The sequence below is a fragment of the Arthrobacter sp. H-02-3 genome (assembly GCF_003097355.1).
In the GTDB taxonomy this organism is placed as follows: domain Bacteria; phylum Actinomycetota; class Actinomycetes; order Actinomycetales; family Micrococcaceae; genus Arthrobacter; species Arthrobacter humicola.
In genome coordinates this window covers 1-57,671 of record NZ_PYUI01000001.1, presented here as the reverse complement: position 1 = coordinate 57,671, position 57,671 = coordinate 1, and the positions used below count along the sequence as shown (strand labels likewise).

Sequence of the window (57,671 nt, the reverse complement as noted above, 5' to 3'; positions counted from 1 at the left end):
TAATGTGACATCCCCAGAGTTTTACCGTACGGTCGAATCCGTGCCGGCTTTCTCCGAGAACGGCACTCCCGAGCCGATTGCCTAACTCTGCCGCTGCCCGGGATCCGTTCGCAACATCGTCCGGCAGAGACGGGGAAACCACATGTTGGCCTGTTCTCAGGCCTTGGGGTGAAGCCGCACCACTGCATCTTTTGCAGGGAATGCGGCCGGGTGTCTCCCATCCGAATCCGACAGCTAACCCCGCAGGCATTGGGAGAGGCTACTTTTTCATGTCTACAGGCAAAGCTCACGGCCGCCGTCGCGCGGTCACCGTAAACACCAGCCCGCTTACGGCGATCTCCAAAGCCGTCGCAGACAACGCCGGCGGGATCGGCCGCCAGGCCGCCGTCATCGCTGCCGCGTCGGGAATGGTTCTGACCAGTGGAATCGCGGCCCAGGCCGCCGAGGCCCCGGCAATGCGGGATTCGGCTCCCGCTTCGAACCTTGAGGTGTCCAACCAGGCCCCGGCGCCGCTGAGTGCAGACTCCAGCGTCCGGATTTCCTTTGAGCGCCCGGCCGTCCGCACCACCGCGGCACCGGTCATCGAAAAGCCGGCGGCCGCAGTTGCAGGACCGCGGCCGGCAGCGGCCGTCCAGGCGCCGGCCGCGAAGGCCCGCATCGCCGTCCAGCCGCAGGCCGCGGCTGCGCCCGCTGCCGTTCCGGCGGCCGGCGGGGCCAACGCCGCAATGGTTTCCGCCGCGTACGCGCAGCTTGGCATGGTGCAGGACTGCACCCGTCTGGTGGAAAAGGCCCTGGGATCTGCGGGCATGCCTGTCGGGGACCTGGCCCCGATGCAGTTCATGAAATATGGGAAGGTCGTCGGGAATGCGCAGCCCGGCGACATGGTCATTCAGCCGGGCCACATCGGCATCTACGTCGGCAATGGCCAGGTGCTCAGCTCCGGTATGAACGGCAAGAACCAGACCGTCGTGCATCCTCTGTCGTGGCTGACCGCCACCGGCCCCGTCACGTTCGTTCGGGCCGGCGCCTAAGCGCACGCGCCAAAGGCCGGTGGTGTTGCTGCCTTGGGGGCAGCAACCCCACCGGCCCTTGCGTGTTCGACGGCGCTTCCCCGTCCTGGCATCCGGCTCCGATGCCTCAGCCATGCCCGACCGGAACCGGCGCCGCGGGCGACAGGTCCACTCAAGGATCTTCAAGCGTGGCCCAGACGACACGACGCAGGCGCAGCGAGTTGAACAGGTTGGTCTTGATGATGGCCAGGGTACGGCGCGACAGCTCGATGGCCTGGGCCATCCGGCCGAGGTCGTTTCCCATGACCGTCAGGTCGGACGCGGCCATCGCCACGGTAGCCCCGGATGCCTATAGCCTCCGGACCACCTCCACCTTGCCTTCCGGGAAAACCACCGTCAGTACATCCCTGGCCGGGATGCCCACGTCGGCGGCAGTGATCGCCGCGACGGCGGTATTGTCGCCGGTCAGCAGAATGGGCCATAGCCCGAGCGCTTTGAGCCGGGCGGCGGCGGCCGCGGAGCCGTCCTTGACGGTGTAGCCGAGGCTGGTGATTCCGGCAGCCTGGCCATCGACACCGATCCAGATGACGGTGGCGCCGGTTCCTCCAGGACTTTCAAAGCCGTTTGATGGCGGTCCTCAGGGATGATGTCGTTGTCCTGAAGCCACCCGGCGCGCCCGGCGACCACCCGGCCGCCGTCCACCATTCCCCGGACTTCCTCCGCCGGGTGCGCTCTCAAAGCCGGTGACGTGCTTCAGTGGCCCTTCGCCCTTGGCTGCGCGGGCGACGGCGGGCGATGGGATGTTCACTGGCGGCTTCAACGGCACCGGCCAGGGCCAGGAACTCCTCCTTGGCAGCCCCGGAGAAGCTGTGGATTCCCGCGACGGACAGACGTCAGGGCGTCTTCGAGGACCTGCGGGCCCCTGATCGGGATGCCCAGCTGTGCGCCCCGGCCGCCGGCCAGCAGGGCCGTCAGGGTGGCCAGGCCGAGGGCGGCACCCACCCGTTGCGACAACTCTTGACGGAAGCGGCACTATTTTGGCCCCTTCACACATATCTCCGTCCTCTGGGAACCGAAGTACGTGCCGACCATCACTGCGACGAGATTCCTTTGTGACAAGGACTTGAAGTTCCCCGCAAATGGGTCGGTATGATCGTTGCAGAGGCGAAACCTGCCGGCACTATTTGCGATGAACACGGGGATGGGAAAAGTGCGTCATTCCACGCGACGGAACCACCATTTTTCCCGTGTGGGCGCAGTTGTCGCTGTGCTGTCGTTTCTCGTCGCCATTACCGGAATTCTTGACCTGCCGATGACGTCCGCCAAAGAAACCCCGCCAGGCGCTACGTCGAACAGCATTACGTCGTCCGACACGGATGCCACTGACGCCGTGAGCCTCGGGCGCATCTTTTCCGGTGGCACCGTTGTGGCTGCGGATCAGGACCCCGGGGAGCAACCCTTTCCGGCACGTACCGAACATTGCCCCATGAACCTGGGCCTGACTGTAGCTTGCCCTGATGTGCTGTCTTTAGCCGTCTTTGCCGCATCAATGCCAGCACCCCCCGACTGTGCTGCTGCCGGCGCAGCAACACAGCCAGCCGTTGCGCTGCCCGGGGCCCCCGGGGCACCCCTCCACCCTGTATCGCTCATCCGGCTTTCCATCAGCCGCGTATAGGAGACGTCTGCCCTCCGGACTCTGATCTGGCGGCGCATCGGCATCCGACCCTGCATCCAGGCGCCCGAGGCGTACGTACCCCAGCATCAACTAGGCCGTCCGGCCAGGCAAACCTCATTTCCCGGCCTGTGCGCCAGGAGCACGACGCCGGACCTTCCTCAACCCTATCGAGCGAGATCGAACCCTGAGGGGAATTTCTGCAATGAGCAATAGAACGCAAACTGCGGTCATGGAGGTGGCAGGTGTCCAGCGGGCCTCATCCAAGAGCATCGTCGAAGCCACGCTCTCCCGCCGGCCGGGCGTGATCAGCGTCCTGCGCAGCCGTCAATACGTCAACGTCACGGTGACCGGCAACCAGCCGCAACTGCGGTACCTGGACGTGGAGCAGGCGATCGTGCACTGCACCAAAGGTACCGGCATCCTGCCGGGAGACCAGCCATGAACCACGACCACCAGCATCCGGGCGGCAGCCAGCCAGAGCCAAGTTCCCCCATTCGCCCTGTTCCTGACGGCAGGGCCTTGCTTATCCGTGGGGGGCTGACCGTCCTGATTATCATCGCCGTGATCTACCTACTTACCAACCACTGGCTGCATCTGCTGGACGCACTGCCCTACGTCTTCGTTGTGGGGATGATGGCGATGCACCTGTTCGGACACGGCGGACACGGCGGACACGGAGGCCACGGAGGCCACGGAGACGGCCCCGACGGAACCGCAGGACGGAGTGCGGGCAATGGCAACTGACTTCGGGTACAACCTGTGGTTCCTGGTGATTCTGAACTCCGCCATATTCATTGTTTTCGCCTTCAGCTTCGTCAAACCGAAAACGAAACTCGACTGGCGGGCTTTCGGGGTGTTCGCTGCCTTCGTGATCGCCCTCTTCACGGAGATGTACGGCTTCCCGCTGACCATTTACTTCCTCTCCGGCTGGCTGAGCAGCCTGTTCCCGAATCTCAACCTCCTGACGCACAATTCCGGGCACCTTTGGCAGGACCTGATGGGCTGGCAAGGAGATCCGCATCTGAGCCCTCTCCACCTGCTGAGCAACGTGCTTATAGCTGCCGGCTTCATCCTGCTGTATCAGGCATGGCGCGTGCTGTATGCGGCACAGACGGAGCACCGGCTGGCGGTCACTGGTATCTACGCCCGGCTCCGCCACCCGCAGTACCTGGGGTTCCTGACGATCATGTTTGGTTTCCTGCTGCAGTGGCCCACCCTCCTGACCCTGATCATGTTCCCGATCCTGGTTGTCGTCTACCACCGCCTCGCCCGTCGGGAGGAAAAAGACATGGCGGCCGAATTCGGAGAGGCGTACCTCTCCTATGCCCGCAACGTTCCAGGCTTCATCCCCCGGTTCGGCAAGAACAAAGGCGTACCGCGCGTCCACGGCGGCACTGACCAACCTCAGTAGCCATGCTTCGGCCTGCGGGCGCTGCCGGTCGGGCACTCGATGCAGGAATCATCCATGTTGGGAGGCATCCATGCGAACGAAACCCGGATCGGGAAGATTCGGCCAGCACGCCAAGGGACATCCGGTGTCGCGGCCGCTCTGTGCCAGAAGAACGTGCGCGGCTGTCCTGCTGGCCTGTCTGTTCCTCGTCGGCGGGGTTGGATCGGCCGCACTGGCATCTGCCGACGAGGGAAATTCTTCCTCAGAGGCGTATCTATTGGTTCAACAGGCGCTGGGGCACCTCGTCCATGATGCGGCCGATGTGGGCCCCGCCTTGGAGAAAATCGACGCGGCCCTGGCTGCGCCGGACCAGGAGGGGGTATCCGTGGCTGAACTCCAACAGGCCAAGGCCGCCCTCGAGGCCGGAAATTCTGTCAGGGGACGTGCCTTGCTGCAGGAGTCCATCTCGGCGGCCCTCAGCACGTTGAAGCCCGCGACCGGCGATGAGACCGGGACAACAACCGTCCTTGACCCGCTCCCGCCCCGCGGAGGGCTAACGGGAGCGGGCTGGGGGTTTTTGACAGTATCCATGCTGGCGATTCTCACGGGATTAGCTCTGGCATATGTGTTCCGTCCACACATGAATGTCCGGGAGTTGCGATTGCTGCTGGCTTGGAAGCACAGACGCCAGAATCTGCCATCGAAGCATGAGCGGTCACGCCGAAAGGAGCGGTAAATCTGATATGAACGATGAACCGGCAACCATCGGGGGCGAAACCCCGGCACAGGCGCCACACCGCAGTCGCGCCCGGCGCCTGCTGGATGTGATCGATGAGCGGCTGGGCATCGGCGCCCTGGGGTACGCCGTCCCGGAACACGCAAACTCCCTCGCCTGGAGCCTGGGGGGTGTCACGGCAGTAGCCTTCGGAATCCTGGTGGTGAGCGGCATTCTGCTGGTCCAGTTCTACAGCCCCACTCCGGAAACGGCTAACCAGTCGGTTCGCGGCATCGTCCTGGACGTCTGGGGCGGAAGTGTTCTGCGTGGCGTGCACTTTTGGGCGTCCCAGGCAATGTATGTCACTGCGGCACTGCACCTGATCAGGGTTTTCGTTACCGGCTCCTTCAAACGTCCGCGCGAAGGTAACTGGCTCATCGGCGTCGCACTGTTCGCATTGATCACCCTTGCCCTGTTCACGGGAACAGTCCTGAAATGGGATCAGGAGGGCTTTGAAGCGCTGGGGCACAATGTGGAGATCGGGGATCTGCTCGGCGGGGCCGGGTTCTGGTTTTCCGCCGCGTTCGCGAATCAGGTGTCGATCCTTGTGCGAATCTACGGCGCGCATGTGGTGATCCTTCCAGGAACCATCCTGGTACTCGTGACTCTGCACGGGCTTCTGGTCAAACGCCACAAAATCTCTCCCCACCCATCGCTGCCGGCCGATATCTCAGGGGAACAGGCCTCGGCTGCGGAACCGACCGAACCCTTCACCCATCACCTACGCCGCATCGGCGCGTTCGGTCTGGTGCTGGCGGGCGTGCTTGGCATCCTGGCGGTATTCCTTCCACCCCCGGTCGGCGCGACGCCGGTCGCCGGAATCGAAGTGACCCGGCCACCATGGAATTTTTGGTGGCTATACACGTTGGAAGACTGGTTCGGTCTGCCCGCAATCCTTTTTGCTGAGGTCGCCCTTTTCATCGTCCTGGCCGCGGTTCCCTTTGCAGACCGGAGCCGGAACCGGCTGTGGCGACGGCGCCCCGTCTCGATCGCTGTTGGCCTTGTGCTGTTGCTGAGCATCTTGACGCTTACACTTTTGATTTTCGTCATTCCGGTCAAAGAGCATCTGGGGGCGTGAGCATGCGCACGTCACCAACATTTCCTTCCCGGGGCAGACGGGCACATCGGGCATTTTGGATGCTCGTCGCCGCTGCAGTGCTGGCGGCAGGTTCACTGACGGCTGCCCTCGCCGCGACCCCTGCACCTGCCACTGGCTTATGGACCGCTACCAGCGGAACTATCCTGACCGTTTCGCTGAGCCTCGCTATACGTATTCTCAACTCCCAGGACCCGGCACGCAGGGCACCGGACCAGCAACCGGAGACGCCGTCTGCCGGTGCCGTTCAGGACAACTCATGAAGGCCGGCAGTGAGTGCCGCCGGACAGACCGCGCACGACAGTGTGCCCCGCAATTGTCCGGCCGGTCCATCTGCCCGGGTCACCCGGCCAGATGCGCCAAGGCGCCAGGACGTGCGCAGCAAGCTCTCAACCGCACCGGTCCGGGCTCGAGGCTGAAGTTTCGGCGTCGCCGGCCCTTGCTCTTGGCACGGGCCCTAAAGGAGGATTTCTGATGGTTCAACAGCGCAGGGCGTATCTGGCTTGTAGGCCGCCCGGCAACGGGACAACGGTAATGAGGGTAACCGGCTCCATCACCGCGACCCCGGATCGGGGCGGCATGGCCTTCAGCGATGCCTGGCAGGCCAGTATGCCCGTGAGCATAGGGTGCGGCCGCCCATGGCACGGGGCGGAGCCGGCAAGTGAAGGTCCGAATCCTCCGGTGGGTTCCTCTTCCCTCATGAACCGGAGAATCACGGAGCCGTGCGCTGCGCCGGCCGAAAGCGTCTCTGGGATCCTGTCGTCGGAGGAGCTGCCGTGCGCGTATCTCCGACAGTAGCCAGTGCCGGACAGGAAGGAACCCTGCGTCGGCCCAAACCGGTGCGCATGTTATGGATCACGTTCGCTTGGGGTTCCTGCTTTCTGGCGATCAGCATCGGCCTGAAGGACGCCCCGCCCCTGTGGTTTGCCGCCCTGCGTGCGCTCATGGCCGGAGGGGCACTGCTGCTGGCAGCAGGTTTACGGCGGGAACCGACGCCGCGCGGGATTCGGGCCTGGATTCTGATAACTGTGATGGGAATTGTCAACGTCGCGGTGGCATTCGGCGCCATGTTCGGCGGTCTGGCCGGTCTCTCAACAGGAACCGCCTCGGTCCTGGCCAATGCACAGCCCTTGCTCATAGTGCTTCCGGCCTGGTGGATTTACAAGGAGCGCTTGTCCGCGCGGACGCTGGCAGCGATGGGGACAGGTTTCGCAGGGCTGTTGGCAGTCGCCCTGCCCAGCGGTACCGGCACCGGGGCGTGGCTGTCACTCACAGCGGCCTTGGCGATCACCGCAGGAACACTGATCTCCCGACAGCTCAAGGCAGATATTCTGCCGGTAATCGCCTGGCATTTTGTGATCGGTGGAGCGGCACTGGCACTGACGGCCGGGCTGACGGAGGGGGCGCCGGCCATCAACTGGAGTCCGGAGTTCATCGGGATCCTCCTGTATGTCTCTCTCGTCGGCACCGCCGCGGCCTTTCTCGGTTGGTTTACGGAAGTCCGGCACTGCCGCCTGGACGCGGTCTCGGCATGGACCTTCCTGGTGCCGGTGTTCGGCATCCTGCTGTCCATGGTTGTCTTGGGCGAACGCCAGAATGCTTGGAGCTTGGCCGGCATGGTCCTGGTTCTGGTGTCCATGCTCGTCCTTGTACTGCCCCGAAGACAGGCCTTCCTGCAAAGGGCCGAAAACTGCTGTGGACAGTAGGTCGCGGCCACGCCGCATGGCATGCAAGCCGTGCAGGAACGTGAGGCCCGCCGCTCCACTTCGACACCCCCCACAATCACGTAGAAATCGGAACTGGCAATGACAACGAACTTACGAGTCCAGCGCTACCAGGAAATCAGTGAGGTTCTGGCCCGGCACGGGCTGGGCTTCCTCGTGGGTATCACCGGACTGGAACGGTGGGTGCCGTTCCACCAGGGGCTCATGGGCCATGAACGCAGGCCCGAGCCCTACACGAATCCGGACCACTTGCGGTTGGCCCTCGAAGAGCTCGGACCGACGTTCATTAAGCTCGGCCAACTACTCTCCACCCGGCCAGACCTACTGCCGCCCCGGTACCAGACGGAGTTGGCTAAACTCCAAGACGGCGCCCCGCCGGTGCCGGGCGCAACAATCCGGCAGCAAATCCGCGACGAGCTCGGGTTCGAGCCGGACGAGGTGTTCGCGGACTTCACCCTCAAACCCCTGGCGAGTGCCTCAATCGGCCAGGCCCATGCGGCAACCCTCCACGACGGAACACCCGTCGTCGTAAAAGTCCGACGACCCGACGTCATTCCCACGATCGAGGCAGACCTGGATATTCTGCAAAACCTCGCGGTCCAGATCAGCCACCGGTGGGAGGCGGCGGCCGACTACAATCTTCCCGGCATAGCCGCGGAGTTTGCACAGACTCTGAGGGCAGAACTCGACTACCTTCAGGAAGGGCGGAATGCGGACCGATTCGCCGAGAACTTTGCCTCCGATCCTGGAGTTCATATTCCGCGCGTCTTTTGGGAGACGACTACATCCCGGGTGCTGACGCTGGAGCGGATTGTGGGCATGAAGGTCAATGATCTGACGGGCCTGGACCGTGCAGGGATCGACCGTGCCGCGCTGGCTGCCCGGTCCGCAGGCACAGCAGTCAAAATGGTCTTCGAGGACGGGTTTTTCCATGCCGATCCGCATCCGGGAAACCTGTTCATTGAATCCGACGGTCGCATAGGTCTCATCGACTTCGGCATGGTTGGCGTGGTGAGCGACAAGCTGCGCGGCCAACTGGGCGTTCTGCTCACTGCATTGGTCCGGAGCGACCCAGGCCGTGTGGGCTCCGCCTTGCTGGACCTTTCCGTAACCAGGCAGCCTGTGGACCGCAGCCGGCTGCGCGCGGACGTCACCCGGTTTATTGCCCTCTACGAAGGCCGCCAACTAAGTCAGATCGAAATCGGGCCGCTGATCACCCAAGCGATCGCGCTGATGCGCACTTACCACCTGCAGATGCCTCAGGAACTGGCCAAGCTCCTGAAGATGATGATCATGGCAGAAGGCATCGGAGTTGAATTGGATCCCGGATTTAATCTGGGCGAGGTGCTGGCCCCCTATGTGAAGAAGCTGATGTTCAGCCGATTTGCACCGAAGGAGCTGGCCACGCGGATAGCCGCAGCCGGTGCTGACGCGGCCGAACTGGCCGCGGACCTGCCGGAATTACTTCGTCGCGTCGTGGATACCCTGGACACAGGAGGCATGGAAGTCCATTTACGGGCCGCGGAGCTCGAACCTCTGGTCGGGCGGATGGAACGCATCGGCAACCGTCTGGTAGCAGGCATGATCGCTGCGGCCCTGATCGGAGGTGTCGGATCGCTGACGACGGGGGACAAGGAACGTTGGGGCAGGTGGGAGAAACCATTTATGCGCGCCGGACTGGGCGCGGGCAGTGCGCTTGGCGCATATCTGGTCTGGACTTCACGGCGCCCGGGGGGATTATCTCGATGAGCAAGCACGATTCCTCACGCCGGATCGGATCCTGCCGCCCCCAATACCCCCGGCGGGCTTGGCCCGAACGGTTCCACCGCCAATCCGACCCTGTCAGGCACGGCGAGATGAAACCGCCACTTCGAAGGATGCGTCATGAATGATCCCGACTGCAAAGCGGAAGCGATGGACACCGCAAGGCGCGCCCTTGCCCCGGACGACGATCCCGGCACGGTTAACGTCCGCTGGGGTGGCGGGCCCGCATCCATGGCGGAATGTGCCTCATGCGTTGCCCGGCCATCACCACTCCCACAGCGGGTGGCGTCGATTCAAGCGGCCATCGCCGCCGAGCGAGAACCACTGGTCGCCCTCACTCATCTACTGCAGCTGTGTCGGGACGAGCACCCCATACTGCAGGAGCGGATGCAGGATGCCGGCTGCCGCGCACGGGCGGAGCAGGCCACGGCAGGCGTCAGGGTCGTGCTGCCCGTCGCCTCGACCGAACACGAGCTGGGCGCTGAGGTGGCCAGCGCACTGGCGGCAGCGCTGACCGTAGACGGTGGCCTTCCCTCTGTCGCGGTGGCGCGGCTACTGGCCGAACTCTTGGACCAAAGGTACAGCCACAGCTTCCGCGAGTCCTTTCGCCGCCGGAGCCCGTACCAGCCGGGTGTGGGTGATCCTATCCCGCTGGACAGTCCCGATCTGCGGAATGTGACCGCAATGCCGGCGACCTCCCCGCCGTGGCGGCTGGCCAACCGCCTGGATGAGACACGTCACGTTCGGCTCGCCGGGGAATGGGCCACCCAATTCCAAGTCATCTTCGACTACAGCCATGCCCGCGAACTCACTGGGATAATAGATCGTGACACCGTCGTGGCAACCTGCCATCCCAACCGCACCCTGGCAGAGTTCCACTTTCCGGCCGACGTCAGCGGGCGAACCTTCCCAGTCCGCCCGAAAGATGAAGACGAACAGCATCAGGAAATAGACCGGCTGATAAGTGCAGCCGTCGCAAACGGCGCGAGCATTGTTGTGCTGCCCGAGCTGTGCGTCACCGAGTCCCTCGCCGCCTGCCTGCAGAGCTGGACCTGCCGGACCGGCGGGCCCATGATGCTCGTCGCCGGAAGCTACCATCACGCCGACGACCACGACGGGTCGCCGCGGCGGCGTAACACAGCCATCGCGTATCTGCGCGGCATTCAATCTCCGTTGACCCAAGACAAGCATTCCCCGGCCGACCGGCCAGTCAACGAAGATATCCAGCCCCAGGGCTGGCCCGAGCTGCGGATCCACGTCAGTGACGACGGATGGCATCTGGTGCTGGCGATCTGCCGGGACCTGCTCAATCCCCACGCCGTGCACGCATTGGCAGAATCGGGCGCCAACCTCCTGCTGGTCCCGGCAATGAGCGACACTCTCGTCGCCTTTGGCGGCCCCGTGGCGAACCTCGTCGGATCCGGGCAGGCCTTCGTCGCGGTAGCGAACAACCCCGCTGATTTCTCAGAGCCGACTGACCTGACGGTCCATCGTCCCGCCCGTGCATTGTTCGGACATCCGGGGTTTGGGCAGTTGACCCGGCTGGTGCAGCCGGCCAACTCCGCTCCCGGGGTGGGGCTGCTGCGTGTACAAACCGGACAACTGCAATGGCTGGACTCCGATGCCGGCCGGACCCAGCTGAACCGCGGAACCCCAGTACGGCCGCCTTGGGCCGACACTCTGGCCCGGCTGACCGGACCTGATCGTCCAATACCGAACCGGCAGCCGACCCCGGTCACACTGACGGAGGCGGCGGTGCTTGTGCTGCTCACAGACAGCCCACACGGCCCGTCCGTGCTCCTTACTGAACGTGCACCCGATCTAACCAACTACCCCGGGCAGCTGGTTTTCCCCGGGGGCGCTGCTGAAGCCGGCGACCACGGGCCGACCGCTACCGCACTGCGCGAGGCCTCTGAGGAAACCGCTTTGGACCCCGACAGCGTGCACATTCTGGGCACTCTGCCCGCTATCGCCCTTCGCGAAAGCGGGTTCCTGCTGACGCCTGTAATCGCATGGTCTGCGGGGCCCGTCTTCACCGGTACGGCCAACATAGCCGAGGTCAGCCGTATCACTACGATTCCGTTGTACCAGCCGACAGGCGCGGGGCAACAGCGACCGGATCCTGCACCGGACGAACAAGCCTTGGCGGAACACCAGCCCGCGGCGCTCGGGGCCGGCACGAGCGCGATACTTGCCATGCTCAGAGGCATGCTTTGGGGCTCGATGAGCACGAGGGGCAACGGAGCCGTTGAAGGGCCGACGAAGCACTCGCCGATAACCGCGGATCCTACTTCACGTCGCGGCCGGGAACCGCGGCTACCCTGATCGGGACCCCTCACATCACGAGCCGCCGGCAGGCCAGCTAGCGGCATAACATCTTCATTAATTGCAATCTTCATCAGGTACCTTGCCGCCGAAAACCGATACGGGCTGATGGCAGCCGGGCAGGACCTCAATGGACGGCGGAGATCATGGACGGCAAAGACAAATTCAGGATCGCGGTCGGGGTAGACGGCTCGGCGGAATCACGGTTCGCTCTGGAATGGGCCATCACGGAGGCCCGTCTCCGCCACGGACAGGTACGGGCCGTGACCGCCTGGGAGTATCCGCCCGAGACCGCCGGGATGGAAGCGATAATCTGGGATCCTGACATTTTCGAGCCGACTGCCCGGAGAATGCAGACCGACACTTTGAAGGGCGTGGACACCGAAGGCGTCAACGTCACCGGTAACGTCGTCCAAGGGCCGACAGTCACCGTCCTTGTAAATGCTTCCAAGGACGCCGACCTGCTTGTCGTTGGTTCCCGTGGCCACGGAGGATTCACCGGGCTGCTGCTCGGGTCAGTGTCCACGCAGGTCGTCCACCATGCCGCCTGCGCCGTGCTCGTCGTCAGGACCAGGCCCGGAATCATCGAAGTTGGATAACATCTTCGGTCGACGAGGTCCTCTGAGTGGGCCGGGCGCACTCGGAGGCGACCCGTACGACGGCCGCGGAGCGGGTTAAGGAAGCAGCCAGCGCCGGTTCTGCGGTTCTGCCGGTAGGAGCTGCGTTTAGTGGGAGTGCAGGAGCCTAATCGGCAGCGCGCTTAGACAGGCCTCTGAGCTCACGAGGGACAAACGAAAGGACTTGAAACCATGGACGATGATCACTCCCAGCATTTGCACGAGTCTGGCGTCCCGCCCTCCGGTACCGATGCCGATCCGACGGAACAACGGAGGTGGCGTGGCCGGTTGCAGGCTCTTTGGCACTCTATCGTCGCAGTCATCGGTTTCGCGGTCGGTCTCCTGCCTCACGTCCTGCATCACGTCGGGATTCTCGCCGGCACGGCACTCGTCGCAGGGTCGGGCGGCACGGCATTTTTCGGCGCGCTGGGATTACTCGCTTCAATCCCACTGCTCCTGCGCCTGTACCGGCGCTTCGGAACCTGGGTCGCGCCCGCCATCGGGCTGCTGATCTTCGCCGCAATGTTCGCGCTGTCCGCATTTGTCATCGGCCCGGCAATCAGCGGCACCGGAGGTGACCTAAACCCTGGGCCGGTACCGGGCGTAGACCACACAACGGATCACCCATCGGGTCACTAGACCCGCCTCTGCTGGCTCCGGCACCGGGCATCCGGATCGCATACCCGTGCATGTCCCCTGCTACAGGTCCCATAGCCGCATTCAGCCCGTGTTGGTCCCGTAGCCCACATCGTGACCGGCGCCGTACGCCGCGGCCCGTCGCCAAAACCGACCCTGGGCATGACTTCGGCTGACCGCTTGAGGATGCAGGCCTCTCTGACCGCATGCGGTGGGATCCCTACAAAGCGGCGTCCTGTGCATCCCCATCATGAGTACCACCCACAGTCACGGCAGGGCATCAAGGACGTGGAGCCAGTGGTCGGTGATCAGATAGAGCGCCGGAGCGGCGATCAAGACGATGACGGCGCCCCGGATGAACAGGATTCCGGAGATCCAGCCCTGAAGGCTTCTGCTGATCCCGTTGACCGTGGGCGGAAGGGTCTGACATATGCCTGATTATCATTTCCGCAAGGTCCTGTGACTGTGGCAAGTTTGGGATGGCCCCGGTAGGAGGCTATTTCTGGCCCCAGCTCGTGACTCGCCGGGCAACTCGTGACGGTATATGTGGCCCCGCCTTCAACGTTGGATTCATCAGTGGATGGATGCGGCGGAAGGCTGGTCTGGATGGAGTCGAGAATGGAATTGTTCGCGCAGATCCGAAGGACTGGCTGTGACAGGTTTGGATGGCCCCGGTAGGACGGTTATCTCTGGCCCCACTTCGTGACTCGCCGGGCATTTGTGACGGTTATATGTGGCCCCGCCTTCAACGTTGAATTCATCAGTGGATGGATGCGGCGGAAGGCTGGTCTGGATGGAGTCGAGAGTGGTGTTGTTCGCGCAGATCCGAAGGGACGCCCGGGTCGAGGGCCTGTCGGTCCGTGCGCTGGCGGTCCGGCACGGGGTTCATCGAAGAACGGTGAGGCACGCTCTGGAATCAGCTGCCCCTCCGGTACGCAAACCAAGACAAGCGGTGGCCCGGCGGCTCACATCCGATCTCTTAGTCACAGCCTTCGTCGAAATATCCAAACCGAGAGCGAAACCCCAAGGACTCCCACTACCACGTTGTATGTTCCCGGGAATGGCCTGCCCTCTGCGACGAGCTCAAACATGCCAAGCGCTACCAGCCCCAGACCAGCTAAGAGCAACATCCACGACATGACCGGGGAGACTCCCGTCGGGTCTGGCTTGTCGTTGTTCACGTTTGTCCTCCTAGAGGGAATGCTATGAGCACGAATCTCGCGCACTAATTCCGTTCTGAATGATTCCTCCGAAGAAGGCGACGTCAGTCCCGATTAGACGAGCCGTCGCAACGCCCCTGAGTCCGCCGGTTGGGACCGCAAATACTTCACACAATCAGTCCTGCCGTCGGTGCCGAACGGCCACAGCCTCCGCTCACTCGGACGGGCGCATCGACCACGCAGCCGGCGGGAGCCCGCTGATCGGGTCAGCCGGGTTGGTAGGGGGCGAAGGTAGCGCCGCCGTCGGCCGAGGTTTCGACCCCGGCGTCCGTGGCCGCCCAGATCCGGAGAGCGCCGTCCTCTTTCTTGACCGCTGCTATTGCCTGGACGCTTCCGCTGATGTGTCCCTTCCTGGACCAGGTGGCCCCGCTGTCTGCGGAGACCTGGACGCTGCCGTCGGGTTGGACGCCGATGACGTCGTTGGTGCTGGCGAATGCGGCGTATTGCACGACCGGGGCGGACTTGTTCAGTGTCCAGGTGGATCCTGCGTCGGTGGATCTTTGGAGGCCTTGCGGGGTCGTGGCCAGCACGGTGTCGTTGTGGGCGTTTCCTGCCAGGACTGCCGGGGTGAAGCCGGCGGCTACCGTTGTCCAGTTCTTGCCGTCCGGGCTGGTCATCAGTGTTCCGTCGAAGGCCACGATGCCGCGTTTCGTTGTCGTCAGGGTGTGGAAGTCTGACTCGCGTTGCCGGGAGAGTTGTTCCCAGGTCTTGCCGCCGTCGCCGGATTTGATCAGGCCGAGCGGGTTGGGCAGGGGGGAGTCCGGGCCGGGATGCCCGGAGGCGTAGTAGATCCCGTCGTCGTGTCCGGTGGTGAAGCCCATTAGGTCAATGGCCGGGCCGATTTTGGTGCCGGGGGTGCGGGAGATGTCAAACAGGCCTTCGTGCGTGGCGAGAAGGATCTGTCCGGTCTGGTCGTTGACGGCCATGCCGTGGACGTGGGCGCTGGGAAGCCCGAAGGCGCTCTTCGCGGGGGCGGATGACGCGGGGTTGGTGGTGCCCGGGGTGCAGCCGGCCAGGGACACGATGAGCCCGGCGGCCGCGACAGTGGCTGCTGCCCGGGAGAGTAGGAGGGATGAGGCAATCAAGGTGAGCTCCAGGGGGTGGCGGGTTAATCCGGGGGAGGCCCCGATCCGATGTCGGACCGGGGCCTGATTGCTGCTAGAGGCTTGCCAGCAGGGTTTTCATTTCCTGGATTTCAGCTTCCTGGGAAGTCACGATCGACTTGCTCAGCTGGATGGCGTCGGGGTTCTTGCCCTGGCTGATTTCAGTCTTGGCCATCATCACGGCGCCCTCGTGGTGGGCAATCATCCCGGTCAGGAACAGCTTGGCCGCTGCGGTGCCCTGGGCCGCGTCAAGCGTCTTCAGGTCGTCATCACCCATCATCCCGTCGCCCATCCCATGGCCGGACGCCATCTGGGTGGGTTCGTTCCAGGTCTTGAGCCAGCCCGTCATCTGCTCGATTTCGGGTGCCTGTGCGGCCTTGATCTTGGAGGCGAGCGCGGTGATCCGCGCATCCATGCCCTGCTTCTTGAGCATCATGTCGCTCATTTCCACGGCCTGGGCGTGGTGCGGGATCATCCCCTGGGTGAACATGGTGTCCGCCGCGTTGTGGTCCGCGGTTGCGGGGGCTGAGCTTGACGACATGCCCATGCCGCCGCTGCCCATGCCCGGCATGGTGCTGGTGGGTGTGCTTCCGGAGGTGCCGGCGCAGCCGGCCAGGGTGATGGCGGCGGCGATGCCGAGGGCAGAAATGGTCAGGGTCTTCTTCACGGTGGTAAGTCCTTCGATCATCAAATCGGCGTTGTTGTACGCCTGCGGATGACACGCCCGTGCTTCGGGAATACCGGGTGGGAACGTGTCGGGTAAGTGGGGCGCCGGGCATGACACGGCACGGTCCAGTCTTACGTCCGGCTGATGGACAGATCGCCCGGCGAAGGACTTGCGGGTAGATAGGAGTAGGTCCGGACGGCGTCGTTTCCGCGCGGGTCCGGGGTGTGGATTGACGCCGGCGCCATGCCCGGTGGGGGAGCGGCCAGGGATGTTACGGCCGCAGATGGCACACAGGCAGAGTGCATCGACGCGGGGTCGGTGCAGCTCGATTGGCACACGCACGACGCCGACGGTGCAGCCGCTGCGCTGTGGCCCGCCAGCTCGCTACTTGCTGTGGTCATGGGGGCCGGGGCCATGGAGTCATGAGTCGTTGTGCCGGCTTGCGGGGCATGGGCCGCGGGGTGGGAGGTGAGGCTGGTGGTCGTCTCGTGCGTGGCGGACGTCACCGCGATCATGGCATGGGCGCTATGCATTCCGGTCATGATGTGCATCCCGAGGAAGCCGGCCACGATGGCAAGCACGCCCAGCAGCAGGAGTCCGCGGCGAAGGGCGGCTGCGGCATGACTCATGAAAGCTGTGGCCATGGCGTTCTCCCTCCGGATGGCGGTGACGGACCTTCGACAGCTTAAGGCTACAGGCTGGGCGTTGGCCGGACCGTCCTCGGATTCTTGATGCCGGTACCTAGCGGACTTCGATGACTCCCATCATTCCCTGGTCCTCGTGGTCCAGGATATGGCAGTGGTACACGGAGCGGCCGGTGAAATCCTTGAAGTTGATCCTGACCTTGACCTGTCCGTTGGCGGGTATGTTGACGACGTCCCGCCAGAGGGGCGGACCCGGCGTCTGACCGCCCCGGTCCTCGATGACCTGCATCGGCCAGACGTGAAGGTGAAAAGGGTGGTCCATCGGGCTGGGATTGACCAGGGTCCATTCCTCCACCGTCTGCGCGGCCACCGTGGTGTCGGTCCGGCTTGCGTTGAATTCGCGGCCGTTGATGGTGAAGCTCATCATTCCCATCCCCATCCCCATGCCGCCGGGGGCGGCGAGGGTCAGCTGTCTGTGTGCGGCAACGACGGCGGTCCTCAGGTCTGCCGGTGCAGGCAGGGTCGGTACGGGCGGAGGGGACGCAGCCGGGGCGCCGGATACCGAGAGGGTCGCCAGCACGATGTCCCCTGTGCCCTGGCCGCCGTTGGAGGCGGGTCCTGCCGGGCCCATCATGCCGGCCATGCTGCCACGGTTGTAGTAGACGGCTCTGAGGGTGGCATCGCCCGCTACGGCCGTGACCAGGACGTCGGCACGGTTGCCCGGCGCCAGCAGCAGCTCGTCCGCGTTGCCGGGGGTGGGGTAGCGGCCGGAATCCATGCCGAGGAGCTGCATCTGCTGCCCGTCCAGGCGCAGCCGCAGGTAGCGGGCCACGCAGGTGTTCACGATGCGCCACCGCTCACGTTCTCCCGGCCGGGCGGAGAGCTTCGGGTTGCTTTGTCCGTTGACCAGGACAAGTTCACCTTCCCGGCCGAGCATCCGGTCCATGGGAGAGGCGTCGGAGACGGTTCCGGACCCGTCCAGGGTGATGTCGGAGATGACCATGATGCGTTCCCGGCTGGTGGCCGGCGGGTCGGTGTCCTCGACGATGATCATGCCGAAGAGGCCAGCGAAGATCTGCTCCGCCACCATACCGTGATGGTGCGGGTGGTACCAGTACACTCCGGGCGGGTGGTCGACGGGGAGCCGGTACTCGTAGCTGAAAGACTGGCCCGGCTCGACAACATTGAAAACGTTGTCACCGTTGCCCTGGGGCGAGACGTGGAGGCCGTGGACATGCAGGTTGGTCGGGACCGCCATGCTGTTGACCAGCTCGATGGCGAGCACATCCCCGGCCCGCACATGCAGGGTTGGGCCCGGGACTCGTCCGTTGTAGCCCAGCGTCGATGCCCGTTGGCCGCCGAGCTCCACCAGGCCCGGCGACGCTTCGAGCCGGACCTGCAATCGTCCGCTGCTGCTGCGCAGCTCGTCCGGCTCAGTGAATTCCCCGCCCGCTACGGGGGAGAAACGGGAACTGAACGTCCACCAGAGCCCGGCACTGCCGGCGGCTATGCCAACCGTACCGAGGCCTCCGATCAGGAGCGCGTTACGGCGGCTCATTGGGCGCACTACTGGTCCTCGCCGAGAACCTTTAGCTGCTCGCGGTATTGCTCCGCAGTGAGCTCACCCCGGGCGAAGCGTTCATCGAGGATCTGTCGGGCCCGGCTCCTACCCGGGTAGGGCCCCGGCGGCCCCTGCATCCCGCCGTGACTCCCGCCTCCGGCAAACATGCGCACCGCGACCAGTACCAGCAGCGCTACCCCAACGAGCAGGAGGACGCCCCAAAGCCACATCCAGACCATATTTGTGCCGTAGCCCCACATCATGAGCGGCGCCCTTTCGCCTAAGACCATTGATATTCCGATTCTCAGGCCGGCCGTGGCCTGCCGCTAGAGGCCGAAGTCCTCCACGCGCCCAGACGCCCGGCGCTGTCCGGCTGCCGCGTCCGTTGAGGCCGTCCCGGATGACGGGCCGTTGTGCCCGGCTTGTCGGGCCACACACGGCGTTAGGATGAGGCCACACGGCGGGTGAGGTGGCCGGCAATCCCGAGAACTGCCACCGCCGTCGCCCGTCATGTCACAGTCGATCAGAGGTCGGGATGCTGGAACAGCGAATGCTTTGCACGACTCAACCGCGGTTCCCTTCCGGGGGCGGGCGTACCCGCGGCGCCAGGATGTAACGGCCATGGACATCGCCATGCTCTCACGCCTGCTGGGCCTGCGGTTTGCCTGGCGCGGCAGAGACCGCTGGGATGCCGTCCAGATCGCCGAGCATCAGGAAAAGGCTCTGCGGGAACTGCGCCGGGTGGCGTACTCGGGATCGGAGTTCTATCGAAGGCATCACGCAGGTCTGCTGGATGCCCCGTTGGAGCAGTTGCCGGTGGTGACGAAGGCGGAGCTGATGGCGAACTTCGATCAGGCGGTGACTGTGCCCGGTCTGAGACTGGCAGATGTGGAGCACCATCTGCAGACTTTGAGCGAATCCGGCGGGGACCCGGGCATCCCGTGGAAAGGGCGATGGTGGGCTGCCGCGACGGCGGGCACGACCGGCCGCCGTGGAACCTTCATCTGGGACCGGTCCGAGTGGACCACCGTCCTGGCCTCATACGCCCGCGCCAATGACTGGGCCGGAATTTCCGCCGGGCTAAGCCACCCCCTGAAAGTCGCAGTGGTCAGCTCCCGTGTCCCGACGCACCAGTCCGCCGTCGTCGGGGCCTCTTTGCGCTCCCGCATGGTTCCGACCCTCCGCCTCGACGTGACTGCCCCCATGAAAGAAACAGTCGCGGCCCTCAACGACTTCCAGCCCAGGAGCCTGGTCGGTTATGCCTCCGCCCTGCGGCCCCTGGCCGCCGAACAGCGCGCCGGCAGGCTGGACGTCGCGCCCGAGGCCGTGATGTCTGCCTCCGAAGTGCTCAGCGCCCAGGCGGCGGCCGAAATGGAAGCCGCCTGGGGCAGCCGGCCGTTCGACGTCTACGCAGCCACCGAGACGGCAGGCATCGCGTCCCCGTGTATCTACCGGAAGAGTCACGTGTACGAGGACCTGGTGATCGTTGAACCTGTCGATCAGGCCGGGGCGCCGGTACCGATGGGGACCGTCGGCGCCCGGCTGCTGGTGACGGTCCTGTTCTCACGAACGCTTCCGCTCATTCGCTACGAAATGTCCGACAGGGTAGGACTCGGCGGACGGGGCTGTCCGTGCGGCCGGTCCTTCGCTTTGTTGCAGACGGTGGAGGGGCGGGTGGAGGACGTCCTGCTCTTACCCGGACGGCAGGGCCCTGTCAGTGTCCACCCGAATGTATTTCACAATGTCCTGGACAAGGCCGCGGTCGCGGGGTGGCAGGTCATCCAGGAACCCTCCGCGCTGCGCGTGCTCCTCGTCGGCCTGGCGAGGGATCACTCCGTTGAGCGGGTCCACGCCGAATTGGTCGCCGCCCTCACGTCATCGGGCGTGGTGGGGACGCAGCTGGACGTCCAGGTGGTTGAGAGTGTCGAGCGTACAGCTTTGGGCAAAGCACCGCTCGTGAGGGGACTGTTGCGCGGATCCTGAGTGCACTGCCAAGGACGATCTCTGGCGACGTCTTCATGCAGTGTAGAGGTGTCATGTCAGCGCGTAAGGGTGACTTCGGCGCTGATCGGTCGGTAGTCTGGCCTCACTTGGCGAGCAGAGGGGGAGCGAACTTGATCCGGCACCCGGGGATCTACAGCCGGCGTCGTGGCTTAATGCCCCGGCAGGCTGTATCCGTTGTGCTTGCACTCGTGCTAGTTTGCGGTGGGCTCGCTGCAATGTGTCTTGGTGGTCTGCCTGGGTCCGATCACCATGGCGCGCAAACCGTTGCCTTGGCCGATGCGTCCCAGATCGTCCAGGAACCTTTCGACGGGGCGCAGCGGCAGTCCGACCGCCATCTGGAGTCCATGTCGAAGGATCAGGCCGCGGGCGTACAGAGCGTGGAGTCCAGTGCGCTTGTGTCGGCTCGGGGTGAAGGATGCGTTCATCCTGATCTTGTTTATCGGGATCGACCTCCACTACGAGCCACAGCAGATGATCTGCAGGTGGGCCACCGTGGCATCGCGGTGGGTTCGGCGCCGGAAATACATCCCCTTCGGCTTGCTGTCCCCACGAGCGCTGCGGCGTCCGTGACGTGCTCGCTCGTGCAATTGTCTATCAGCAGGACGTAAACCGGAATTGCCGTCAGTCGATTGGCGGGCGGGACGTGCCGCGCCCGACAAGCACGCAACGATGTGCTTTCCCCGACCCCTGCGGTTCTGTCTGCCCCGTGCGGAGCACGGAGCCAGAACGTAGGTCCAAAACGGCTGCCGAAAAAGCCTCTCCAAACACATTGATCATCATGCCGCGCGGCCTATTCGGCCGGCCCGATCGAAGGCAAACTCTCATGACGAAAACCCAGTCACTTGTCGTAGCCACGGATGGCTGCCTCACCATCGCCGAAGCAATGATGGCGCTTCAAACCATGCTGGATGACTCTCTTGCGGACTCCCTGAAGCTGCTGGAAGACGAGGGCAGCAGGCTCTGGTCTATAGAGTCGGGGACGCATGCCGTGACAGCAGTGCCGGGGGATGCCGGGGAGCCTCACGTCAGTCAGCGTCACGTGCAGTACGTTGCTTCCTCGGTAGTACTGATCACCTATCAGGAACAGAAAATGGGTAGAACCGCGCAAAATTCTATCGGCTCGCTGCCACATTCGCCCGGCAGGCAGCCCCCTAGAGCACCAACAGGCCCGCGAACCGCTGCGGATCAGGTGCCGACCTGCAGCCAAACATTAGCTGTTCGGGCGTCCCTGGTGAATTTGATATTCCAGCATCCTGGCTGGTCAAGTAGCAGAGCAGTACTGTATTCATCGCCAGGGCGGGCGTAGTTGCTTGATGAGTGGAATTCAGGACCCCATGCCAGACTTGATTCGCCGCCGCCGGGAGAGGTTACCGTCACGGCTGGCTGACCCGAGCCGCTGATGCGCCAAACAATCTTAATTTCAGTTTCAGAGGCCAGAAGGAACCCTTCCGACTGGACCTGGCCATACAGCGTGATTCCGTCCTCGGACGAACCCTCAACTTCGGTACCGTTGACAGCACTTTTTACAATTCGTGAGGGCGATGCACATTTAGCCGTGGTCGTTGATGGCTGAGCGGAAGCAGCTAACGGGCTTTCAGAGGTGCACCCAGTAGCCGCTAGCGCGAGAGAGAGAAGAACAGCAGAACCACGGACGAGACTCAGCCCGGCAATAGGGTCATTTCTGAATACCAACGGCTTTCCCATGGCATGAAGCCTTGCATGTCGAGCATCGGAAACATAGGAAGCCCATGATCTTCACTTCTAACGCACGGATGCCCACGGGCCTTCCCCGAGTGTTTGGCAAGTCGTGGTGTGCTAGCGATCTGGCCGCCATGCCGGGCTCCGTTCAGATTGACATGTTCACTGCTCGGACGCTGACGAAATGGCCGGCCTCGTCGGCCAACCAGCGTAGGAATCAACGCATCCACCGACGCCCGTGCGGGGTATCCGAAGCGCCAGTCAGCCCACTCACTGGCGGCCGGCTACCCGCAGATCTCCGATGAAAATTCAGGTCGCTTCGTCATCGCTTTCGTCCGAGGCCCACGCCGTTGGCTTTGCCATAGGCAGCCCCGCGACGAGAAGTAAGGTCACCACATGCAAGCCAGCTATGAAATACAAAGAGTGAAGGCTGGGGGATTCAGGTTCGTCCTACGGTCCGCCGACGGTGAGATTCTGGCGGGCTGGGACGGGTTCGCCTCGCGTGCCGAGGCCCGTCGCGGTATCGAACGCATGCAATCCGTTGCCACGACCGCGATTGTTCTCGATGGTCCCGGGCCCTCGGAGGACTAGACTAGACGCGGCCGGAGACTCCAAAAAGCCGAGCGATTCGGGCAGGCTTTGGATGTTCGGCGTGACGGGCAGGGCGCCCGGGCGCTCGAAAGTCGCGGAGACTTGGACCTCGTCACCGTGGGCGCGTGTGGCGATCTTCAACGCGCCGTGTCATCTCGTGGTGACCGATTGGTTGGTGGGGCTCCAGGCCGCGCCAGCGTGGAGCAAACCTATCGTCCGCCGCCGGCGGCGGCCATTGTGCGGCACCTAGCCACGCGGAATGTTTGCACTGGTCCTTAGGAGGTGGGACGGTTTGTCAGGTTCTTGGCTCCCGAATCGCTCGAGTGCGTCGGTGAGGTCAGGGGATTCCGTTGACTTGGCAATGTAGTGCTTTTCAGTAATGGCTGTCCCAGAATGGCCGAGCTGCGCCGCGGCGTGCTTGGAACTGTACTCCCGATCAATGAGGGTAGCCACAGACTTTCGGAAGACATGCGGAGTGACCCATTCATAGTCGGATCCAGCACGTGCGTCGCGCCATTGTCTGCGGAAGTTGTGGGGGCTGCGCACGGTTCCCGCGGCGGACGGGAACAACATGTCTTCGGGTGTGGGTTGCTCGGTTGCATACTTGCGCTTGAGTGTTTGGACGGCAAACGGGGGCAGCTTCATGGTCCTGAAGCCGGCTTTTGTCTTCGGGTGGTCTTGTCGGTAGGCGCCGCGGCCTCTTTCCATGACGACAGTTCCGGAGATTGTGATCGTGGGCGGCTCAGCTAGAAGGTCGATGTCCTGCCAGCGAATGGCAAGAACCTCCCCAATGCGGGCGCCGGTCGCCAGGAAGACATCCAGGACATCGAGCAGATCTGTTGCACGTGGCCGTCCTTGATGGGTGGGGTCAGCCTGCCAGTTGCCAATGACAGTCCGCAGTTTCTGGACGTCTTTGACGGAAAGAGCCTTGACGTTCTTCGTTGCGATCTTGATTGGCCCGACGTCCCGGATCGGATTGCTGTGGAGGGCATCGTGGCGGACGGCCAGCCCGATGATTCCCGTGAGGACTATCTTCGAATGACGCGCGGTGGCTGGATGGTCAATGGCAACGTTCTTCAGGAATCGATCTAGCCTGCCGGTCGTAAGTTCGTTGAGTCGCAGTCCGGAAAGAGCGGGAGCGATGACTCGGTTGTAGGTGTCTTTGTAGCCGTCGATCGTGCGGCGCCCCGCCCGGCCATTGCTTTCGATTTCGGCGAACCAAAGCGTGCTGAGCTCGGACAGACGCATGCTGCGGGAAATCTCGGAGTGGAGCGGCGTTTGCCGGTCCTTCAGCATGGTAACGAGTGCCCGCTCTGCTGCGGCGCCGGTGTCTCCCCAGGCTTCAGCCGCACGTGTCACGCCGTCGGTATCCCGGTATCTGGCAGTGGCGCGCCACCGGCCGCTGGGGACCTTCTGGCGGCGAATCTTCCCCCACGTGCCGAGCGGCAGCGGAGGTCGTGGAGACATCTAGGCTTCCAGTCGGGAGGACAGCCAAGAGTCGTAGTCGGTCCGGCTGATCCGCAAGTGTCTGCCGATACGGTAGGCGCGCGGTCCCAGGTGTTTGACCCGCCACTGATAGAACGTTTGCTCTGGAATCTGCAGCTGATTGCAGATCTCCTTCGGGGTCAGCCACTGCTCGTCCGGGTTTTCCACGGTGCTGTTGCTTTCTGGGGTGGTGGTCATGAGGCTCTCCGTCGTAGTTGCCGGCTCAGGGCAAATTCTGTTCCTTGTTCATGGGAGCAGGGTATCTGGACGGCATGACGCATCTTGGAAGGTGCCTGCCAGGGCCGCGGCGTGGCCCTGCACGCGATCGGGGGAGGCTCTGAACCGGGCTGATGAGTGTTCCACCAAGCCGGCGTCACGCAGCAGGAGGAGTTGCCTGCGGACGCTCGACGGCGACACGCGGAGTTCTCTGCCGATCTGGCTGCAGGTTGAGGGGCCGTTCCTGAGCAGGAAACGGATGATTCGACTTCGCGTTCGGTTCATCAAGATGCTCGACATGGAGACCACAACCTGAGGAATAGTGAAGTAATTGCTTCTGTAGACGGGTCTACAGAAGCAGGCTACGCCGCAGGAGGTCATGTTGGAAGAGCCCGATGACGCAAATGAAGCTTCAATTGGAGATTGGAGAGTGCCATGCAAGATCACCCGCAGATTAAAGCGTTCGCCGAAGCCGCCTCGATACTCCGCGCTGAGCGGTACTGGGAGTACGGTTCAATGGCCGAACACGTCGAATTTCGTGCTGACCGAGGTTTGCTACCACATGGACGTGAATAGGGTGCTCCCAATGGATCTCTTGGATGGGGGCCCAGGTACGGTGGCTCCTGAGAACCGCATTCTTCCCGCGCCCCGTTCGGCACAGCTTCTTCTCATGACCGGTCTGGACCGTCGTATAGAGCAATTGATTGCCGCGCCGGGGGACTCACGGAATACTGGGGCGGAGGGAAGTCGCAGCACCTGACCGGGCGGCCGACCCTATGTAGCTGATTGAGGGGTGGGCAATGCGGATGGACGAGGCAGGTCGCGATGGCACGTTGTCTCCCCAAGCCCAGCTTGCCCGTCGCCTGAATCTGTTGCTCGACGTCGTCGTTGCTGAACGCGGGAAGCCCGTGACTTTCCGGGAGGTCCAGGCTGAACTCGAGGCCAAGGGCATCAAGTTGTCCCGTGCCCGCTGGTTCTACATGAAAGAGGGGACAGGGCGCCTCGTCAGTGACCCGGTGCTGCTGGCGGGTTTGTGCAACATCTTCAACGTAGACCCCTCCTACCTCGTCGGCGATGACGCCGAGCTGCCTGAGCGCATCGATTCGCAGCTGGAGTTCGTGAAGTCGCTCCGTGCAGCTAGGGTGAAGTCCTTCGCCGCTCGCGCATTAGGAGACGTATCCCCGGAGACTCTGCGGGTTATTTCTGAGTACCTAAACAAGGACATCGGCCGCCATCCGGGCGGTCAAGAGGCTGCTGCTAGTCCTCCAGAAGATACTGAAGATGAGCCGCCAATAGCTCCTTGATCCGGCCGGGGTTGGCTGAATACCGCGGCGAGCGGCCATGCCGCCGCCCTGGTTCCACATCGACCACGATGGCGCCGGACTCCTCGAGGGCCAGCAGGTGTTTGGCTACGCTTGGCTCGCCGGCGCTCACCGCTTCCACGATGTCTCCACGCGTTGCCGGACCGTGGGCTGAAAGGTACCGCAGGATCTCATTGCGTGATCTGTTGCCAAAGGTCGCGACGGCGGCCTCGACGTCCGCGGACCATGCGGCGTCGTGAGGCTGCGTAATCCTAGGCATGCAACCATTCTTACCCAACTTCTTCGGAAAAGTAAGACTGGGACTCTTGACGATACTTTAAGTATCCTTGACAATAGTTTGCATAGCTTTCTTGTAGTCGTGGTTGGCCCTCGTTGTGGCTGCCACCCTGAGCCGCCAGCAGTGCTGGTAGCGGTCTTATTGGCGTGGTCTATTTGAAACGGTGATGATCATGGGAGTCGAAGCCCGGGCGAATCAAGCACAACAAGAGCAAGCCACTTCAGGATCCATTGATGTCTCCCTGCGCGCTGCGCCAGGGCCGGCGGAGCTGGCAGTTCCGGTGGACCAAATCATGGTGGCCGTTGACGGAGTACAGCGTTACGTCACGTCGCATCTTTCAAGGATCGGTCGCGCCTGTGATGTGGACGACGTTATGCAGGACATCCGCTTAGCTGTCTGGGATGGTGTCACGCGAGGCAATTACCGCCAGCTTCCGGGCGTTCCCTTCGGCGCATGGGTCCAAGGTGTGTGCGCGAATGTGTGCGCGTCACACATCCGACGGGAGATGACGCATCAGACTCTGCCGTTGCGCATGGAACCATGTGACACGTATGGCTTCGCGTCATTCGATGCTCTGGCGATCCTGGGGATGGACCGTGGAGTCGATCGAAGCGCCGAAAAGTTCATTGATCAGGACTGGGCGCGAACGATCATTGAGCTGACCAAGGCCAGCGTGCCCGGGGGAGTTTGGGAGCTTGCAGTGGAGAGTCTCACGGGGCCGCGCCAGTACGGTCCGCCGTCGGCGCAGGACCGTCGTCGGTGGCACGCGGCGACGGTGGTACGCCAGACGGCGAGAACGGTCCAAAATGCGCTGGAGGTTGACCGGTCTTGCATCCGCAACATCGGGGACGTCTGCGAGCATGCGGCCGAGTGCCTGCCCACGCCGGTGCTCCGCCGCACGGCAGCAACGATTGTTCGTCCAGACGTCCGGGGACCGGAGCGAACCAGGGCCGTGGAGGCGCTGGCGGCCGAGCTTGCCGTTACGGAGCGCTATGTCGCCGTTCAGATCGGTTTTGCCCGTCGGCTGTATCAAACTTCGTGGAGGATTCTCCGGGCTGGAATGCGTTCTGCCCCCTGAGTCATGTCTTGCCGCCGCGGTCGTGACATGAACACGGCAGGAGGGTGAATCGATGTTGTCATTGAGAAATGCACTTTCGAGCCTGGGTAGGCGCCGGCGACGGTGGTTCGCGGCGATCGCCGTCTTGGCTGTTGCCGCTGTCATGGTGGCTCTCGCACGTCCGCCTGCGGTTCCCGCTGTGCAGCCGGTTTCGCCGCCGACAGGGCAGGCTCCCCCGAGCCCGGCTGCATCATCGCCTACTCAGTCGTCGGAAACCCGGACGCCGACACCTGCCGCTGGCAGTTCCCAAGCGGCCAGCGAACCTCAGACAACTGACTTCCGGCAGCTCGCCTCCGCGGCGGCAAAGGCGATCTATTCGTGGGACACTCGGTCGACGTCCTACTCGGACATTTACTCGACGGTCCGCGGCTGGTGGCACGTGCTGCCGGACGGCTCGAACCCGTTGGCGGTGTTGGTCCAGGAGTTCGAAGCGACAGGCATCAATGCCGGATCCTATGCGGCGTTGGCCAGCCAGCAGGCATACCGGACGGCCAGCGTCCAGTCCGTGAGGTGCGACGGCGAGCTCGCCAAAGTACACGAGCAGCCGGCGCCCTGGGTAGGCCTCCATGTATGCACTGTTTCTCTTCAGGTCCTGGAACAGTCGACGGCGACCCGGAACGTCTATGTGACGCCTGTCAGCGTGATGGTGAACTGCCCGCCCGCCTCCACGGCACCGCCGGATCGCTGCCTCATGGTTGGTTTCTATGCTTCGCCCACCAGGATCGTTTACTGATGCCGGCCGCCGCAGTGCTCGCCGGGATTGCTAGGCGTCGCGCCCTTTGGCGGGCTTCGGTAGCAGGGGTCTCTGCAGTGCTCCTGGCGGGTGTCTTCGCATTCTGCGCCGTGTTGGCCCTGCTTGGTGGCATCGCGGAGAATGCTGCGTCCGTCTGCTCATTAGGTGACGTAAGCGGTCAGTCCGGCCCAAACGCGGTTGCCGCTGTCAGCATCCATGGTGGTGGCCAGGCGCCGCTCGATCTGACGGCCAGACAATTGGCCGTCGCACGGGATTACGTGGCAGTCGGCAGGCAGTTGGGTGTTCCGCGGGATGGTCAGATCATCTCGATCATGATGGCCCTCCAGGAATCCGGACTTAGAGTTCTTGCCAACCCGACCGTACCTGCCTCGCTGATTTACCCTCACGATGGCGTCGGCAGTGACCACGATTCCCTCGGCTCCGCCCAACAAAGACCGGCAGCGGGGTGGGGGAGCGTTGACCGACTGATGAATTCTGTGTTCAATGCGCAAGCATTCTTCGGCGGGCCATCAGGTCCCAACAAAGGCAGCCCCCGGGGGCTGCTGGATATCCGTGGCTGGCAGTCTATGACCAAGGGCCAAGCCGCTCAAGCGGTCCAAGTGTCGGCGTTTCCAGAGCTGTATGCGCGCTGGGAGCCGCAAGCAACGGCCATCGTGGGCGCGCTTGACGGCGGGAGCAGTCCTGTTGCTTGCAGCGTCCCGCCGGAAGTTGCTGGGGTGAAAGGTACGCACGCTGATTTGAGCCAAGTCCGTAAAGAAATCCTGCAGTTTACCCTGGACGGCGTCGGTGGCACTTACGTGTGGGGCGGGACATCGTTCAAAGCGTGGGACTGCTCCGGCTACGTCCAATGGATCTACCGCCAGGCAGGAATCACCTTGCCGAGGGTTGAACAATGGAGGGTTGGACAGAGGACCGACAATCCTCAGCCGGGAGACCTCGTGGTCCAGAACTCCCAAGGGCCGAATAGCTGGGGCCACGTTGGCATCTACGCCGGTGACGGCATGATGTACAGCGCGCTCAACCCTGCGGTCGGTACGCTGCTGCATCCCATCTCATGGAACACCGACACGACCTATTTTGATCTCTTGAGCTAACATTTGGCTCCCTGGCAAGGGGCCAGGGACAGGATCACGTCGATGACTCAGAACCCTCGAAGGCCATTCGAGAGCGAGACAGCACTTGTACGAAAGCCCGGCTGTCCCCCACAGGCGGGCTTTCGTCATTTCCCGGGAACCAACGTCAATCATGTCGTCTCGTCCCGCGGCCTCCATGAAGTCGTGAGCCCAAAAGACAACAGATGGAGCACACGATGTTCTTGGCAGCTGTGGATCCCGGAATCACCCCGAACGCCAATTTTCCCTTTCTTGAATCGCTGAAGCAGATCGGCGGCGGGGTGCTGGTTGGCGCCTTCATCGTGATCGCGATCGTCGCGATCGTCGGTGCTGCCATGCTCTTGGCAGGGAAGCTGAGCCAATCGTCGCGGCTGGCCTCCGGCGGCGGCATGATCCTGCTCTGGACCGGCCCTGTTGCCGCGATCCTGGGCGGCATCAACGGCTATATTCTCTGGTCGCAGACGGCGTTCAACCTCGGATTCTAGCGATTCTAGGTCGCGACAGTCATGCCTGTTCAGTGTGATTTGAGCGGATGGTGGCCGCCCGGGTGCGGTCTGGTCTCCCAGGCCAACGACGGTGTTCAGAGTTCCATCACGGCGTTCTTCGCGAATATTCTGCAGAACGTTGCCTCATGGATCTGGTCGTTCATCACCGGCGCGTTCAGCGTCTCGGATGTGGATGACTCACAGTGGACCGCCGTCGAAGGGCTGACGAATTGGTGGGTCGTCGTCATGCTGACGCCACTCGTCGTGGTTATGATCCTGCAACTGCTGTCCGGCCTGATCAGTCAGCAGCCCCGCCGCTTGGTGCGGGCGCTGGCTGGAGGCGCCGCTGCTATCCCCCTGGTGGCCGGGGCCGTGTACCTGGTCCGCCAGCTCACGAAAGTCAGCGATTCGGCGTCGACGGCGCTTCTGGGCTCGATGGGAACGGATCCTTACGTCCTGTTCATGCGGCTCTTCGGCTTCGAGAAAGCTCCCGCCGACTCAGGCCGGGAGTGGAACGTCGTGGCGTTGGCTCCCGGATCGACCGGAGGCGCAGCTGGGGCGGTCGTGGTCACCGCGATGGCGGTCCTCGTCGTTTGGGCCTTGGCGTTCATTCTGATGTGCTCAATGATCTTCCGGTCGTTCGCGCTCATCGTGCTCGCCGCCGTCGCCCCGGTCGCCCTGATGCTCATGCCGTGGGAGAAGACGAAGTCCTTGACCCGGCGGTGGTCTGAGATCGTGGTCGCCCTGCTATTGGCCAAGCCGTTGGCTGCGACAGTGCTCGCGGTGGCCATCAAACTCTTTGCCGAGTCAAAGTCGTTCGCCGGTCTGGCCGCTGGGACCGTCGGTATGGCCCTGGCTTGCGCCGCGCCCATGATGGCTCTCCGCCTAGTGAGTTTTGCCGGTGGTGAGCTGGCAGCGGCCGCCCAGACCGCGGGTGGCGGCCACGTACTTTCCCGGAGTTCGGGCTTCGCTGCCCGGCAGATCAGCCGGCAGACCGGCGGCCGCTTTACGCTTGCTGCGTTGGCAGGCCGGTCAGCTATAAACCGCCCTATCCAGTCGAGCCGGCCGGACTTCCCCACCACGACGCTGCCGCCAAGGGTGCCGCTCCCGGGGATAGCGACGGGTACGACGCCGTCCCAGACTCCCGGCGGCAGCGGCACCGCTGTGATGGTCGACGCTGCGCCGTCACCTTCGGGCCACATGTCACCTCGTGCGGGGAAAGGGAACAGAGCGCCACGACCGCGTGCGCGCACGACGCCAACCGGAACTATGACCGGGACGAACATTGAGCCGGCAGAGCCGTCGTTGTCCCAGTCCCCAGCTCTACCCAAAACCATTCCTGCAGCGGCACCGCCGGTCCAGCCTCTGAAGCCGCAGCATCCAATCGTTCAGCCGCAGAAAGATGGTGATTCCCCTGTCTGAAAATTCGCGCGCCCTTGAGGCGGTGAAGTTCCCCCGTTACGAGCGGCGGGGCCTGTTCATGGGTCTGAAGTGGTACCAGTTGCTCTTCCTGGCGGGCGGCATCCTGGTGGCCAGCACGGCATCGGCGGTCAGCGGCCCTGCTGGCATTCTCGCCTCGGGACCGATGTGGCTGGCGCTGATCCTCCTCGGCTTACTGCAATACTCACGGATTCCCTATCCGGTATGGGCCAGCCACGCTGTGCTGTTTTTCGTCAGGCTGGCCACAAAGCAGACCCGTTTCCTCGTCAGACCGGAGCGGCCGGCATCGACCGGGCGCCTAGCGCTTCCGGGCGGATTAGGAAACTTGGAACTGCGCCGCACGACGCGCGGCGAGTCGTTCCTGGTGGACGCCCGTGACCGGGAGGCCATAGCCGTGCTGCGCTGCAGCACAAGGTCATTCGCACTCCTGGACTCAGATGACAAAGCTTGGGCGGTGCAGGCATGGTCCCGGGTGCAGGCAGGTTTGGCCCAGCGCAGCAGCGTCGCCAGAATCGCAGTGCAGGACTACACGGTCCCCTATCCTTCGTCGGCTCTGCGCGACTTCTATGACCATGCGGCTCCACAACGAACCGGCCTCGCCACCTGGGGCCAGCGAGCGTACGAGGACCTGATCGCGGCGGCAGGAAATGCGATGAGCCACGACCTCTTGCTCGCGCTTGTGGTGGACACCGCCAAGGCGCGACGCCGGATCAGGGAAGCCGGCGGTGGGCTGACTGGAGTCGAACGGGTGCTGAGGCTGGAGGTCGAGGCCATGACTACGGCGCTCGCAACTCACAACGTTCGGGTGGAGCAGTGGCTCGCGGAGGCGGGCATCCTTGACGTCATACGCGGTGCCTTCGATCCGGCTGCCGTAGCAGCCTCGGACCCGAAGGAGGGTGACAGTGAATCCAAGGTATCAACTCTCCCAGCGGGGCCCATGGCCGTCGAAGAGCACTGGACCTACGTGCGCACCGACTCCGGATTCCACCAAACCTTCTGGATTGCCGAATGGCCGCGGCAGAAGGTCCTTCCGGGGTTCCTCCACCCGCTGATCTACGTCGGCGATTTCCGCCATACCGTAACCGAAGTGATCCGGGCCGTCCCGACAACGGAGGCCCTGCGGGACATTCGCTCCGCGCAGGAAGCTCATGAAACCCGGAGGCGGATCAACACCCGTTTCGACCGCCCGCTCACCCGCGAGCAACGCGCCGAGGAAGAGGAGGTGGCCCAGCGTGAGGAAGAGATCGTCGCCGGGCACGGAGACGTGCGGCCTGCCTCGTATGTGACCATCTCGGCGGCCACGCTCGAGGATTTGGCCCGGCACCGGCAGGAACTGGAATCAGCGGCAGCTGGAGCTTTCGTCGAACTCCGGTTGTTGGCCGGGCAGCAATGGGCTGCCTTCGTGGCAGGTGCGCTCCCGTTCGGGCGGGGACTGCGATGACGCGGACAATCCAAGCGGTTCAGTACCTGCCGTCAGGCGGGAACGGCCGGGAGCGAAAGGAACGACGCCGGCGCGGTGTCACCGCGGTCAGCCAACCGTGGAAAGCAGCGTTCCAGGGCTTGGGCGAGCATTTCGGTGACCGGCTGGACAATCGCGAGCATGGTGGCGATTGGGGGAGCCGGGAAGCAAATTCCCTGCGCGGCCCGCATCGCCTGCGCCCGGCACCGCACCGCGCTTCCACCATGACTTTTGCGGCGGCGTACCCTTTCATCACCGAATCAGGGTTGGGCCACGAAGGAACGTACATCGGCACAGATGTGTTCGGCTCCGGAGCGTTCTCCTACGATCCATGGATCCTCTATGACAAGGGCGTCATTAGCGGCCCGTCGATCGTCGTCATCGGTACCGTGGGGACAGGGAAGTCCATGTGCGGAAAATCCCTGGTGGCCCGGTCCATCACGCTGGGCAGGAAGGCGGCCGTCGCCTCTGACCCCAAAGGTGAGTGGGTCGCCGTCGCCAATGCGGTTGGCGGCAAGGTCATTTCCGTCGGCCCCGGTCGCGCTGCCCGCGTCAATCCACTGGATGCCGGACCACGGTCCAGCGCCCTGAGCGAGGCGCAATGGCAGGCCGTGGTTCGGCAACGTCGACGCTATTTGCTGGTGGCACTGGTATCGCTCATGCGGCAGGGAATGCCGTTGCGCCCAGTGGAACACACTGCGCTGGACATGGCGCTTATGGAGACCGTGGCCCAGAACTCGAATCCCACTCTGCCGATGGTGCTGGACCATCTGTTGAACCCGTCAAGGGAGACGATCGGGCTGGTTGGCAAGGACGGAGGACTGGCGGTCAGCCACTCCCTGCGGCGCACCGTCTCCGGCGACCTGGAAGGCATGTTCGATGCTCCCTCCACGGTCGCCTTCGACGCCGACGCACCAATGATGGTGATGGACACGTCAGCGCTGATCGGCGCCTCTGAGCAGGCTTTATCCCTCGCCGCTGCATGCGGCGCCACCTGGCTGGAGGCCGCCGTCACCAACCCCGACGGCGGCAAACGGCTGGTTGTCTACGACGAAGGCTGGCGCATGCTCGCCGACCCTTACATGCTCGCCAAGATGAGCGAGCAATGGCGGTTGGCCCGCACCTACGGCATTGCGAATCTACTCATCATGCATAAAGTCGCCGACCTCAACGAAATCGGAGACAGCAGCAGCGGCCACCGCCAAAAGGCACTCGGCCTGCTCACCGAAGCAGACACCAGGATCATCTACCGGCAAAAGCACGACGCCATGCGACTGACCAAGGAAGCCCTGGGGCTGTCCGAAGCCGAATGTGAGCACGTGGAGAACCTCCCCAAAGGCGTCGGACTCTGGAAAGTCGGAAACCGATCCTTCATCGTGGCCAACCGCGTCACCACCGACGAGCTGGCAGTCTTCGGCACCGACGACCGGATGATCTGACATCCGCCATGAACTTGCGCCGCGGCAACGACACCCCGCTGGTCAACGCCGGGCTCATGGCGGCAGCCGGCTACGTCTGTCTATGCCTCCTGGTCCAAGGCGCCGCACATGTCCTGACGATCTGGCGCTGCGGCGGCAGTCCGCCGTCTCCGTTCACCCCGACAGCCGTCGTCGGGCTCCTTGTCGGCAGAATAGATTGGATTCTTCGTCAACCACAGGGATGCGACGTCGGAACCGGCACCGTCTGGTGCGTGGTTGGCCCCGTCCTTCTCGTGATGGCCGCGCTCGCCGGCGGGTCAGTCTTGGCCTGGCAGCGGTGGAAGCAATCCGGCGCGTGGCTGCGGCAGGACATCCTGAACCGCGAGGGCATCGCCCAACGTGCAGAGATCCGGCAGGACTTTGGCGCCAGAGCCGTCCGGAGGCGAGGCAAATTCACAAGGCCGGGCTTGGCCAAACCCCGGGTTCAGGACGTGGCGTGGACACTGGGCCGCTCTCGCGGCATCACGATCCACGTCTCCACAGAGGAATCGATGGTCATCCAGGGCGCCCCGCGCTCAGGCAAGGGCCTCTACGTGGTCATCAACGCCATCCTCGACGCGCCCGGCGCCGTCGTCACGACGTCCACGCGCGCGGACAACCTGGTGGTCACCATGACGGCGCGTGCCAGCGGAAACAGACCCGTCACCGTATTCGATCCACAAGGCATGTCCGGGCTTCCCTCAACGCTTCGTTGGTCGCCTGTCCGCGGCTGCCAAGACCCCGATGTCGCAACCCGCCGGGCCCTGGTAATTACGGCGGACACGGAGATGAAAGGCGAAAACGCCGCCTGGCAAAAGCGCTCACTGATTATCCTGCAATGCCTGCTTCATGCCGCGGCTTTGTCCGGGGACGGAGTCCGCGCATTTCGGCGGTGGTCATCGAGTCCGGTCTTGGCTCGTGAAGCGCTGGAGGTACTCAGTCGGCCCGGGGCCGCGCTGGGATGGCAGGCTGATCTGATGGGCATCCTGGAGGATGACCCCCGGAACACGTCCAACTCCTGGATCGGTGTCTCGGCTGCCGTTGCGCCGTTGTCGTCGCCCAAGGTGCTCGCCGCGCTGGATCCTCGGGACGAATCTGAAGAATTCGACCCAAAGTCGTTCATCCGTGACTGTGGCACGCTGTATCTGATCGGCACTCGTGCTGGCGCCGCCGCGGCAGGGCCGTACCTGTCGGCCCTGATCGACGACATCGACAACGCTGCCCGGGAAATGGCCTTCGTCGCGCCCGGAGGCAGATTGGACCCTCCCTTGTCACTGGTCCTGGATGAGATCGCCAATCTGGCCCCATGGCCGGGGCTACCCATCGCGCTCTCCGACGGCGGCGGCATCGGAATCTCCACGCTGGTGGTCCTGCAGTCCCTGTCCCAGGCCCGGACCGGCTGGTCCATCGATGAGGCCGCAACCATCTGGGACTCGGCCATCATCAAGGTAATTTTCGGGGGAGGCTCCGACGAACGCGATCTACGATCCCTTGCCGGGCTTCTGGGGGAGCGGAGCCTGACCTTGAACACCCGTTCCTGGTCTGCACAAGGCCGCCAGGACGGCGAACAGATCAGGGAGAGTCCGGTCCTGCCACTGCATGAGATCAGGCGCCTACCAACTGGCACGGCCCTTATGCTGGGGCGCCGGACCCGACCCATCCTCTTGGATCTGCGCGAATGGCACAAGCGTAAGGACGCGGCCGAACTTGGCAGGTCCAAGTTGGAGCTCGAACAGGCTTTGGCGGCCGGTCACCGACTAAGGCAGGAAGCAGCGGAGGGTGCCAGCGATGGAGAGCCGTGATGACGTTGAGCGCTTTGAAATCCCGTCGGCCGGAGCGGACGACGACGAGCTGACGGCAGAGCTCTTCCGCGCCGCTTTCCGGCCACCCGGCCGGACATCCGGTGTCACGCACCGGTGGCGCGAAATGACGCCTGCGCAGGCCGGGAGCGTGTGGGGCGCCCTGGCGGTTTGGGTTCGATGGTTAGTCGCCACGTACCAGCTCACTACGTCGGTGGTTCCGGATTGTTGGTGGCGCCACTCGGAGATTGTGGCCGAGCTCTATGCCCTGCAGCGGGCGGAACTGGCGTCCTACGCCAGCGACGATTCCGGCTTCGGGCCGTTGGCCTTTCACGAACGGCTACCACACGCCGTCGAGCGCCTGCGGATCCACACCCGAACGGCAGGGTGCGTTGGGCTGCAGGCGCACAAGGAACCGGCGCTCAGAATCCTGGTCCTGGACTCGCCGGGCTTCGTTGAGTGGCAGGCGGCGTCCCACCAGCTGGCGGACGACGTCTGAAGTCATGCCGTTCGCGGCTCCCAGGACATGAATGGGTATCCGCCGGGTAGTCCTTGCGGATTCCAAAGAGGCATGGAGGGTAGCTGTCGTGGCCCCTGAATCGGAAGACGTAGCCAGCAGTGCAGTAGCGGATGCCGCACCAGGCGCGGGCGTGGCCGGCAAGCCCCGCGTGACGCCGGAGGAGCGCATTGCTGCCCTGACGGATGGTCTCCACCAGATCTTGGAGGAGGCCGTTGAGTCGCCGTCGCATTGGCAGGTGCTGCTGGACGCCTCGGCGACCTTGTGGCGCTACTCTGGCGGAAACGTCGCCCTGCTCACGATGCAGATGGCTCAGCGCGGCACGGAAGAGCCCACGCTCGTGGCCGGGTACAAGGAATGGGAACGTCACGGCCGTACTGTATTGCGGGGTGAGCACGCACTGTGGGTGATCGCGCCCCGCACCTCACGAGTCCAGCAGGTGACACTTCCTGACGGCACCCGGCAGCGCATCCCGGTGGGCGGGCAGTTGCCGCCCGGCGCTGCCGACGATGGGAAGAAGACCGTCATCACCGGTTGGCGTGGGCAGGCAGTCTTCGATGTCTCCCAGACCGAAGGTGCTCCACTGCTGGTGCCTCGTTCCGGTGACGGGCCGGAGGTGAATGCCGCTGAGCTTTGGCGATCGTTGGAAGCCGTTGCCGTCAGCCACGGCTTCGACGTCGATGTCACGGAAGCCCAGTATGGGCTGACCAGTGGCTTTACGGACTTCAGTCAGCGCCGGGTCCAAGTTGGCGCCTGGCTGAGCCCTGAAGAGCGAACAGCGGTCCTTGCCCACGAGCTGGGGCATGTGCTGCTCCACGGACCGGACGACGACGTCGGGCGGCTGTACGGGAGCAGCGCGGACCACCGAGGGCTGGCTGAAGTCGAGGCTGAATCCGTCGCCTACACGGTGCTCCGGGCCCACGGGATCGACCGCGGCCCCCAATCCGCCACCTACCTGGCCGGATGGGCTGACGCCGTCATTGAGGCGGAGAACGATGCGTTGGCCCACGGCGCCGGCAGCAAGCTTCCGGGGTCCCGCGCGGACATTGCGAAGTCAGTCTTGGGCCGTGTCACCGCAGCCAGCAAGGGAATTCTCGAAATCACAAATCCGCCGGGATTCGGCGGCAAGATCTCGGCAGTTGACGCGAATCCTCGAATTAACCCGCCAGCGTCCTACGTGGGCTTGGAACAGCCTTCGGGATCCGTGGACGGACCGGTGATGGCCGGCCCGTGAGGTCGACCGTAGCCACCTGTCCGGCGGGAGAGTCCCGCCGGCACCTGAAAGGACAAGAACAATGAGCACTAAGATCCCGATCAGCATCGCCGGCAACCTCGTCGCCGATCCCGAACTGAGCATCGGCGAAAGCGGCGTGGCGCACGCCAAGTTGCGGGTCGCCGTGAACCAGCGAATCCAGGGAACGGACGGTACTTGGCACGACGGAGAACCCGTGTTTCATAATGTCTCCGCCTTCCGCGCGTTGGCAGAAAACGCTGCGACCTCGCTGAAGAAGGGCGACCCGGTCACTGTCGCGGGGGAGCTGGAATTCCGGTCCTACGATAAGGACGGCGAACGGCGTGAAGCCCGCCGTATCGTCGCCGACACGATCGGGCCCGATCTCCGCTTCGGCACGGCGGCGTACCAGCGTGCGTCGCATGCGTCAGTGTCGGGGCCGGACGCTGAAGTTGGCGCCGGTCCTGAAATGCCCATTCCGGCAGCGGCTACTGCACCTGCCTATAACATCACGTCAAAGAGCCCAGGGGTGGTGCCCCCTTTCGGGGGCGCAACGGGGAGTGAGATGAGGTACTGATCCCGCGATCCGCTCGGTGAGCTGGTTGCTCATTTCCAAGTCATCACCGTTGCGCAGGGTGACCTTGTTCCCAGTTTCCTTGACACAAAAGGATGGCAGCTGCGGTCGTGCCGGTACGTGTCGAACCCGCTGCTGCTGGAAGCCCCGCCAAGGCCGGTCGGCTCTATAGGGCCCGGCCCATCCGGGCGTGATCACGAAAATGCGGCTCGTCGATCCCTTTATGACGGTCGAGTCGCCAGGGAGCGACGCCGTCAAGGATTCGGGCGTGGACCACGGGCTGCGGCCGTCCCTGAGGGGCCTCTGACGCGGCTGGGTGGAATTGCCTGAGGTACCGGGTCAGGGTGTGTTGTTGAGGACGTCTGTACCGAAGGGTTTCAGTCCGGGGGCCCCGGCGTAGCCGAGGCGGGGAAGAGAGAAGTTGTCCTCGATGCTGGCGAGCAGGCTGTAATGGTTGTAGGGGGTGTTGGAGGTGGTTCCGCCCTTGGCGAAGGGGGAGAGTACGAGGGCGCCGATTCTTCCGCCGGCTGTGCCGCCTGGCACGAGCCCGGCGGGTCCGGTGGTGTTGCCCTCGGATTCATCGAAGGTGATGATGAGCATGCCGTCCTGTTTGTAGGCGGGGGAGTCCAGGATGGCGGGGACCTGCTGGCTGAGCCAGGCATCGGCGCTTGTCAGCCCGCCCGGGCTGCCGTCCACACACGGGCTGTCGTGGCCGTCGTTGCACAAATTGGGGCTGATGTAGGACAGGTTGGGCGTCGTGCCGACAGACTTCAGGTCATCCGCGAGACTGCTGAAGGGGACAACATTGCTCTGGCACTCCGGGGACGAAGTGATCGCCTCGAAGTACACGAACGGGTTATGGCGGGTCGCATACTGATCGCCCACACGAGCGCCCTGATGGTCGTCCTTGGCACCGAGCTGGGAGTGCTCGCACGGGGTCCGCATGTCCTCCATATAGCCCTTCCAGGTCTTCCCGGCGGCGGTGAGCTGGCCGGCGACGGTGGGTACAGAGGTCGGATACACACAGCCGGTCCCCTGCAACTGGCCCGGTGATGCGGTCCCGGTCTGCTGGAACGGGGCATAGGTCGGGCAGTCGTTCCGGGTCATTTCGTTCGATGCCTGCCCGGAAATCTGGGCCAGATAGTTGGGGTTCGAGTTGTGGGCAATCCCGTAGTACTGGGTGAGCAGAACACCCTTGCCGCGCAGGGTTTTGGATAAGTACGTGGCCGTCGAACCGGCACCCCAGACTTTGTCGTAGCCCTTGTTCTCGAGATTGATCACGAACACGTGCCCCGGCGCCCCGGAGGCGGGTCGGGCGGCCGGCGACTGGGATCCCGAAGAAGGGCCCGGTTCGGGGGAGGCTGCGCTCGGGGAGGCCGTTGCAGATCCCGTCCCGGTGGAGGGGGCGGGCCCGGGAGGCGGGGACTGGCAGCCCGCCGTTGCCAGGGCGAGGGCGGCCGCAATGATCAGCCACGGTGCCCGTACCGTGGGCGTCCGGGCAGGTGCTGGTGTGATTTTCCGGTTCATCTTTTCCGGCTTTCTCTATGACCGCCCATGTGGGAATCGGCAGCCGGCCACCGCGGCAGGCCCCGTATGTTCCGCCAGCGGAAACCCGCGCCCCCGTAGCCCCGACCGGAACCACGGGAATGATGTGAAAGCCGCCAAGTCCTAGAACTGTTCCACAATAGTGCGGGATTGCCACGGTAATTCCCTGACAAATCGCTGTGAAGTCACCGTTCGGGGCCACGGTGTCGTTACTAACGATGTCGCCGGGCGCCTGCCGCCGAGTGGCAGGAGCCCGGGCGCATCCCCATGCCGTGCAGCGTTCATCGATCACGCGCGTACTTGCCCTTGCGTTGAATGGGGGAGCCGGGACATTTCCGGTCAGGACCCGATGGCAATGCCCGTCATCGTCCAATCGAAACGGGAAGCACCACCAGATCAATGGTGAGTGGGGCAACAGTGACCTTATGACTTTGGCGCCAGTGACTCTCTTTGCGACGATGCACTGCGGGCCGCCAACGGTGCCCAAGCAAGGAATCTGGTATCGCTGATGTAGTAGATCGCCGGCCATGGCGCACCCGGGGTGATCTGGGCAGGGTCCGGCGAAATCAGAAGCACGGAACCAGGCCAGATAGGATCACGCAGGGCTTCGATCCAGGCGCGCTGGACGTGGTCGAAGCGGTCCCATCTGATCGTTATCCACGAGCCTGTGGGCTCGAGGGCATCGACGCTTTGAACAGTGACTTCCGTCGTGGTCCCGTGGGTTCGCTTCACGTCGTCGAAGTGATTCCATCTTTCATGTGCAGCCGCTGTCCAGGCCCGGAGCCGGCGGGCTCGGGCAAACCAGGTCACGCCGGCCATGGCAGCAAGAAGGATGAAGGCCACAGCCGCCAGGATCAGGAACAACGAGGACTGCCCGTTGGCGGCCAGAGTGCCAACAAGAAAAGCGGCACAGATGAGGATGGCCACGCCGCTCAGGATCAGCGCAGGTGTCGCAACCTTCGGTTTCAGGACTGGGTTCGCATTCATAGCCTGCCTTCCCGCCCAGTCTAGAGTTGCCAGCCCACATTGATAAGGCGGTCTTCCGAGACGTCCGTGTCGGCGCTCCAGGTCGGTGCCGGCAACCGGGCCGCCGACGAGAGAGCCGCCCGATTAATGAGGTGCTCGATATTTGCCTGCTGCACCTGCTTTTCCCATTCATGGGAAGCTGGTACGGGCCCCATGGGAAGGGACGAATCGTCGATGCCCCAGCTGTCCCTGTAGACGGCGACCTGGCGGATGACGTCCGTGACGTTCTCCGGCAGGACGTCGGGACCCAAAGCTTCGACGAGGTTCCTCTTCCATCCAGCTTCCTGCATGATCGCAGTTCGGGTGACCTGCTCCATCCTGAGCTGCATTCGTGTCCGTACCTGGTTGACCATGTCCGTTAGGTCGGGTCGAGCAGTATGGATTGGCTCCGCTAAGGCGTCTATTCCACCGGCCGGCATACCGGACATGAACTGCCGGAGGCGTGAATGGACGACGGCCGCCAAGTCTCGTGCGCCGGCGCTTGTTTCCAGGGCGCCGAGTACGGTCCGTTGAGTACTCGGGCGGCTGACTGCAACTGAGCGGCGCCAGGTTGCGACGGCCGCACCCCATGCGGGTGACTGCTGGAGTTCGGAGGTCATTCCTGACGCATGAGCATTGAGGAACTGTGCCAAGTCGTCGGAAGCTGCGATTTGTGCGAGGTAGTCGTACTCCGCGGAGAGTTGTTGCAAGCTGTCGGCTTTGGACTGCTCTTTGTCACGTACTTCGTGGGCAGTGCGCTCGGCACCTTCTGCGGCGAGGACCTCGCCGAGTATTTGGCGCCAGGAGGGTTGAAGCGCTGGATCCAGGGGTTCGTCGTCCAAAGGATCGTTTTCGCTGACGTAGGCACGGTTTTCCGCGCGTCCCCTGGTCAGGCTCACGTATAACAGTTCGCGAGTGAGCCGTCCCCGCGTCACCACGGTGTGCCCGGTGTCCACGGTGATGCCTTGGGAACGGTGCGCCGTCGTCGCGTAGCCGAGTTCGACTGACGCCTCAACATAGTCGCGGTGCAGTGTGACTGTCGCGCCCGAATCCCGGCGGACAGCGGTGAGTGACCCGTCGCGTCCGCCGGTACGGAGGACGTCGAGCATTGTCCCGTTGCGGATGAAGTCGCCGCTGCTGTCCGTGATGTGGCGGTCGTTGCGGCGGGCAATGACAGTGTCTCCGGTCCCGGCCCGCAGACCGCCGCTGAGCGGCACGGTGTGTTCCGCATCCACGGCGCCTTGGATTGCACGGTCGGCCTGTGCACGCTCGTTGAGCATTCTGACGGTTTCGTTGTCGGCTGCGATGAGGATGGACGACCTGCCAGCGTTGACGTCGGCCTGCCACTTCGAATAGGCATGGTCCACCATGTCCAGGTAGGTGCCGTGGTCGATCCGTTGGTGCCCTTCATACTCGGCGATGGCTCCCACGTCGCCTGTCCGGAGCTTCAGGGATGTCTCCTGTTCCCAGGCCTGTTCGAAACGCCAGATGGTGGTTAACCGCACGGTCTTGCCCTGCCGATCCAGCCAGCCGAGGATGCCGCCGGCGTCAATGGCATCCAGCTGTGCTGGGTCGCCCACTAGTAGGACTTTGGCGCCGACATCCCTGGCCTGCTGCACGAGAGCTGACAACTGAAGTGTGGAGACCATGGAGGCTTCGTCGACGACCACCAACTGGTTCGCATGGAATCGCCACCGTTCCTGCTCGGCTGCCAGACGGGTGGCTTCCTGTGCGAGGCGCAAGGAGTGAGTGCTTCGCTCAGCAGCGTGATGGTGCAGTCGTTGCTCAACGTCGAAGAACCGCGCGGCCCGGTTGCCGGCGCCCTGACCGACGGACTCGTACAACCACTTGGCGACATTCTCGGTGGCCATCGCGAGCTCCCGCCCCAAGACCTCGGCGCTCGCCGCCGCCGGCGCCAGACCGACCACGGTGCCGGCTCCGAACTCGGCTTCCCAGGCTGCCTTGACCGCGCCGAGGGTGGTCGTCTTGCCCGTTCCCGCAGGACCGACGACGGCGTCGAGCCGGTTGCCGCTGAGCAGGACCTCAGCTGCCGCGGCGCGCTGGTCGCCGTGCAGCTCGAGGCGACCACGATGCTTATAAGTGGCGAGTGGTTCCATGGCAACGGCTGCGCTCACGGCCGGGCCGCCGTCGTCGTTCCTTGCTTGCATGACGAGGTCCTCATTGGCGAGAGTCCCTGCGTCCGTGTAGAGGCGGGCACCGTGGAAGTCGAAGACGTTGCGGCCCGCAAACGTGAGGTCTGGCCGCGCGCCGGCTGGGACGGCATAACGGTAGTCGTTGAGGGGGACGGATTGGCTCTCGGCGGCCGTGGCCACAGCGTCGATCATGGCCGTCCGGTCCTGCGAGGTGTGGCAGCGGATATCGGCGCAGACGCGTTCGGCTTCGGCGAGGAGGTTCCACCGGTTCCAGGTGGCGCGCTTGGCGGCGACGCGCTCGCGGGTATGCGAGCCGACGGCGTCGATCCATCTGGTGGTGAAGTCTCCAGTTCGGAACGGGGCGGCGTGAGAGCGTCGGATGGTGTTGGCGAGGACAATGCCGGGCTCGAAGCCCTTGGCCGCCGCGCGGGTTCTCCACTGGGTGGAGAGTTCGTGGAGCGGGGCGACCGTGTCCGGTTTGGGGGTGCGCGTGGAGAGGGTTGCCTGTTGGCGGAGCTTGAGGGTGGTGGTTGCTGTTGGAGGCGTGCCGTGGTCTGTGGTCCATTTGGCGACGAGTCGGTCGGTTTCGAGATCGATGAGGCGGGAGCGGTTGGAGAATTCGCGGATCAGGGCATCACCGACTCCGGTGAGTTGTTGGCTGGGGTTGTGGGTGTTTGCCGCCGGTTCGCGGATGTCCGTGTCTGTGCCGAGGTTGCGGTGAAGGGCGTCGAAGAGGAAACCGTTGTAACGTTCGCTGGCGGCTACCGCGGCCTTGTAGAGCGTGCGCGAATCCAGGGTGACCCAGGCGCCGTCGGTGATGCGTTGGACGCGGTTGGCGATGACCATGTGCGTGTGGAGCTGCGGATCCCCGGCGCGCGATTCCCAATGGTCGAAGGCTGCAGCGATGGCGCCGTGCGTGCCGATGTGGGCGACGCCGTTGCGTCCGGCCCGGGTATGGATGACCGACTCCTCGAGCCATTGCAGGGTGGCGTTCACAGCCTCGTGGTGGGTCTGGAGAATCTGGTCTTGGAGGCTCCGGGGGCTCAGGGCCCAGAGGACGGACACGGACTTGGGAACGCTGAAGGTCAGATCGAAGCCGACGACGGCGTGCCGGGTGGTTGCTTGTCCGTTGCTGTTTTGGACGAGTGTAGGTTGGCCGTGCGGACGGCCCAAGGGAGCGCCCGTGTCCGGATGGTTGGCGTGATCGAAGATGGCTGTGGCCTCTGATTCGGTGACTTTGTCTCCTTCGGCGCGGCTGATGCCCGGCAGGCCGGAGCCGAGCCAGCGGCCCTGCGGAGTACCGGCCTTCATGTAGTACGTGGTGGCGTCCGCGGGGGCGACAATCAGGTCGTCCATCATGGTGGTCTTGAACAGGTACTTCAGACCGGACTGGGCGGAGAGCCGCGCGATGGACATGGTCATTGCTGCTTGACCTCTGTCTTGCGGGCGGAAGCGGTCCAACCGCGACGGCGGAAGAGATCCTTCGTGGCGTTGTCGAGTCCGACGCCGCTGGCGTGGGAGAGGGCCAGGAGCCTGCCGGCGAGGTGAATTAGGTCTTGGGCGTCGGTTCTTTGGACGGTCTGGAAACGGATGACTTCGGCACGGAGGCCTTCGATGGCGGTGCGTTGCTCGGTGTTCTCGGCTTCTTGGTGGTCGAGGTCAGCAGACTGGGAACGGAGCTGGGTGCGAAGGGTTTCTTCGGATTGCCTGCAACTCGCGAGGGCTGCAGCGAGTCGGGCTTCCCGGGTTCGCCGGTGAGCCGTAATTTCGACCGCCCTGTACTGGACAACCGCGGAGGGCATCGGACTCGCTCCCGGAGTCCGGTGCCGCCGTCGACGATCCCTGTTTCTGTTGGCGCAGCGAGTTGAGCAGAACCGCTGCGACGTTCGCGTCGGCCTAAAGGGCTCGTGACACTCCTGGCAAATCTTCTCGCTCACGATCATTCATCAGCATGAATTCAAGCGACGACATGACCGGCCGTGAGTCCGTGCTCACGGCAACGACCTTGGATGCCAGAGGTGTGAAGCCGTGGGCGGACCTCGGGAAGGTGCGCGTTCGATCGTCAGGTGTGTTGTGGCGTGCTCTTAGCCTCGGTGCCGTTTTCGGCTGCGGGCCGAAGGGGGCTTCAGTGAAGCCGGATAGGCTTCGGCTTCCAGATCTGAGTATCTATTTCGAAAGCCGTAAAGTGCTGCTGAGCCTGCCTGCCCGCATGATGGAACTTAAAGCATCGGGGCTCGTCGCCCCAATTCTGCAGGGCAAGTACGAGGCCTGACATCAGGGTGCCCGTCAACATGGCAATCCAGGGAAGGCCGCCAATCCCGTGGACGGTCTTGTAACCCATCCAGTGGATGCCATTGTCGTAGAGTGCGCGGAGTTCACCGGACCGCGCGAGCTGGTTCTTATCCTGCGTGATTATCCCGTGAAAGCCCTGCTCGGCGATTTCGGGGAAAAGCTTTTCGTCGGGTGCACCGCGGATTCCGAGATCGGTGGTGGACAGGAACTCATGGTCCTTGTAGACGTGTGACAAGGTATCGACCGTGCGGGGGGAGATGTTCTCGTCCAGGAAGAACTTCAAGCCACGCTCCTGATCATCCGATCGAGTTCCACTGCATCTTTGGCAGCCTCGGCGCTCACCGTCGGATAGTAGTACTCCACGTCTTCAACGCGAATCGTTACGCCGTCCACAAGGTTGCATATGATGTCGTAGCCGATCCTCGTATCCTCAATCGTCGGCCAGCCGCCAAGGCGCTCCCGGTCAATCTCGATATGGGGCCGCGGCCGTCGGAAGTCGACGACGGATCGGTTCTGCATGTTTGTATAGGGTTCGAAAATCTCCGTCAGGGAAAACAGCATCAGTTGCCCAGGAGTCCGTGACAGGTCAATCGTGTCCCCTTCAGGGGTTTGGAACACGATGCCACGGCCATGCAGGCCGAATTTGTACTCGGAGGGATGACCCGTGAAATCAAGGTTCCGCAGGCTTTCGAAGGCCTTGCCGATCTGTTGCATTGAGGTTCTGGACCGGAGGTAGGCAATGGTCCGGAGCGCTACGAGGTCCCTCCATGAATAGATGGGCGGGTTGCCGCTATTTACCTCTGGAATAAGAATGCCGCGTTCACGCCAAAGCCGGAGTTGTGCAGTTGATGCACCTGAAAGGAACGCAGCAAGGTCTGCTGGATACGCCATTGAAGTTGTTCACCCCCTCGAACAACTCCAATAGTACAGGCTAGATAGCGCCAGCAAGTTGCGTGCTCCGCGGCACTAGCAGAAGTTCTTGCCAGCAATTTTAGGCACTGCCAGAGCGGTAATCTTTTCCGGCTGCGCCGCACACACGAGTTTTTGGCAACTCAATCCGTGCTGTGTATTCCTGTTGAGTTGCCATCCAAACAGGAAATATGGCACTAGCCAACAGGGCGACTAGAGATGATTGCCACAGAAGAGAACGACCAGTCTGTTCTGGCCGGGGACTACAACATCGGTCTGCTCGGTCCGGAGGGCTCGCTGATCCGACAATGGGTTGGCTCCCGCGGAAAGCGTCCTAGACGGAGCACGGTCTGGCCCCGACACCTTTCGCAATGGACAGGCTGAGTTCAAGAGGCTCCCAGCCCATGGCCTCGGTATGCCGTTCCCTTGTCCATGTTCCAGCCAGCGACCATGCCGGAGCCGATCATCATTTCGCTGAGTTTGGCCAGGCGGAAGCCGGGGTCGGCGTCGAGGGCGAGTTCCAGGTACTGGTGGGCCTTACTCCCTTTGCCTTCCCACCAGTTGATGAAGGCGATGGCTGTGAGGATGGGGGCCGAGTGTTTGGTGCCGCTGTGCGTGTAGGCATGCACCAGCAGCTGTTGTGCCCATTCGACGCGGGACCATTGCGGTGTGCCGTGTGTTTGGGCGAGGAGGATGCGTTCCATGGGCTCATCGACCCCCGGGATGTCGGCCATGAGTTGGTCGCGGATCGCGGGCACCTGGAGGCCGGCGATGAGGCTGATCGTCTGGTCATCGCTTGGGTATGCATTCGCTGTCAGCATGCCATTCCACAGTGTCCTGGATTGCTGGAGGGCATCTCGGAGGTCCAGGCACTGAAGTTCCTGTACCTGAGTCTCCACGGCCTTCATGCTCTGGGTGTCCTTGGTGGAGGTCGGCAAGGTTATGCGGTTGCTGGGGTCGATGGTGCTGCCGCGGTACACGAACTCGGCGTTGATCGTGCTGGACTGCGTGGCACTCAACGGAAGCGACACGCGATCTTTAGGATCGCCGTCGTACTCAGACACGGTGTCGTCGCCGACGAGCAGACCGTCACGGATGATCAACCCACGTTCGGCGAGGGCACCAGTCAATGCGGCGATGGTCGCAGCGTGGGGCTTTGCGTGGTCGGCGTCATGAGGCTCGGTGGTGTAAACGGCGAACAGCACGCTGGCGGCGTTGGTGTCGTGGGCCAGGTATCCGGCGACAGTTTGTGCGTAGCTGCGTTCTGTTCCGTGCCTGGGCAGGTCCACGCGCAGGGTTGCGCCGACGTGGTTGTCGGCGAGGGTAATGCAGACCAGGCTTTCGCGCGGCCAGAATCCCAGGGTGTGGCCGATGAAACTGAGGACGTCGGCGGGGGTTTTGATGGTGAGCGGTTCCATGTTCCTTCTCCTTCAGCGACTGGCCGGCACCGGGCGTGTCTGTCAGCTTTCGGCGTCGTTCTGATAGCGGAGTCACCGCTGGGTATGAGGGGCCGGAGAGCAACTTGGGGAACCGGGAGCGGTCCGGAATTTCGCGAGGAAATAAGCGACGGAGGAGCGCCGAACGAAATTTCAGATTGCGATCGGCGCATCGCGCCCTGGTTGCGCGGAGGACCCGCCCAGTGATGATGGGGAATCAGAATGACAAACAGTGAAGATGCTTCTGGTCATTCATGGATGGGACGTGGCGTCGCGGCATGACGACTGGGAGTTCCTTTGGTCTGCGCGGAAGTTACCGTGTTCGCTGGCCGCCGGATCGCGTTTCCAAGGCCAGCTCGGCGCGTTCGACGACGGAACGTTCGTGAGCGTCGAGGTGCCCGGCGGCTTCGGGGCTGGCCATTTCGCAGTCGCGTATTTCAACGAGCCGTCGGTGAAGCTGTGTTGCGGCGTGCCGGCTGAAGAATGTGAGACTGCTGGTGCGTCGGTTCCGGAGGATCAGGTGGTGCTGGCTGGAGGCTACGCGGTTCCAGATGGGCCCGATTTCCAGCAGTAATAGCCGTGCACGGATTCCGAACGCGGCACGTTGGAGATGTCCTGTTAGGCGGGGAAGGAGCAGTCCCAAGCTGACGAGGAGGACAGCGACCGTTTCGCCTGCCCAGTAGAGGATGTTGAGGGCCGCGGCAACCGCGCTGGCCGGCCCGTCGGCTTTGATCACGGCCCCATAGAGGAGTCGGTTGAGCAGCACCAGGGCGAAGAGGATGCAGCCGAGGGCGATGAGGATGAACGCTGAGCGAAAGGCCGGCGTCTGCATGCGGGGAACATTGCTGTGGCAAACACGTGCGATATCGAGGCAGATCCACATGATGAACGCCGACCCGCTCCAGAGGAATACGGCCATTCCGGGTTGATCACCATATGTCAGGGGAAGGTTGGGATCGGCGACCTCGACCCGGCTGGTCAGGAATCCTGCCGTCACCGTGGCGCAGGCACATCCCGCAGCCCATCGGCCAAAGGTGAGGTTCCGGCGTCGCACTTCAATGTCCGCGACGGCGGCCAGCAAGATCGCCGTGCGGAACTGCCAAAATCCCAGGAGCAGGAACAACAGGATGATCAGCCCGACGCGGTTCTGGCCGCCGAGCACGGGATCCACGCCGTAGTAGAAGACCGGGATGTACAGCGTGCAGGCGACAGCGGCGAGGATGGTTGCCCGGAAGACGCTGCCGCGGTTTGGATCGAGAGCGGCGGGAAGCCGGAGGATGGTCAGGGCCCACAGGGTGGCTGCGGGGATGAATTCCATCAGCCGAACACTTTGCGGAAAGCCAAGGGCTCGGGCATTGTGCCCGCGTCGCTGTTGATGATGCGCGTTGCCAGTTGGTCGGCGAGGGTTTCGGCCGTGAGTTCGGCGTTGTCAGAGTAGCTGCTGCGGGCAAGGGTGCGGAGGACGCGTTCACCGTCGAGGTCAGGTAGGAGACTGCTCCATTGGGTGCTGCCCCCGTTCTCGAGGTCGTGGCCAAGGATCATGTGGCTGAATTCGTGGAGGATGATCTGCTGCCGGTGCCAGCCTGATCTGGCGGGCGCATGGAGAACGATGTCCCGGTCCGCGCAGACCAGCCAGACCCCGCACAGCTCCGTTCCTGACAGGTCGGGAACTTCCGCGACGGTGATCGTTCGCCCGCGTTGACGTTCCAGTTTTGCGTGGATGAAAGGGAGCGTGGCGTCGCGGGGCAGTTTGAAGCCGTGCTCCGCTTTGCGCGCTATTTTCCGGGCGTCACGGTAGTTCATGGCCGGTTCGAGCGGAGAAAGGTGGAACGTTGACCGGGCCGATCTGGTCCAGGGTGTAGCCATGGGGGTAGAGGCTTGAGCCCGCGGCGCCTGGTGTGAAGTGCGGCCGCCGCTTCAGCGGCCGACGGCGGTGGATGGCATTGCGGACGGCCAACCCTGACTTGAGGATGTTCTGGGCAATCCGGGTGGAGCGGGGGAGGCCGAGCGCTTGGGTGAGGCGGTCGTCGTCGAGCATGGTGCTGATGAGCTGTTTCGCCAGGGGGCGCAGCGGAGTTGGCAGACGACTTTGGAAAACCTGGACCGTGGTGTCCATCAGGTGCTGACCCTGGTTCGATGGTGCGACATGGGCGGCCTCGTAGGTGTCGAAGAAATCCTCAGCCTCTGCATAGCTGGCGGGCATTGCCGTGATGTTCATCCGGGCACCCAGTTCCATGAAGAATCTTGAGGCAGCGGCGAGCTCTGTTGCTGTGGGTTGGCGCCAGGAGTGCTTCTGGGTCCAGCGGATCGGGACGACTAGCAGAGTGAGGAGGACGTAGAGGAAGTCATCTTTGCTGCCGGGGACGTTGCGATGAACGCGGTTTAGCAGTGCAACCATTTCCTTGCCACGGGGGCTGTCCAGACCGTTGGCGATGAGCTCGTAGATGACGATGGCGGTGTCGTAGGAGCGCTTCATAGGCCGCTGCTGGATTTCGGCGTTCGTGTGGAGCGTCGCGGCGATGTTGCGGATGGCGAAGTTGCGATAGTACGAGAGGAAGAAGCCGAGCTCCATGTCCGCGGCGAGATCGAAGAGCGCCATCTGGCGGAACGTGGCCTCCCAGTCTTCGGGGGAGGCTTCTTTCTGGTGTTGGAGGCTCGCGGCGAGCGTGGAGTGGATGTCCATGGTGCCCCCTTCGCCCTGTCTGAAAGTCTGCGCTCAAGACTCGGGCTCCAGCTCCCCAGCTTGGCTGACCACTTCCATCGTAGAACTGTTGCTTTGCCGTGGCTAGTTAATAAGTAGACGGGTCTACATTGAGGAAGTTGGGGCTTGGCTTGGCAGAGCCTTGATGAGGCCCCTTTCGCCTTGGCGCATCATGAGGGAGTGGGCCGCGGTGAAGGCCGGGGCAGCGATCGGCGTCAGGAGATTCATCCAATGCTGGGTGGGACGGACCCGCCATTCGATGTCCATGCGCGTTGCCTCGCCTTGTGCTTCCGGCATGAGGATGACGCGGCCGGAGCCTTCGAGGTGGCCGCCGGCGTTGAAGTCGATTTCCCTCGGGGCGATCACCTCGGTTGGGCTGATGCTGATGGTTAGCGTGTAGCCGAGGGAAGCCTTGAAGTTGAGGTAGGCAGTGGTTGCCTTGAGGACGTCCTCTTGGGAGGTGCTCTTTGCTTTCGTGCGAACCAGCGGTGCGGCGAAGCTGCAGCGCGGCCACCAGTTGGGCCAGCTCATGTCGACGTCCGCGATAATCGCCCACACTTGCTCCGGGGTGGCGGGGAGGAACCAGGTGGAGTTGAGGTCGAAGAGGCGCGGGGTCATAGTTACATTCTTGCAGCGACTGGTTGATGAACTTCAATCCTTCCCGGGTTGGCTCGGTAGCGAAATGCATCACAGAGGCGCACCCGCCTTTGGTCCCCGCCGCTGCCCCGTGGGCAGAACGCTTGCGTCGACCATGCCAGCTTTTTGTTATGTGCCTGATGCTTCCGGTGGCCGCTCCAGCGGCTCTTCGATTTCTGTGCCGGGATACCGATAGGCTTGTCCGATCATGCTTAGTAAGGGGGGGTGGCGTGCTGCCGCAGACAGGGGCTACTTCTGCCTGGAGGGATTGGTATCGCTGCTGCCATGATGACCGCTTCGCTCAGTCGCAAGGAACGGTCTTTGAGAATTACGTGACAGAGGCTCTTAGCATCATTCATGGACCCGATTTCCTTAACCCAGTGCCCAAAGGGCAGCTCGGGGACTTTGGGTGCGACGGCATTACGGGGGACGGTGATATCGCCTACGCATGTTTCGGCTACTTGCCCAACCGCGCTTCCGAAAAAGATTTAGCGGTGAAGGTAACGGCCGATTTCACTCGCGCCAAGGAAATGTGGCCAACCTTTGGCAGTTGGCGTTTTGTCTCGAACGTCGGAATGGGTCCGTTGGCTACTCAAGCTGTAATCAGCATCAACCAGGAACATAAACATGGTTCCACTCGGGCCATTAGAGCTACGTCGTTCGACCGGGACAGGTTCTGGAATGAACTGCTGCTGCCCTTGACGGTTCCTGAGCTGGACAAGATATTTCCGGGAGTTCCCCACGCTCAGAATATTCAGTTGCAGGATTTGGTGCCACTGCTGGACAAGCTTGGGCAGGCTGATCTGCAGGGGACAGAAGACGCTCCAGCGGGTGCTGTGCCGCCGCAGAAAATGGAATTCAATAAAGTCTCGAGGCGCGTACAGTTGGAGTTCAGCAACGCCCGCGTGCACATGCCAGCTATACGCGAGTGGTTCGCAGGGCATAGTGATCCAACTTTGCGTGACGCTCAGGGCGTTAGATTTCGGGAAATCTACTTGGACGTTCGTAGAAGCGCAACGAACTCAAACGAAGTGGTCGAAAGGTTGTACATCAGCCTCGGTGGGCAGAACTTCCGACTGGACGATGATCTGGCCAACGCTGTATACGCGGTGACAGCTTTCTTCTTCGACGAATGCGACATATTTGAACTGCCCCCGAAGAATTGGACCATGGAGCAAAAATGATTCTTCCCACGAAGGGCATTAGTCCACAGCGCGCTCTGGTGACAGTGGGCAGCCAGGCCCTTGAAGCTCTTCGGCAGCCACGGTCCGTGAACTCGACTTTTGAGGCTACCAAACGGATTCGTATCGCACGTGGGTTCAGGGAGCCGATCAGTTTTGACTGGTTCTCCCTCTCCCTTGCAATGCTTTACTCCATAGGAGCCATCGAGCTCAACATTGATGGACTTCTCGTGAGGGTTACCCGTGCGGCTTATTAGACTAGGTTCGACCGACCGCCGTTTTCGGTCCGTTGATTTTCATGAGGGCTCTCGGCTAAATCTGCTGACAGCCTATAAAACGCGCGCCGCTGGTGTTGGGGACTCGCGCAATGGGACGGGCAAGACTGCTATGGCCCTGATTGTCCGGTACCTTCTTGGCGGTAGTAAGCCAACCAAGCTGGCAAAAGCCCCGGAACTCACCGGCCATGAATTCTTTGGTCTTTTCGAGATGCAAGGCCGCGATGGATCACCGGAACGCGTCACAGTACGACGAGCATTTGATTCAACCAAAGTGCGTGTAGAGGGGTGGTCCCGATCCTCTGACAAGCCGATGAGCGTCAATGAATGGTCGGCTTTGCTGTCTCTGCATGTTTTTCGCCTTCCCGAGGGCCTTGAGAGACCAACTGTCGGTCAGCTCGTGGGCCAGTTTGTGCGTACGGACTTCCTCCCCACGAAAGTCCATCCCACCGAGTCCGATTGGGAGTCCGGTTGCCGGTACGCCTTTCTCTTCGGTCTTGATGCAAGTATCGCCGCTGGGGCAGGCGAAGTCGCACGTCTCGACAAGCAGCAGAAGGCCTTGAATCAGGCCGCCAGGGACGGAGCGCTTGCAGACCTCAAACTCGACGTTGCCGGCCTCAGAGGTCGACTTGTCACTGCGCGTCGTGAACGGGACGAGTCTGCACTGGAACTTTCCAATTTCCGAGTTGAAGAGCGATATCAGGATCACCAGACGCGGGCCAATGCCCTCAGCGTTGAGATCCGCGACCTCAACGAGCAGGAATTGATACTGCAGCGCAAGCTCACAGACTTGGATCGTGCTCTTGATGAAGAAACGCAGCCGGAGGCCACCGAACGACTGAGTCGAGCCACACAGGCCGTATACAGCGAGGCCGGCATCGCCTTTTCTGAAGTCGTACTCAAGAGGTTCGACGATGTCCAGGCTTTTCACGAATCTGTTGTTCGTAACCGCAAACTCTTCCTGCAGAATGAGCGCAGCACAGCGTCCGAATCGCTGCTTTCCGTGCAGAGACGTCGGAGGGAACAGGACACCGAGCGATCGTCTTTGCTGGTCCTTCTTCAAGAGTCTGTGGCTGTGGGTACATATCTGGCGGCGCAAGGGTCGCTTGCACATCTGCAAGCTGAGATAGCGGGAATCGAGGACCGGCTCAAGATGGCCGAAAAGCTTGAGAACCTAGGTGAAGATCGTGACGCCAGAGCTGTTGAGAACAAACGTAGGATGCGCCTTGAAGTGGCCGAACAGGAAACACTTCTGGATGAGGCACGTGCCCTATTCGGCGACCTTGCAGCTGAAATATACGGTCATGGCACTGGAAGGACGAAACGAGCGAGCCTGGATCTTGGCGTATCCCCGAAGCAGGGCAACTTCCTGGTCAACCCCGAGATCGCGGCTGATGGAAGTGCAGGAATTTCCTCCGTTAAGACTTTCGTCATGGACATGGTCACCATGTGCATGGCAGCCAAGACAGGACATTCGCTCGGTTTCCTGATTCATGACAGCGCACTCTTTGATCCGGTGGATTCCGAACAGATAGCCAGCTGCCTTAACATCGGTGCGCGGCTGGCGGAAGAGCATGGGTTCCAGTACATAGTGACCATGAACTCGGACGCGCTGACGTCAGCTATTGCCGACTCGGATGGAGCCCTCGATGGGGGCCCCTATCTGCTGAATCTTCGCCTGAGCGACGCGAGCGATGAGCAAAAGCTTTTCGGCTTTGGATTCAACTGACTTGACGATGTCCGGAATCGTAAATGCTCTCTCTCGATGACCAGGGGTGACTAACTATGGTTATGCGATGTGAAAGTGATTGAAACCTCCTCACCTTCAGCTCTGGATTCCATCCCTTGTCGACTGTGCACGGGGCCATTTTGAGGGAGTCGGGCGTGGAGGGGTTCAACCGCTTGACTGGGATGTGGAGTTCAGCAATTTGCTGCAAGTTGTCGGGACCTTCCGAAACGCCGGTCCTGCAGTGCGCCAAGTTTCGCAAGGCCATTGGAAGCCTTGCGAAAGACTCCTGCGACAGGCGAGCTGCGTCCGCGTCCGCCACACTTTTACCCCACGGAAATGATGAAAAACGCTGATATGTCAGGGACAGTCAATCACGATGGAAATGCCTAGATCCAGCGCATTATCAACACAGTGCAAGCCCTTGGCAACCAATGAAATAGACTGTCCTCTGAGAAGAGGTCAGGAGTTCGAATCTCCTTAGCTCCACAGCCTGTAAGGGGCCCATGAGGCCGTTGGATAAGCATTTTCGTAATCCCCTGCCTCTAATCGTCGGCCTGGTCATCACAGCTGCAATCACGGAGCATCTCTCGTTAGTTGCCGACTTCGTAGAGCTACGACTGGCCCACTGCTCCGGACACGGTGACTCCCAAGTCATCCACTCAGACGTGATTTTTGACGATTATGCTCGCGCTGCCAGACTTCGGCCGGCCGGAGGCGCCTACGGGTACATCAGCAGCATTAACAGGTAGCCACCACTCGTGATGTCTCAGCGCCGGACCGGATACGATCGGTCCGCTGTGCCGGTGATTCCGGCCGGACGAATCCGGCGGCGGATCTCAATCACGCCACGGTCAGGGCTATGTTCCGAACGTTCACTGCGAGGGAACTCGAGGAAACCATGCGGCGGCACATTGGGCGTCTAGTCTCTATCGCTACTGCTGTCGCGCTCGGGTTCCTGCCTCTGCTGTCTCCGCCAGCCAACGCCGCGGGCGGTTTGGCGACAGACACCGTGGTCAGTACGCACCAGTCGGCGGCCTCTACGAACGTGGTTTCCCCAGCCTTCACCACCAGCCAAGGTGGGGAACTAGTGGTTGCATTCGTGACCACGGATGGACCCGCAACCTCTGGTTCCCAGCAATTCTCTTCCGTCACCGGTGGCGGGCTCACATGGCGCCTGCGCCAAAGGACCAACGTTCAGTACGGCACGGCCGAAGTCTGGCAAGCGGCGGCGGCCGGCATTCTTACCAACGCTACTGTGACAGCGACGCACTCAGGGTCATACCAGGCTTCCATAACGGTCGCCACCTTCACCGGCGCAGATACTGCAACTGACGGGGCGGTCCTGGGGGCCAATGGGGCAACCGGAGCGCCCACCGCCACAATGACTACAACCCGCACCGGTTCATGGGTCTGGGCTGTCGGCAACGACTGGTCAACAGCCACCACCCGCACCGTAGGAAGCGGCCAAACCAAAGTCGATGAGTTCCTTGCCAGCAGTGGCGACACATTCTGGACACAACGCCAGTCCGCCCCCGGGACAACGACTGCGCCGGCTTCCGTGACGATCAATGACACCGCACCCACCGTCGACAGGTGGAATCTGTCGCTGATCGAGATCCTGCCGGCGGGAGCGCCGGACACCACGCCTCCCACAGTGCCGACCGGTTTGACGGCCACCGCTACCTCGGCCAACAACGTCAATTTGTCCTGGACGGCCAGCACCGACAATGTTGGCGTTACCGGATACCGGGTATTCCGTGCCGGCAGCCAGATCGGCGCGCCCGCTACGACGAGCTTCATCGACACCACCGCCACTGCTTCGACCACTTACGTTTACACCGTGAAGGCTTTCGATGCAGCCGGCAACCTGTCGGCGGACTCGACCCCCGTCTCCATCACGACACCGGCCGCGGACACCATACCGCCCACGGTCAGTCTCGCAAGCCCGGCCAATGGTTCAACTGTCAGCGGCACGATAGCTGTGACTGCGACCGCCAGTGATGATCAGGGAGTCGCCGGTGTCCAGTTCAAGCTCGACGGGGCCAACTTATCGGCCGAGTCCACAGCGCCGCCGTACTCGGTGCAGTGGGACACTACTACCGTCGCCGGCGGAACCCATACGCTTACAGCCATTGCCCGGGACGCTGCCGGCAACACGGCGACTGCCACTGCTGTGACTGTTACCGTGAGTAACTCCGTCAACGACCCCGCGGTGGTCGGTTCCTGGGGACCAGTCCAGGCGTGGCCGGAGGTTTCCATCCATGCGGTCCTGACCAATACCGGGAAGGTCCTGACCTTTCAGGGTGACTTCACGCAGGGAGGCCAGCAGTATCTGTTGGACCCGGTCACGGGCAGCTATATCCAGGTGCCCAACGCTGCCGCTGACCTGTTCTGCGCCGGGCAGGCTGTACTTCCAGACGGCCGCATTCTGGTCGTCGGCGGAACGGCCACCAGCGGCGGACTGGGCATACGCAATGTCGACGCTTTCAGCCCCGTCACCGAGGCCTGGCAGGTGCTCGCGCCCATGCACTACCCGCGGTGGTACCCCACCGGCACCACCCTGGGCGACGGCCGGGTACTCGTGACCTCCGGGGCGAACACCGGCGCCACAGACCTCGTGCAGATTCCTGAGATCTATGACACCCAGCACAACACCTGGAGCGACCTGAGCACGGCCACCAAGAACATCCCCTACTACCCCTTCATGTACCAACTGCCCGACGGGCGGGTGCTACAGGCTGGTGCCTCTGAGCAGGCGACGTCCACGCTCGCTCTCAACGTGGCCACACAGCAGTGGAGCACCATCGACAGCCGCTTGATTGATGGCGCGTCCATCACCAACTACGCCCCCGGCAAATTCCTGAAGGCCGGATCGGCATCCGACAGTGGTTTTTCGGGCGCATCATCCAACTCTGCATTCACCCTTGATATGAACCTGCCCAACCCGACGTGGCAGCCAACCGCGTCAATGCAGTATCCCCGCAGCTTCGTCAACCTCACGACGCTGCCCGACGGCACCGTCCTGGCCACGGGAGGCGGCACCGACAAGTCCGGCTCCGACGCAAGCAAAGCCGTCAAGCCAGCCGAAATCTGGAGTCCTGCTACGGGCACGTGGACCACCGTGGCCGCATTGACAGCGCCACGCCTCTACCACTCAACTGCCCTGCTCCTGCCCGACGGCCGGGTCTTCGTCTCGGGCAGTGGCGGTGCCACCGGCGTACCCGACGAAACGAACTACCAGATCTACTCACCGCCATATCTGTTCAAAGGTGCCCGACCCACGATCAGTTCAGTTCCAGCCACCGTCCAATACAACGCCAGCGCCTTCGTTCAGACCCCCAACGCCACGAACGTACGGAGCGTATCCCTTATCCGCACTGGCTCGGTGACCCACTCCTTCGATCAAAACACCCGTGCGTTGTCACTGCCCTTTACTCAAACGTCCGGCGGGCTGAATGTTCAGATGCCGTCAAATGGCAACTATGCCCCGCCGGGCTATTACATGCTCTCCATAGTCGACAACAACGGTGTCCCTTCGGCGGCATCCATGGTCCGGTTCCCCGCTCCGTTCGAGGACACGACTGCTCCCACCGCACCCTCGAACCTGTCATCGGTCGGCGGTGTCGGGCAGGCGGCCCTGAGTTGGGCCGCCTCGACGGATGATGTCGGCGTCGCCAAATACGACATCTACCGCTCGGCCACGCCGGGCTTTACTCCCGGGCCCGCCAACCAAATCGCGCAAGTGAACGGGTCAACCACGACCTACCAGGACGGGGGTCCAGCTGCCGGCACCTACTATTACCAGGTGAAGGCAGAAGACGCCGCTTCGAATTTGAGCCCACCCTCAAATGAATCCCAAGCAGTGGTATCGGCTGACACGACGGCCCCTGCCGCTCCCGCAAATCTCTCCGCCGTGGCCGGTAGCGGCCAGATCTCCTTGGCCTGGAGTGCCAGCACCGACAACGTCGGCGTCACCCGCTACAACATCTCCCGCAACGGGGCAGCGATCGGTACCGCTACCGGCACGTCCTTCGTCGACGGATCGGTCGTCGCCGGCACGACCT

Annotated in this window: 51 protein-coding genes, 2 pseudogenes and 1 riboswitch; of the genes and pseudogenes, 29 read left to right on the top strand and 24 right to left on the bottom strand. The window is 63.0% G+C overall.

What is annotated here, in order from left to right; translation table 11 throughout:
• Positions 1–68 precede the first annotated feature (68 nt).
• A riboswitch (cyclic di-AMP (ydaO/yuaA leader) is annotated at positions 69–263 on the top strand.
• 6 nt (positions 264–269) lie between these two features.
• On the top strand, positions 270–1,031 hold the full coding sequence (locus tag C9424_RS00265) for an NlpC/P60 family protein (protein WP_116764993.1): 762 nt from the start codon (positions 270–272) through the stop codon (positions 1,029–1,031).
• Between the two features lie 202 nt (positions 1,032–1,233).
• Here the strand turns inward: C9424_RS00265 and C9424_RS21590 are convergent.
• Positions 1,234–2,003 (bottom strand): annotated as a pseudogene (locus C9424_RS21590) (HAD family hydrolase); the annotation flags it as partial.
• 911 nt (positions 2,004–2,914) lie between these two features.
• Between C9424_RS21590 and C9424_RS21585 the strand changes: the two are divergent.
• The 10 genes from C9424_RS21585 (at position 2,915) to C9424_RS00205 (ending at position 13,015) form a co-directional block, all read left to right on the top strand.
• Positions 2,915–3,127 carry a hypothetical protein gene (locus C9424_RS21585; protein ID WP_202615720.1) on the top strand — a complete coding sequence of 71 codons (213 nt, stop codon included), beginning with the start codon at positions 2,915–2,917 and terminating at the stop codon, positions 3,125–3,127.
• Positions 3,128–3,204: 77 nt separating this feature from the next.
• Entirely contained in the window at positions 3,205–3,429 is a 225-nt protein-coding gene (locus C9424_RS00245; protein ID WP_202615719.1) for a DUF2933 domain-containing protein, read from the top strand.
• Entirely contained in the window at positions 3,419–4,096 is a 678-nt protein-coding gene (locus C9424_RS00240; protein WP_116764990.1) for a methyltransferase family protein, read from the top strand. The genes C9424_RS00245 and C9424_RS00240 overlap by 11 nt, the downstream gene beginning before the upstream one ends.
• Before the next feature lie 70 nt (positions 4,097–4,166).
• Complete coding sequence (locus tag C9424_RS00235) at positions 4,167–4,811, top strand: hypothetical protein (RefSeq protein WP_133247460.1); 645 nt, start codon at positions 4,167–4,169, stop codon at positions 4,809–4,811.
• A 7-nt stretch (positions 4,812–4,818) separates the two neighbouring features.
• Positions 4,819–5,928: a cytochrome b N-terminal domain-containing protein gene (locus tag C9424_RS00230; protein WP_116764988.1), complete on the top strand. Its 1,110-nt coding sequence runs from the start codon at positions 4,819–4,821 to the stop codon at positions 5,926–5,928.
• 863 nt (positions 5,929–6,791) lie between these two features.
• Positions 6,792–7,652 carry a DMT family transporter gene (locus C9424_RS00225; protein ID WP_116764987.1) on the top strand — a complete coding sequence of 287 codons (861 nt, stop codon included), beginning with the start codon at positions 6,792–6,794 and terminating at the stop codon, positions 7,650–7,652.
• A gap of 273 nt (positions 7,653–7,925) precedes the next feature.
• Positions 7,926–9,419: an ABC1 kinase family protein gene (locus tag C9424_RS00220; RefSeq protein ID WP_237563221.1), complete on the top strand. Its 1,494-nt coding sequence runs from the start codon at positions 7,926–7,928 to the stop codon at positions 9,417–9,419.
• Between the two features lie 135 nt (positions 9,420–9,554).
• Positions 9,555–11,759 (top strand): NUDIX domain-containing protein, encoded by a 2,205-nt coding sequence (locus C9424_RS00215; protein WP_202615718.1) that lies wholly within the window; start codon positions 9,555–9,557, stop codon positions 11,757–11,759.
• 146 nt (positions 11,760–11,905) lie between these two features.
• Positions 11,906–12,358 (top strand): universal stress protein, encoded by a 453-nt coding sequence (locus C9424_RS00210; protein ID WP_116764985.1) that lies wholly within the window; start codon positions 11,906–11,908, stop codon positions 12,356–12,358.
• 210 nt (positions 12,359–12,568) lie between these two features.
• On the top strand, positions 12,569–13,015 hold the full coding sequence (locus C9424_RS00205; protein WP_116764984.1) for a hypothetical protein: 447 nt from the start codon (positions 12,569–12,571) through the stop codon (positions 13,013–13,015).
• A 1,423-nt stretch (positions 13,016–14,438) separates the two neighbouring features.
• Here C9424_RS00205 and C9424_RS00195 read toward each other — a convergent pair.
• The 5 genes from C9424_RS00195 to C9424_RS00175 all read right to left on the bottom strand — a co-directional run bounded on the left by C9424_RS00195 (position 14,439) and on the right by C9424_RS00175 (position 18,470).
• Positions 14,439–15,317, bottom strand: coding sequence for a F510_1955 family glycosylhydrolase (locus C9424_RS00195; protein ID WP_237563220.1), 879 nt, complete (start codon positions 15,315–15,317; stop codon positions 14,439–14,441).
• 73 nt (positions 15,318–15,390) lie between these two features.
• Positions 15,391–16,023 (bottom strand): DUF305 domain-containing protein, encoded by a 633-nt coding sequence (locus C9424_RS00190; RefSeq protein ID WP_202615717.1) that lies wholly within the window; start codon positions 16,021–16,023, stop codon positions 15,391–15,393.
• Between the two features lie 110 nt (positions 16,024–16,133).
• A complete protein-coding gene (locus C9424_RS00185) occupies positions 16,134–16,646 on the bottom strand; it encodes a hypothetical protein (RefSeq protein ID WP_116764982.1) in 513 nt (170 codons plus the stop codon).
• A 97-nt stretch (positions 16,647–16,743) separates the two neighbouring features.
• Entirely contained in the window at positions 16,744–18,204 is a 1,461-nt protein-coding gene (locus tag C9424_RS00180; RefSeq protein WP_116764981.1) for a multicopper oxidase family protein, read from the bottom strand.
• Between the two features lie 8 nt (positions 18,205–18,212).
• Entirely contained in the window at positions 18,213–18,470 is a 258-nt protein-coding gene (locus C9424_RS00175) for an SHOCT domain-containing protein (RefSeq protein WP_116765319.1), read from the bottom strand.
• 358 nt (positions 18,471–18,828) lie between these two features.
• On the opposite strand from C9424_RS00175, the gene C9424_RS00170 reads away from it, so the two are divergent.
• Positions 18,829–20,190, top strand: a complete 1,362-nt coding sequence (locus tag C9424_RS00170) for a phenylacetate--CoA ligase family protein (protein WP_116764980.1) — start codon at positions 18,829–18,831, stop codon at positions 20,188–20,190.
• 212 nt (positions 20,191–20,402) lie between these two features.
• Here C9424_RS00170 and C9424_RS21255 read toward each other — a convergent pair whose 3' ends face one another.
• Positions 20,403–20,636, bottom strand: a complete 234-nt coding sequence (locus C9424_RS21255; protein WP_133247459.1) for a hypothetical protein — start codon at positions 20,634–20,636, stop codon at positions 20,403–20,405.
• 760 nt (positions 20,637–21,396) lie between these two features.
• Positions 21,397–21,915 (bottom strand): hypothetical protein, encoded by a 519-nt coding sequence (locus C9424_RS21250; RefSeq protein ID WP_133247458.1) that lies wholly within the window; start codon positions 21,913–21,915, stop codon positions 21,397–21,399.
• A gap of 390 nt (positions 21,916–22,305) precedes the next feature.
• Between C9424_RS21250 and C9424_RS22185 the strand changes: the two genes are divergently transcribed.
• On the top strand, positions 22,306–22,500 hold the full coding sequence (locus tag C9424_RS22185) for a YegP family protein (RefSeq protein WP_116764978.1): 195 nt from the start codon (positions 22,306–22,308) through the stop codon (positions 22,498–22,500).
• A gap of 246 nt (positions 22,501–22,746) precedes the next feature.
• Here the strand turns inward: C9424_RS22185 and C9424_RS00155 are convergent, their stop codons facing one another.
• From C9424_RS00155 to C9424_RS22180, 3 genes are all read right to left on the bottom strand, one after another.
• The gene (locus C9424_RS00155) at positions 22,747–23,859 is read right to left on the bottom strand and encodes a tyrosine-type recombinase/integrase (RefSeq protein WP_161958183.1); all 1,113 of its coding nucleotides are present in this window, start codon (positions 23,857–23,859) and stop codon (positions 22,747–22,749) included.
• Between the two features lie 108 nt (positions 23,860–23,967).
• A complete protein-coding gene (locus C9424_RS00150) occupies positions 23,968–24,183 on the bottom strand; it encodes a helix-turn-helix transcriptional regulator (protein ID WP_116764976.1) in 216 nt (71 codons plus the stop codon).
• A 48-nt stretch (positions 24,184–24,231) separates the two neighbouring features.
• Positions 24,232–24,486 (bottom strand): helix-turn-helix domain-containing protein, encoded by a 255-nt coding sequence (locus tag C9424_RS22180; protein ID WP_442862005.1) that lies wholly within the window; start codon positions 24,484–24,486, stop codon positions 24,232–24,234.
• Between the two features lie 515 nt (positions 24,487–25,001).
• On the opposite strand from C9424_RS22180, the gene C9424_RS00140 reads away from it, so the two are divergent.
• On the top strand, positions 25,002–25,505 hold the full coding sequence (locus C9424_RS00140) for a hypothetical protein (RefSeq protein WP_237563219.1): 504 nt from the start codon (positions 25,002–25,004) through the stop codon (positions 25,503–25,505).
• On the opposite strand, the gene C9424_RS00135 is transcribed toward C9424_RS00140, so the two are convergent.
• The gene (locus C9424_RS00135) at positions 25,459–25,782 is read right to left on the bottom strand and encodes an ArsR/SmtB family transcription factor (RefSeq protein WP_116764974.1); all 324 of its coding nucleotides are present in this window, start codon (positions 25,780–25,782) and stop codon (positions 25,459–25,461) included. The two genes, C9424_RS00140 and C9424_RS00135, sit on opposite strands and share 47 nt — an antisense overlap.
• A gap of 190 nt (positions 25,783–25,972) precedes the next feature.
• On the opposite strand from C9424_RS00135, the gene C9424_RS00130 reads away from it, so the two are divergent.
• The 11 genes from C9424_RS00130 (at position 25,973) to C9424_RS00080 (ending at position 37,748) form a co-directional block, all read left to right on the top strand.
• Positions 25,973–26,878 carry a sigma factor gene (locus C9424_RS00130; RefSeq protein WP_161958181.1) on the top strand — a complete coding sequence of 302 codons (906 nt, stop codon included), beginning with the start codon at positions 25,973–25,975 and terminating at the stop codon, positions 26,876–26,878.
• Between the two features lie 418 nt (positions 26,879–27,296).
• Positions 27,297–27,650: a hypothetical protein gene (locus C9424_RS00125; protein WP_116764972.1), complete on the top strand. Its 354-nt coding sequence runs from the start codon at positions 27,297–27,299 to the stop codon at positions 27,648–27,650.
• A 110-nt stretch (positions 27,651–27,760) separates the two neighbouring features.
• On the top strand, positions 27,761–28,765 hold the full coding sequence (locus tag C9424_RS21810) for a C40 family peptidase (protein ID WP_133247456.1): 1,005 nt from the start codon (positions 27,761–27,763) through the stop codon (positions 28,763–28,765).
• 203 nt (positions 28,766–28,968) lie between these two features.
• Positions 28,969–29,268: a hypothetical protein gene (locus C9424_RS00115; protein ID WP_133247455.1), complete on the top strand. Its 300-nt coding sequence runs from the start codon at positions 28,969–28,971 to the stop codon at positions 29,266–29,268.
• Between the two features lie 21 nt (positions 29,269–29,289).
• On the top strand, positions 29,290–30,690 hold the full coding sequence (locus C9424_RS00110) for a type IV secretion system protein (RefSeq protein WP_116764969.1): 1,401 nt from the start codon (positions 29,290–29,292) through the stop codon (positions 30,688–30,690).
• Complete coding sequence (locus C9424_RS00105) at positions 30,671–32,149, top strand: SCO6880 family protein (protein WP_116764968.1); 1,479 nt, start codon at positions 30,671–30,673, stop codon at positions 32,147–32,149. Before C9424_RS00110 ends, C9424_RS00105 begins: the two co-directional genes overlap by 20 nt.
• A 242-nt stretch (positions 32,150–32,391) precedes the next feature.
• Complete coding sequence (locus C9424_RS00100) at positions 32,392–33,606, top strand: ATP-binding protein (RefSeq protein WP_116764967.1); 1,215 nt, start codon at positions 32,392–32,394, stop codon at positions 33,604–33,606.
• Between the two features lie 8 nt (positions 33,607–33,614).
• Positions 33,615–35,426 (top strand): type IV secretory system conjugative DNA transfer family protein, encoded by a 1,812-nt coding sequence (locus tag C9424_RS00095; RefSeq protein ID WP_116764966.1) that lies wholly within the window; start codon positions 33,615–33,617, stop codon positions 35,424–35,426.
• Positions 35,413–35,922 (top strand): hypothetical protein, encoded by a 510-nt coding sequence (locus C9424_RS00090; protein ID WP_116764965.1) that lies wholly within the window; start codon positions 35,413–35,415, stop codon positions 35,920–35,922. Before C9424_RS00095 ends, C9424_RS00090 begins: the two co-directional genes overlap by 14 nt.
• 88 nt (positions 35,923–36,010) lie before the next feature.
• Entirely contained in the window at positions 36,011–37,174 is a 1,164-nt protein-coding gene (locus tag C9424_RS00085; protein WP_161958180.1) for an ArdC-like ssDNA-binding domain-containing protein, read from the top strand.
• Between the two features lie 61 nt (positions 37,175–37,235).
• Positions 37,236–37,748, top strand: a complete 513-nt coding sequence (locus C9424_RS00080; RefSeq protein ID WP_116764963.1) for a single-stranded DNA-binding protein — start codon at positions 37,236–37,238, stop codon at positions 37,746–37,748.
• A gap of 336 nt (positions 37,749–38,084) precedes the next feature.
• Here C9424_RS00080 and C9424_RS00075 read toward each other — a convergent pair whose 3' ends face one another.
• From C9424_RS00075 to C9424_RS00025, 12 genes and pseudogenes are all read right to left on the bottom strand, one after another.
• Complete coding sequence (locus C9424_RS00075; protein WP_237563218.1) at positions 38,085–39,026, bottom strand: alkaline phosphatase family protein; 942 nt, start codon at positions 39,024–39,026, stop codon at positions 38,085–38,087.
• A 687-nt stretch (positions 39,027–39,713) separates the two neighbouring features.
• Positions 39,714–40,277, bottom strand: a complete 564-nt coding sequence (locus C9424_RS00070; RefSeq protein WP_116764961.1) for a hypothetical protein — start codon at positions 40,275–40,277, stop codon at positions 39,714–39,716.
• Between the two features lie 20 nt (positions 40,278–40,297).
• Positions 40,298–43,870 carry a MobF family relaxase gene (mobF, locus tag C9424_RS00065; protein ID WP_116764960.1) on the bottom strand — a complete coding sequence of 1,191 codons (3,573 nt, stop codon included), beginning with the start codon at positions 43,868–43,870 and terminating at the stop codon, positions 40,298–40,300.
• Positions 43,867–44,250: a hypothetical protein gene (locus tag C9424_RS00060; RefSeq protein ID WP_116764959.1), complete on the bottom strand. Its 384-nt coding sequence runs from the start codon at positions 44,248–44,250 to the stop codon at positions 43,867–43,869. The genes mobF and C9424_RS00060 overlap by 4 nt, the downstream gene beginning before the upstream one ends.
• 323 nt (positions 44,251–44,573) lie before the next feature.
• The gene (locus C9424_RS00055; protein WP_116764958.1) at positions 44,574–45,023 is read right to left on the bottom strand and encodes a DUF5615 family PIN-like protein; all 450 of its coding nucleotides are present in this window, start codon (positions 45,021–45,023) and stop codon (positions 44,574–44,576) included.
• Positions 45,020–45,454, bottom strand: a complete 435-nt coding sequence (locus tag C9424_RS00050; protein ID WP_237563217.1) for a DUF433 domain-containing protein — start codon at positions 45,452–45,454, stop codon at positions 45,020–45,022. The genes C9424_RS00055 and C9424_RS00050 overlap by 4 nt, the downstream gene beginning before the upstream one ends.
• Before the next feature lie 18 nt (positions 45,455–45,472).
• Positions 45,473–45,631 (bottom strand): annotated as a pseudogene (locus C9424_RS22175) (MerR family transcriptional regulator); the annotation flags it as partial.
• Positions 45,632–46,035: 404 nt separating this feature from the next.
• Complete coding sequence (locus tag C9424_RS00045; RefSeq protein WP_116764956.1) at positions 46,036–47,067, bottom strand: DUF4192 domain-containing protein; 1,032 nt, start codon at positions 47,065–47,067, stop codon at positions 46,036–46,038.
• Between the two features lie 331 nt (positions 47,068–47,398).
• Positions 47,399–48,403: a hypothetical protein gene (locus tag C9424_RS00040; RefSeq protein ID WP_116764955.1), complete on the bottom strand. Its 1,005-nt coding sequence runs from the start codon at positions 48,401–48,403 to the stop codon at positions 47,399–47,401.
• Positions 48,403–48,888, bottom strand: a complete 486-nt coding sequence (locus tag C9424_RS00035; protein ID WP_116764954.1) for a hypothetical protein — start codon at positions 48,886–48,888, stop codon at positions 48,403–48,405. Before C9424_RS00035 ends, C9424_RS00040 begins: the two co-directional genes overlap by 1 nt.
• Entirely contained in the window at positions 48,875–49,768 is an 894-nt protein-coding gene (locus C9424_RS00030; protein ID WP_116764953.1) for an oxygenase MpaB family protein, read from the bottom strand. The genes C9424_RS00035 and C9424_RS00030 overlap by 14 nt, the downstream gene beginning before the upstream one ends.
• 123 nt (positions 49,769–49,891) lie before the next feature.
• Positions 49,892–50,404 (bottom strand): SRPBCC family protein, encoded by a 513-nt coding sequence (locus C9424_RS00025; RefSeq protein ID WP_116764952.1) that lies wholly within the window; start codon positions 50,402–50,404, stop codon positions 49,892–49,894.
• A gap of 248 nt (positions 50,405–50,652) precedes the next feature.
• Here C9424_RS00025 and C9424_RS00020 point away from each other — a divergent pair, with 248 nt between their 5' ends.
• From C9424_RS00020 to C9424_RS00005, 4 genes are all read left to right on the top strand, one after another.
• On the top strand, positions 50,653–51,606 hold the full coding sequence (locus C9424_RS00020; protein ID WP_133247454.1) for an ABC-three component system protein: 954 nt from the start codon (positions 50,653–50,655) through the stop codon (positions 51,604–51,606).
• A complete protein-coding gene (locus tag C9424_RS22170; RefSeq protein ID WP_116764950.1) occupies positions 51,603–51,860 on the top strand; it encodes an ABC-three component system middle component 6 in 258 nt (85 codons plus the stop codon). The genes C9424_RS00020 and C9424_RS22170 overlap by 4 nt, the downstream gene beginning before the upstream one ends.
• A gap of 130 nt (positions 51,861–51,990) precedes the next feature.
• A complete protein-coding gene (locus C9424_RS00010) occupies positions 51,991–53,607 on the top strand; it encodes an ABC-three component system protein (RefSeq protein WP_116764949.1) in 1,617 nt (538 codons plus the stop codon).
• A gap of 1,381 nt (positions 53,608–54,988) precedes the next feature.
• Positions 54,989–57,671: galactose oxidase-like domain-containing protein (locus tag C9424_RS00005; protein ID WP_116764948.1), on the top strand; the 2,683-nt coding region annotated here is incomplete at its 3' end.

Coding starts and splice junctions, on each gene's coding strand:
- C9424_RS21250 (WP_133247458.1), bottom strand. CDS start 21,915: ATGGGAAAGCCGTTGGTATTCAGAAATGACCCTATTGCCGGGCTGAGT.
- C9424_RS21585 (WP_202615720.1), top strand. CDS start 2,915: ATGGAGGTGGCAGGTGTCCAGCGGGCCTCATCCAAGAGCATCGTCGAA.
- C9424_RS22185 (WP_116764978.1), top strand. CDS start 22,306: ATGCAAGCCAGCTATGAAATACAAAGAGTGAAGGCTGGGGGATTCAGG.
- mobF (WP_116764960.1), bottom strand. CDS start 43,870: ATGACCATGTCCATCGCGCGGCTCTCCGCCCAGTCCGGTCTGAAGTAC.
- C9424_RS00230 (WP_116764988.1), top strand. CDS start 4,819: ATGAACGATGAACCGGCAACCATCGGGGGCGAAACCCCGGCACAGGCG.
- C9424_RS00180 (WP_116764981.1), bottom strand. CDS start 18,204: ATGAGCCGCCGTAACGCGCTCCTGATCGGAGGCCTCGGTACGGTTGGC.
- C9424_RS00130 (WP_161958181.1), top strand. CDS start 25,973: ATGGGAGTCGAAGCCCGGGCGAATCAAGCACAACAAGAGCAAGCCACT.
- C9424_RS00105 (WP_116764968.1), top strand. CDS start 30,671: ATGGTGATTCCCCTGTCTGAAAATTCGCGCGCCCTTGAGGCGGTGAAG.
- C9424_RS00170 (WP_116764980.1), top strand. CDS start 18,829: ATGGACATCGCCATGCTCTCACGCCTGCTGGGCCTGCGGTTTGCCTGG.
- C9424_RS00210 (WP_116764985.1), top strand. CDS start 11,906: ATGGACGGCAAAGACAAATTCAGGATCGCGGTCGGGGTAGACGGCTCG.
- C9424_RS00140 (WP_237563219.1), top strand. CDS start 25,002: ATGCGGATGGACGAGGCAGGTCGCGATGGCACGTTGTCTCCCCAAGCC.
- C9424_RS22170 (WP_116764950.1), top strand. CDS start 51,603: ATGATTCTTCCCACGAAGGGCATTAGTCCACAGCGCGCTCTGGTGACA.
- C9424_RS22180 (WP_442862005.1), bottom strand. CDS start 24,486: ATGAACCGAACGCGAAGTCGAATCATCCGTTTCCTGCTCAGGAACGGC.
- C9424_RS00030 (WP_116764953.1), bottom strand. CDS start 49,768: ATGGACATCCACTCCACGCTCGCCGCGAGCCTCCAACACCAGAAAGAA.
- C9424_RS00235 (WP_133247460.1), top strand. CDS start 4,167: ATGCGAACGAAACCCGGATCGGGAAGATTCGGCCAGCACGCCAAGGGA.
- C9424_RS00205 (WP_116764984.1), top strand. CDS start 12,569: ATGGACGATGATCACTCCCAGCATTTGCACGAGTCTGGCGTCCCGCCC.
- C9424_RS00190 (WP_202615717.1), bottom strand. CDS start 16,023: ATGATCGAAGGACTTACCACCGTGAAGAAGACCCTGACCATTTCTGCC.
- C9424_RS00090 (WP_116764965.1), top strand. CDS start 35,413: ATGGAGAGCCGTGATGACGTTGAGCGCTTTGAAATCCCGTCGGCCGGA.
- C9424_RS00080 (WP_116764963.1), top strand. CDS start 37,236: ATGAGCACTAAGATCCCGATCAGCATCGCCGGCAACCTCGTCGCCGAT.
- C9424_RS00175 (WP_116765319.1), bottom strand. CDS start 18,470: ATGATGTGGGGCTACGGCACAAATATGGTCTGGATGTGGCTTTGGGGC.
- C9424_RS00095 (WP_116764966.1), top strand. CDS start 33,615: ATGAACTTGCGCCGCGGCAACGACACCCCGCTGGTCAACGCCGGGCTC.
- C9424_RS00035 (WP_116764954.1), bottom strand. CDS start 48,888: ATGAACTACCGTGACGCCCGGAAAATAGCGCGCAAAGCGGAGCACGGC.
- C9424_RS00045 (WP_116764956.1), bottom strand. CDS start 47,067: ATGGAACCGCTCACCATCAAAACCCCCGCCGACGTCCTCAGTTTCATC.
- C9424_RS00265 (WP_116764993.1), top strand. CDS start 270: ATGTCTACAGGCAAAGCTCACGGCCGCCGTCGCGCGGTCACCGTAAAC.
- C9424_RS21255 (WP_133247459.1), bottom strand. CDS start 20,636: ATGAACGCATCCTTCACCCCGAGCCGACACAAGCGCACTGGACTCCAC.
- C9424_RS00060 (WP_116764959.1), bottom strand. CDS start 44,250: ATGCCCTCCGCGGTTGTCCAGTACAGGGCGGTCGAAATTACGGCTCAC.
- C9424_RS00185 (WP_116764982.1), bottom strand. CDS start 16,646: ATGGCCACAGCTTTCATGAGTCATGCCGCAGCCGCCCTTCGCCGCGGA.
- C9424_RS00100 (WP_116764967.1), top strand. CDS start 32,392: ATGACTTTTGCGGCGGCGTACCCTTTCATCACCGAATCAGGGTTGGGC.
- C9424_RS00150 (WP_116764976.1), bottom strand. CDS start 24,183: ATGACCACCACCCCAGAAAGCAACAGCACCGTGGAAAACCCGGACGAG.
- C9424_RS00115 (WP_133247455.1), top strand. CDS start 28,969: ATGGAGCACACGATGTTCTTGGCAGCTGTGGATCCCGGAATCACCCCG.
- C9424_RS00215 (WP_202615718.1), top strand. CDS start 9,555: ATGAATGATCCCGACTGCAAAGCGGAAGCGATGGACACCGCAAGGCGC.
- C9424_RS00025 (WP_116764952.1), bottom strand. CDS start 50,404: ATGACCCCGCGCCTCTTCGACCTCAACTCCACCTGGTTCCTCCCCGCC.
- C9424_RS00225 (WP_116764987.1), top strand. CDS start 6,792: ATGTTATGGATCACGTTCGCTTGGGGTTCCTGCTTTCTGGCGATCAGC.
- C9424_RS00135 (WP_116764974.1), bottom strand. CDS start 25,782: ATGCCTAGGATTACGCAGCCTCACGACGCCGCATGGTCCGCGGACGTC.
- C9424_RS00110 (WP_116764969.1), top strand. CDS start 29,290: ATGCCTGTTCAGTGTGATTTGAGCGGATGGTGGCCGCCCGGGTGCGGT.
- C9424_RS00040 (WP_116764955.1), bottom strand. CDS start 48,403: ATGGAATTCATCCCCGCAGCCACCCTGTGGGCCCTGACCATCCTCCGG.
- C9424_RS00050 (WP_237563217.1), bottom strand. CDS start 45,454: ATGCAACAGATCGGCAAGGCCTTCGAAAGCCTGCGGAACCTTGATTTC.
- C9424_RS00240 (WP_116764990.1), top strand. CDS start 3,419: ATGGCAACTGACTTCGGGTACAACCTGTGGTTCCTGGTGATTCTGAAC.
- C9424_RS00070 (WP_116764961.1), bottom strand. CDS start 40,277: ATGAATGCGAACCCAGTCCTGAAACCGAAGGTTGCGACACCTGCGCTG.
- C9424_RS00010 (WP_116764949.1), top strand. CDS start 51,991: ATGGCCCTGATTGTCCGGTACCTTCTTGGCGGTAGTAAGCCAACCAAG.